We start from the raw sequence: 56,758 nt of genomic DNA, 5'->3' as shown, positions 1-56,758 counted from the left end.
GGTCATGAAGCCGGCGGGGAACTCGGCGGTGCGGGTGTAGAACTCGGCGACCTCGGCGGGGCTGGAGAACTCCTCCGGGTTCTTCGCCATGAGGCTCGACCACTCCCGGTCGAAGTCGATGAGGTCCTGCGCGACCACCTGGCGCTCGGCCGAGTACGTCGCCAGCAGGGATGCGGGGGCGCGGCCGGTGAGCACCGAGCCGAGCTTCCAGCCGAGGTTGAAGCCGTCCTGCATGGAGACGTTCATGCCCTGCCCGGCCTTCGCGGAGTGGGTGTGGCAGGCGTCGCCGCAGATGAACACGTGCGGGTCGCGGTCCTCGCCCGGGTCGACGTCGTCGAACTTGTCGGTCACCCGGTGGCCGACCTCGTAGACGCTCCACCACGCGACGTCCTTCACGTCGAGCGTGTACGGCGAGAGGATGTCGTTCGCCGTGGCGATGATGTCGGCGAGCGGGGTCTTGCGGACCGCCCCGTCGTCGCCGTCGGGCACCTCGCCGAGGTCGACGTAGAAGCGCACGAGGAACCCGCCCTCCCGCGGGATGAGCAGGATGCTGCCGGCGCTGGAGGAGATCGCGCTCTTGATCCGCACGTCGGGGAAGTCGGTCACCGCGAGCACGTCCATGACGCCCCAGGCGTGCTTGGCCTGCGCGCCGACGTGCTTGCGGCCGATTGCGCGGCGCACGCCACTGCGGGCGCCGTCGCAGCCGACGACGTACTTCGCGCGGATCGTCCGCTCCTGCCCGGCACGCGCGCCTGCCGTGTACCGGACCGTCGCCCGCACCGGGTACTCCCCGACCTCGTCGACCTCGAGCGTGACGAACTCGACGCCGTAGTCGGGGGCGATCCGCGCCGGGGAGGTCGCGGCGACCTCGGCGAAGTAGTCGAGCACGCGGGCCTGGTTCACGACGAGGTGCGGGAACTCGCTCACGCCGGCGGGGTCGTCGTCGGCGCGTGCGGCGCGGACGATGCGCTCGGGATGCTCGGGGTCGGGCGCCCAGAAGTTCATGTGGCTGATGCGGTAGGCCTCCGCGATGATCCGCTCCGCGAAGCCGAACGCCTGGAACGTCTCGACCGTGCGGCACTGGATGCCGTCGGCCTGGCCGATCTCGAGTCGGCCCTCGCGCTTCTCGATGAGCCGGGTGGTGATGCTCGGGTACTGCGACAGCTGGGCGGCCAGCAGCATGCCCGCGGGACCGGAGCCGACGATGAGCACGTCGAGCTCGTCCGGGAGGTCGGTGGGACGGGCGAGCCCGGTGCCCGCGGCGGGGCGGATGCGCGGGTCGGTGGAGACGTATCCGTGGTGGTGGAACTGCATCGGCGTCGATCCTTCCCCCGGCGGCGGCGCCGAGGTCTTGCGGCGGAACACAGCGTGTTCTATATTCGAACACGCTGTTCTACTATGGAACAGATCGTATACGACCGCCGCGCGGGCGGCAAGACCGTGCGCGCGCACGACGAGGAGTGCCGATGAGCGCTGGACCGACGGCGAAGGGCTCCGGATCGCAGACGCTGAGCCGTGGCATCCGAATCCTCGAGGTGCTCGCGGAGGCGCGCGAACCCCTGGCCATCGACGAGATCGCCCGCCGGCTCGACGTGCACCGGTCGATCGCCTATCGACTCCTGCGCACGCTCGAGGACCACGCGCTCGTCCTCCGTGATGCGACGGGACGCGTGGGCCTCGGCCCGCGGATGGCCGCGCTCGCCTCCGCCGTGGCCGCCGACCTGCAGTCCGCCGCGATGCCCGAGCTCGGCGCCGTCGCGGACGAGCTCGGGATGACGTGCTTCCTCGGCGTGCTCGACCGCGACGAGTGCATCACGCTGGCGAGCGTGGAGCCGCGGCACAACGTCGCGTCCGTCGCGCAGCGGGCGGGCGCGCGGCATCCGGTCACCGTGGGCGCGGCGGGCAAGGCCATCCTCGCGTGCACCCCGCCGGAGCAGTGGCCGGCGGAGGTGTCCGAGCGGCTCCGCGCCGAGCTCGCCGAGGTCGCCGTGCGCGGCTATGCGACGAGCCGCGACGAGGTGCTGCCCACCGTGCAGGCCGTCTCGGTGCCCCTCCCCCTCCGCGGGCGGCGGCCCGCATCGCTGACCGTCGTGCACCTCGCGAGCCCGGACGACCCGGCGACGATCGCCTCCCGGCTGCAGCGCGCCGTGGCGGCGGTCCGCGCGGCCGTCGAGGGCTGAGCGGGCGCCCCGGCGCCGGTACCCTGGACCGGCGGCGCACCCGGGCGCCCGATGACGAGAGGATGCGGATGAGCACGCTGGTGTGGGGGGTCAAGGCGTCGCTGCTCGCGTACGTGCGCGGCATGGGCGGCGGTGCGGTGGAGACCACGGGTGTCGTGAAGGAGCCCTCCGGGTTCGCGTTCCCTGGCACCGACGGGGACGGCCACACCTTCAGCGGCTCGGTGCGGCTCACCGCGCACGGCGGCATCATGGACGTCACCCTCGCCGACCCGGCGATCGTCCCCGACGGCGAGCACTGGCAGCTCACCGTCGCCCACGGCGACGGACGCCTCGCCGTGGCCGCGATCGACGCGCTCACCGACCGGGACGGGTTCCTCGTGGCATCCGGCACCGTCATGACCGCCGAGGGCGCGAACCTCTTCGCGGGCCCCTACGGACCGGGGACGCCGCTCGACGACCCCTTCATCCGCGACTGAATCCAGTTGCCTCAGATGTACGCGAAACCCCGGTTTCGGCGTACATCTGAGGCAACTCGACCGAGCGGACGACGAGGGCGCCGCATCCATGACGGATGCGGCGCCCTCTCGTGTGCGGCGGGTCAGGCCTTGGAGAGTCCGTAGATCGGGCTCTTCGCCTGCTCCTCCTCGTGGTCGGGGCCGAGCGGGATGCCGGGCCGGTCGCGCAGCAGCAGCGTCGCGACGAGGCCGATGGCGGTCATGCCGAGCAGGTACCAGGTGACCGAGGCGGTCGTGCCGGTGGCCTGGACGAGGCCCTGCGCGATCGTCGGCGCGAACGCACCACCGAGGATGGCGCCGATCGCGTACGAGATCGAGACGCCGGAGAACCGGATGGAGGCCGGGAACAGCTCGGTGTACAGCGCCGCCTGCGGACCGTAGGTGAAGCCGGTGCCGAGCGTCAGGAGCGCGAGGCCCAGGAAGAGCAGCCACACGTTGCCGGTGTTCACGAGCGGGAAGAGCGCGAGCACGCCGACGCCCTGGAGCACCCAACCGATGATGTAGGTGTTGCGGCGGCCGATCTTGTCGCTCGCGACGCCCGAGAGCCACGTGAAGACCAGCCAGGTGACGGCGGAACCGGTGACGGCCAGCAGGACGGGACCGCGCTCGAGGCCGACGGCACCGGCCGGGTCGGTCGCGTAGTTCTGGATATAGCCGCCCGTGGTCATGTAGCCCACGGCGTTGTTGCCGGCGAACACGAGCGCGGCGATGATCACGAGCAGCGCGTGCTTGCGGAAGACCCGGGCGAGCGGGGCCTTGGTCGTCTCCTTGCGCTCGGCGAGCTCGGCGAACACCGGGCTCTCCTCGACGTTCCGGCGGATGTAGTAGCCGATGATGATCAGCACGAACGAGAGCAGGAACGGGATGCGCCAGCCCCACTCGAGGAACGCGTCGCCGGGAGCGACGACCGACATGAGCGCCATCATGCCCGACGCGAGCAGCAGGCCGAGCGGCACGCCGATCTGCGGCGAGGCGCCGAACGCGCCGCGCTTGGTCTTGGGGGCGTGCTCGACGGCCATGAGGACCGCGCCGCCCCACTCGCCACCGGCCGAGATGCCCTGCAGCACGCGGAGGAAGATGAGCAGGATCGGCGCCGCGATGCCGATCGCCGCGTATGTCGGCAGCACGCCGACGAGCGTGGTCGCCGCGCCCATGAGGATGAGCGTGATCATGAGGACCAGGCGGCGGCCGTACTTGTCGCCGAGGTGGCCGGCGAGGAACGCGCCGAGCGGACGGAACAGGAAGCTGATGCCCACCGTGATGAACGACAGGATCTGCGCGAACTGCTCACCGGCGGGGGCGAAGAAGAGCGTGCCGAAGACGAGTCCGGCTGCGGAGGCGTAGACGAAGAAGTCGTACCACTCCACGGTGGTGCCGACCACCGTGGCGAAGACGACACGGCGCCGGTCGGCGGCGGACGAGATGGTTCCGGTCGGCGTGAAGCCGGACGGGGAGGATGCGCTCATGCGCGGGGACTCCTTTGTCGGGGTGTTCGATTTCGGGTCGGCGAGCCGCACCGGCCGCCTGGTGGGCGGGGGTCCTGAAGGCGGGTCCTGGGGGGAGGAACGGGCGCGCTGCCGCTGGATCCGACAGATCATATACGAATCCGCCAGGTGATCATATACGCCCGCGGCCCGGTTGCCCGACCGGCGGGGATCGTATACGATCGCCCCATCGACGTAAGAGCGAGGGAGCTCATGAGCACTGACACCACCACGACGGACCCCCGGTTCGCCGGACTCCCCCAGCGCCCCGGCAAGATCATCGCGGTCCACCTGAGCTACGCCTCACGTGCCGACCAGCGCGGTCGCCGTCCCGCGCACCCGTCCTACTTCTTCAAGCCGGCGAGCTCGGTCGCCGCCTCGGGCAGCACCATCGAGCGGCCGGCAGGCACCGAGCTGCTGGCCTACGAGGGCGAGATCGCGGTCGTCATCGGCGAGCCCGCCCGGAACGTCACGATCGAGGACGCCTGGTCGCACGTGGGCTGGGTCACGGCCTCCAACGACTTCGGCGTCTACGACCTGCGCGCCAACGACAAGGGCTCGAACGTGCGCTCGAAGGGCCGCGACGGCTTCACCCCGATCGGGCCCGCCCTCATCGACGCCCGCACCGTCGACCCCGCCGCCCTCCGGGTGCGAACCTGGGTGAACGGCGAGCTCAAGCAGGACGACTCCACCGCGGGGCTCATCTTCCCGATCGCGCAGATCGTCGCGGACCTCGCCCAGCACTTCACGCTCGAGACCGGCGACGTCATCCTCGCCGGCACCCCCGCCGGCTCCTCGGTCGCCGTCCCCGGCGACGTCGTCGAGGTCGAGGTGGACGTGCCGGGCGGCCCCTCCTCGGGCCGCCTCGTGACCACCGTCGTGCAGGGCGACGGCGCGTTCGACCCCGACCTCGGCTCCCTTCCCGCCGCCGACGACGCGCAGCGCGCCGACGCGTGGGGCTCCCGTGAGGCCGCGGGCCTCCCGCCGGTCGAGGCCGCCGCATCCGTCCTCACCCCGGAACTGCGCGCCAAGCTCGAGCGCGTCCCGGTCGCGGGGCTGTCCGGCCAGCTGCGCAAGCGCGGCCTGAACAACGTCACGATCGACGGCGTCTCCCCCATGCACCCCGAGGCCAAGCTCATCGGCACCGCGAAGACGCTGCGGTTCGTCCCCGGCCGCGAAGACCTCTTCAAGAGCCACGGCGGCGGCTACAACGCGCAGAAGCGCGCGTTCGACGCGGTCGGCGAGGGCGAGGTCATCGTCATCGAGGCCCGCGGGGAGGCAGGCTCCGGCACCCTCGGCGACATCCTCGCCATCCGCGCGCAGGCCCGTGGCGCCGCCGGCATCGTCACCGACGGCGGCGTGCGCGACTACGACGCGGTCGCCGCGGTGGGCCTCCCGATCTACACGAAGGGCGCGCATCCCGCCGTCCTCGGCCGCAAGCACGTCCCGTGGGACGTCGACGTCACCATCGGATGCGGCGGCACCACCGTCCAGCCCGGCGACATCATCGTCGGCGACCGCGACGGCGTCATCGTGCTCCCCCCGGCGATCGCCGAGGAGGTCGTCGACGCGGCGATCGCCCAGGAGGAGGAGGACGCCTGGGTCGCCGCCCGCGTCGCCGAGGGCCACCCGGTCGACGGGCTCTTCCCGATGAACGCGCAGTGGCGCGAGCGCTACGAGGCGGAGCGGGCGTGAACGCACCCTCCAAGTCGGAGCGGGCGTACAGCTGGCTGCACGCCCGCATCTCGCAGCGCGAGTACGCCGCCGGCCACCGGCTCGTGCTCGGTGCGATCGCGGACGAGCTCGACATGAGCGTCGTCCCGGTCCGCGAGGCGATCCGCCGGCTGGAGGCCGAGGGGCTCGTGAGCTTCGAGCGGAACGTCGGCGCCCGCGTCGCGTACCTCGACGAGACCGAGTACGTCTACTCGATGCAGACGCTCGGACTCGTGGAGGGCTCGGCCACCGCGCTGTCCGCGCCGCTGCTGAGCGCCGAGGACCTCGACCGGGCCGCGGCCGTGAACGACCGCATGACGGCCCTGCTCGACGACCTCGACCCGCACGAGTTCACCCGGTTGAACCAGGAGTTCCACTCCGTGCTGTTCGAGCCGTGCCCGAACCCGCACATCCTCGATCTCGTGCACCGCGGCTGGAACCGCATGGCGAACCTGCGCGACAGCTCGTTCGCGTTCGTACCCGGCCGCGCGCACCACTCGGTGGCCGAGCACGCCGAGATCGTCGACCTCATCCGCTCCGGCGCCGACCCGCTCGAGATCGAGCTCGCCGCCCGCAACCACCGCTGGCGCACGATGGACGCCTTCATCGCCGCCCGCCACCACGACACCGTGCCCACCGATCCGGAGGAATCATGACCGACACCATCACCGCGGCAGGCCGCCACGTGCCCGCCGACCTTCCCGACCGCATCCGTCACTACATCGACGGCGAGTTCGTCGACTCGATCGACGGTGACACGTTCGACGTGCTCGAGCCGGTCTCCAACGAGGTCTACGTCACCGCCGCCGCCGGCAAGAAGGCCGACATCGAGCGCGCCGTCGCCGCCGCCAAGCGCGCCTTCGACGAGGGCCCCTGGCCCCGGATGCTGCCGCGCGAGCGTTCGCGCGTGCTCCACCGCATCGCCGACATCGTCGAGTCGCGCGACGCCCGCCTCGCCGAGCTCGAGTCGTTCGACTCCGGCCTGCCGATCACCCAGGCGCTCGGTCAGGCGCGTCGCGCCGCGGAGAACTTCCGCTTCTTCGCCGACCTGATCGTCGCCCAGGCCGACGACACCTTCAAGGTGCCCGGCCGCCAGATCAACTACGTCAACCGCAAGCCCATCGGCGTCGCGGGGCTCATCACGCCGTGGAACACCCCGTTCATGCTCGAGTCGTGGAAGCTCGGTCCGGCGCTGGCCACCGGCAACACGGTCGTGCTGAAGCCGGCCGAGTTCACCCCGCTGTCCGCGTCGCTGTGGGCGGGCATCTTCGAGGAGGCGGGCCTGCCCAAGGGCGTGTTCAACCTCGTCAACGGCCTCGGTGAGGACGCCGGCGACGCGCTCGTGAAGCACCCCGACGTGCCGCTCATCTCGTTCACCGGCGAGAGCCGCACCGGCCAGATCATCTTCGGCAACGCGGCGCCCTTCCTGAAGGGCCTGTCGATGGAGCTCGGCGGCAAGAGCCCGGCGATCGTCTTCGCCGACGCCGACCTGGACACCGCGATCGACGCGACCATCTTCGGCGTCTTCTCGCTGAACGGCGAGCGCTGCACCGCGGGCTCCCGCATCCTCGTCGAGCGCTCGGTCTACGACGAGTTCGTCGAGCGCTACGCCGCGCAGGCGAAGCGCGTGAAGGTGGGCTACCCGCACGAGAAGGAGACCGAGGTGGGCGCGCTCGTGCACCCGGAGCACTTCGAGAAGGTCATGAGCTACGTCGAGATCGGCAAGTCCGAGGCGCGGCTCGTCGCCGGCGGCGGCCAGCCCGAGGGCTTCGAGTTCGGCAACTTCGTCGCGCCGACCGTGTTCGCCGACGTCTCCCCCGACGCCCGGATCTTCCAGGAGGAGATCTTCGGTCCGGTCGTGGCGATCACGCCCTTCGACACCGAGGAGGAGGCGCTCGCCCTCGCCAACAACACGAAGTACGGCCTGGCCGCCTACGTGTGGACCAACGACCTCAAGCGCGCGCACAACTTCGCGCAGAACATCGAGGCCGGCATGGTGTGGCTGAACTCCAACAACGTCCGGGACCTGCGCACCCCCTTCGGCGGTGTGAAGGCGTCGGGCCTCGGTCACGAGGGCGGCTACCGCTCGATCGACTTCTACACCGACCAGCAGGCCGTGCACATCACGCTCGGCGAGGTCCACAACCCCACCTTCGGCAAGCAGGGCGCCCACTGAGGCCCCGCCGCATCATCGCAAGGACGCTGACATGACCGACATGAAAGACCGCACCCTCACCTCCTCGGGCTTCTACGTCTCGCAGGAGGCCCCGATCGAGACGGACAACCCGTTCCCGACGCCCACCTCGCCCGCCCCCGACGTGCTGCGCTGCGCGTACATGGAGCTCGTGGTGACCGACCTGGCCGCATCCCGCCAGTTCTACGTCGACATCCTCGGGCTGTACGTGACCGAGGAGGACGACGAGGTCATCTACCTCCGCTCCACCGAGGAGTTCATCCACCACAACCTGGTGCTGCGCAAGGGCCCGGTCGCCGCGGTCGCCGCGTTCTCGTACCGCGTGCGCACCCCCGAGGACCTCGACCTCGCGGTCGCCTTCTACGAGGAGCTCGGCTGCCGCGTCGAGCGCCGCCCGGAGGGCTTCACGAAGGGCATCGGCGACTCGGTGCGCGTGGAGGACCCGCTCGGCTTCCCGTACGAGTTCTTCTACCAGACCGAGCACGTCGAGCGGATGTCGTGGCGCTACGACCTGCACATCCCCGGTGAGCTGGTGCGCCTGGACCACTTCAACCAGATCACCCCCGACGTGCCCCGCGCCGTGAAGTACATGCAGGACCTCGGGTTCCGGGTGACCGAGGACATCCAGGACGAGGAGGGCACGGTGTACGCCGCGTGGATGCGCCGCAAGCCCACCGTGCACGACACCGCCATGACCGGCGGCGACGGCCCCCGCATGCACCACGTGTGCTTCGCGACGCACGAGAAGCACAACATCCTCGCGATCTGCGACAAGCTCGGCGCCCTGCGCCGCTCGGACGCGATCGAGCGCGGCCCCGGCCGCCACGGCGTCTCGAACGCGTTCTACCTGTACCTGCGCGACCCCGACGGTCACCGTGTCGAGATCTACACGCAGGACTACTACACCGGCGACCCCGACAACCCGGTGGTCACCTGGGACGTGCACGACAACCAGCGCCGCGACTGGTGGGGCAACCCCGTGGTCCCGAGCTGGTACACCGACGGCAGCCTCGTGCTCGACCTCGACGGCAACCCGCAGCCGGTCGTCGCACGCACCGACTCGAGCGAGATGGCCGTGACCATCGGCGCCGACGGCTTCTCGTACACGCGCCCCGAGCAGGGCGAGGAGTCCATGCCGGAGTGGAAGCAGGGCGAGTACAAGCTCGGCCACCAGCTCTGACGCACCGCGGGTGCCGGGGTCCGCGCCCCGGCACCCGCGCGCGTTACGGCATGATCGAGGAAACGGCTTGAAGGAGAGACGGATGCTGGATGCTGCAACGATCGACGCGATCGCCGCAGAACTCGCCGAGGCGGACCGCGCGCACAGCGTGATCCCGCGGATCACGGCGCGATACCCGGAGGCGACGGTCGAGGACTCGTACGCCATCCAGGGCAAGTGGCGCGACACGCAGGTCGCCGCCGGGCGGCGCCTCGTCGGCCGCAAGATCGGCCTCACCTCGAAGGCGATGCAGCAGGCCACCGGCATCAGCGAGCCGGACTACGGCGTGATGTTCGACGACACCGTGTACGAGAACGGGTCCGTCATCCCGTTCGACGCGTTCTCGAACGTGCGCATCGAGGTGGAGCTCGCCTTCGTGCTGAAGGAGCCGCTCGAGGGTCCGAACTGCACGCTGTTCGACGTGCTGCGCGCGACCGAGTACGTCACCCCCGCGCTCGAGGTGCTGAACTCGCACATCGAGCTCGAGGGCCGCACGATCGTCGACACCATCAGCGACAACGCCGCCTACGGCGGCATGGTGCTCGGCGGCATCCCGATGCGGCCCGACCAGATCGACCTGCGCTGGGTCTCGGCGCTGCTGTACCGCAACGAGACGATCGAGGAGACCGGCGTCGCCGCCGGCGTCCTCAACCACCCGGCCACCGGCGTCGCGTGGCTCGCGAACAAGTTCCACCAGCACGGTGCACGGCTCGAGGCCGGCGAGATCATCCTGGCCGGGTCGTTCACCCGCCCGATGTGGGTCTCCCGCGGCGACAGCGTGCTCTGCGACTACGGACCGATGGGGACCATCTCATGCCGCTTCCTCTGACCCCCACCCTCCGCCACCGGATCGCCGAGTCCGACCGCGCCCTGTTCGGGGGCTGGGTCTGCTCCGGCTCCCCCGTCATGGCCGAGATCATGGCCGGCGCCGGCCTCGACTGGCTCATGATCGACATGGAGCACGGTGCGGTCTCGCTCGAGACCGTGCAGGTGCTGCTGCAGACCACGGCGGCCTACCCGGTGACCACGATCGTGCGGGTGCCGGTCAACGACGCGGTGTGGATCAAGCAGGTGCTCGACCTCGGCGCGCAGACGATCATGGTGCCGATGGTCTCGAACGCCGAGCAGGCGGCCGCGGCCGTCGCGCACGCGTCGTACCCGCCGAAGGGGCACCGCGGCGTGGGCAACGCGCTCGCCCGCTCCGGCCGCTGGAACCGCGTCGACGACTATCTGCGCAACGCCGCGGAGTACACGTCGGTGATCGTGCAGATCGAGACGATCGAGGGCGTCGAGAACGCCGAGGCGATCGCGTCGGTGCCCGGCGTCGACGGCGTGTTCGTCGGCCCGAGCGACCTCGCCGCATCCATGGGCCTCATCGGCCAGCAGACGCACCCCGACGTGGTCGCCGCAGTGGAGCGCGCCTTCGCCGGCGTGCGTGCCGCCGGCACCCCGGTGGGCGTGAACGCGTTCGTCGAGTCGACCGCGAAGGCGTACGCCGAGGCCGGCGCCGCGTTCCTGCTCGTCGGCGCCGACGTCGGCATCGCCGCCCGCGGCGCCGAGCGCCTCGCGCAGACGTTCATCCCCGCATCCGACGGCACCGCCCGCGCCTCCTACTGACGCCGCGCGCCGCTGCCCGGACCGCGAGACTGCATCCGACCGCCGAGACTGCGGGGTAACCCCGCTGTCTCGGCGACCCGGTGCAGTCTCGCGGTTCAGGCGGGTCGGGGCGGACGGGGTCAGCCCTCCAGGCCGTCGGCGCGGAAGCTCTGGCGGGCGACGTCGAGCCAGGCGCGGGTGCGGGCGTTCGGGCGCATGTCCCGGGCCCAGGCGAGCGCGACGTACGGGAGCGGGTCCACCCGCTGCGTGAGCGGCTTCGACACCACCCGCAGGCCCGCGTACGACAGGTCGAGCTCGGGCCGCTGGAACAGCACCGAGTACCCCATCCCCGCGCCCACGAGCGAGCGCACCGTCGCGTAGCTGCGGGAGCGGTGCCGCACCTCGGGGGTGAGCCCCGCGTCGCGGAACAGGTCGAGCACGCGCGTCGAGATCGGCGGCGCGCTGAAGAGGATGAACGGCTCGTCCGCGACGTCGGCGAGCGTGACGTCGTCGCGGTCGGCGAGCGGGTGGTCCTCGGCGAGCAGCAGGTGCGGCCGTACCGACAGCAGCGACAGGGTCCGGATGTCGGGATCCAGCCCCGCGTCGTAGAGGAAGGCCACGTCGATCGCCCCCGCGAGCAGCTGCTCCTGCACGTCGTCGTGGTACGCCTCGACGAAGCTCACCTCGACCTCCGGGCACTCCTCCGCGAACGCGCGGAGCATGTGCGGGATGACCGCCGGGGCCAGCGGCATGTAGCAGCCGACCGAGAGCGGGCCGCGCACGAGCGACCGGTCGTCGCCGGAGAGGTGCACGAGCTCCTCGGTGAGGTCGAGGATCTGCCGGGCCTGCTGGAACGCGGCCTGCCCGGCGGAGGTGAGCGTCAGCCCGTGCGCCTTCCGCTTCACGCACAGCTGCGTGCCGGTGAGCCGCTCCAGCTCCGACAGCGACATCGAGATCGCCGACGGCGCCATGTGCAGCCGCCGCGCGGCCTCGCTGATCGTGCCCGCCTCGGCGGCGGTCACGAAGTGCCACAGCTGCCGCAGCGTGATGCTGGGGTTCCCCCGGATGTCCACGGCGACTCCTTCCGTCCACGCGAGGCATGTTCAGCAGAATCGACGTTCATCGACTGAATTCGCCTATTTACGTGAGAATACCCCCGACGGACGATGGATGCATGTCCCACCATGCCGACGACACCGCACGCTCCACGTTCCTCTCCCGCGCCGCCGAGATCATCGGCGCGGAGCACGTGCTCCAGCCGGACGACGGGCATCCGTACCTCGAGCAGGGCTACGCCGACCCGTACGCCCTGCATCCGGACGCACCCGCCGCCGCCGGGGTCCGCCCCGGCTCCACCGAGGAGGTGCAGGCGCTCGTCCGGCTCGCGAACGAGACCGGCACGGCGCTGTGGACCGTCTCGCGCGGCAAGAACCTCGGCTACGGGGGCGCCGCGCCGCGGACCCCCGACCAGGTGGTGCTCGACCTCAGCCGCATGAACACGATCGAGAAGGTCGACGGCGAGCTCGGCTACGCCGTCATCCAACCGGGGGTGACGTTCTTCGACCTGTTCGACCACATCCAGGAGCGCAGGCTCCCGCTCTTCGTCTCGGTGCCCGCGCTCGGCTGGGGCTCCGTGCTCGGCAACGCCCTCGACCGCGGGTACGGCATGTCGCCCTACGGCGACCACGTGCAGCAGCTGTGCGGCCTCGAGGTCGTCCTCCCCGACGGCTCGCTCCTGCGCACCGGGATGTGGGGCCTCGAGGACAGCCCCCTCGCGAACATCTTCAAGGGCGGGTTCGGCCCGAACGTCGACCAGTTGTTCACGCAGTCGGGCCTGGGCATCGTCGTACGTGCCGGCATCTGGCTGATGCCCTGGCCGGAGGCGTTCGCCTCGGGCGACATCCGCGTGCAGGACGTCGACGACGTGACGATCCTCGTCGACAGGATCGCGGACCTCCGCCGCCGCGAGATCTTCCAGAACAACTGCCTCGTCGGCAACGTCGTGCGCGCCGGCACCTTCAACGGCCCGCGTTCGCGCTGGTACCAGGGCGAGGGTGCGATCCCCGACGACGTCGTCGAGGAGATGAAGGAGAAGATGGGCGTCGGCCATTGGAACGCCCGCTTCGCGCTCTACGGCGACCCCGGCATGATCCGTGAGCGGATCCGCATCATCCGGGAGGCGTTCGACCTGCCCGGCTTCTCCGTCGACGTCCGCGTGTACGAGGGCAAGGACGGCGCCCCCGTCACCTACGACGAGATCGACGTGAAGGACCAGACCACGATGGCCGGCGTCCCGACGCTCGCCGGGCTCAGCAGCGTCAGCTGGTACGCGGAGGACGGCGGGCACACCGACCTCGCGCCGCTCCTGCCCGCCCGCGGCGAGGAGGTGTACGACTTCTACCGCGAGGTGAAGGCGCTGTACGCCGAATACGGCTTCGACCTGTACATCGGCTACCACGTGTACGCGCGCCACCTCGTGCACGTCACGATGATCTTCTTCGAGAACGGCAACGCGGAGCAGCTCGAGCGCGCCCGCGCGCTGTACCGGGCGGTGTCGGATGCGGCGCTCGCCCGCGGCTACACGCCGTACCGCGGACACATCGACAACATGGACGACATCGCGGCCGGGTTCTCGTGGAACGACGGCGCCGCGATGCGCTTCCAGGAGCGGCTGAAGGACGCCCTCGACCCGAACGGCATCCTCTCCCCCGGCAAGCAGGGCGTCTGGCCCGCGAACCGCCGCGGCGCGGTGGAGGCGGCGCGTTGACCCGCCGCATCCGTCCGGTCCTCGTCACCGCCGCGGCGGCGGCGCTGGCGCTCACCGGCTGCACCGCCGCCGACACCGCGTCCGGCGAGGCCGACGCGCAGCTGGAGCCGATCACGGTGCTGTACGCCGCGATCGCCTACGAGCCGCTCGTCATCGCCGAGCAGAACGGCTACTTCGAGGAGGTCGGCCTCGACGTCACGGTCAAGCGCGGCGGCGCCCCGCAGGACAACATCGCGCAGGCCCTGGGCGGCTCGGCGGACATCATCGTCGCCGCCTGGGACACCGTGGTCACCTCCACCGCCGAGGGGATGCCGATCGAGGTCGTGGCCGGCAACTCCGTCGTCAGCGACACGATCGACACGTCGGGCGTGCTGGTCCGCGAGGGCAGCGGCCACGGTTCGCTCGCCGACCTGAAGGGCGGCACGGTCGCGTTCGACTCCCTCGGCGCCGGCGGCACGATCGAGTTCTACGGCGCCCTCGCCGAGGCGGGGCTCTCCCGTGACGACGTCACCGCCGTCGCCATCCCCTACGCAGGGATGGGCGCCTCCCTCGAACAGGGGCAGGTGGATGCGGTCTTCCCCTCCGAGCCGTTCTACTCGCAGTTGACGGCCGACCCGCAGAACGTCGTGATCGCGAACCCGGTGCGCGAGACGCGCGCAGACGTGCCCATCACGCTGTGGGCGGCGAGCAGCCCGTGGCTCGCCGAGCACGGGGAGGAGGCGGCCGCGTTCCTGGAGGCGCTGCAGCGCGGCATCGAGGTCTACGAGGACCCGGCGAACCTCGACACGGTCCTCGAGGTGCGCGCCGAGATCGCCGAGACCTCGGTCGACGAGGTGTCCACCTCGATCCCGCCGATGCGCCTCGCGATCGACGAGGACGCCGTGACGGTCGCGATCGATCAGGTCGTCGCGTACGGCACGGTCACCGAGCCGAAGCCGCTCGACGAGATCCTGTGGGCGGGCGCGCCGCGGCGCTGACCGCACGAACGGATGAAGGGGGCGGCCGTCCGGCCGCCCCCTTCATCCGTTCCCGCATCCGTTCATCTCACGGCGGTGAGCCACCGCTCGGTGGGGGCGACGTCGCGCACCTCTCCCCCGTCGAACTCGCGGCGCAGCGGCGCCTCGGGGTCGAACACGGCGTGCGGGTACCCGAACGCGAAGTCCGCGAACCAGCCGCCGAGGGCGTCCGAGACGGCGTCGAACACCGCGTCGTCGAGCCCGTCGAGCATGGGCGCGTCGTCCCAGGAGTCCCGGCTGCCGAAGAGGAACGGCAGCGGCATGCAGTGCGGGCTGTAGGCGCCGGGCAACGGGCTCTGCACGGCGAACCCGCCGAGGCTGACCCGGACGCCGGCGGCGGTCGCCGCGGCGGCGAGCTCGAGGTGCGCCAGCCGGAACTGGTGCAGCGTCATCGCCTCGATCATCCGCTCCTTCGGCGTCGCGGCCGCGCGCTTGGCCGCGATCCAGGCGGCGGCGGCGACCGGCTCGGCGAAGCGCGCCCCGAGGAAGCCCTCGACGGCGGCGTCCGTGAAGGCGGCGTCGGGGGCGGGGCCCAGGAACGCCGCGGCCTCCTCCGCGGTCGACAGGAGCAGCAGCGACTCGACGTGCAGCCGGCTCGCGCTCGCGGCGAAATCGTGGAGGTCGGCCCGCAGGTCGCCACCTGCCGCGGGGAGCAGCGGCATCCCCTTGCCGGCGAACGCGCGCGCCAGCTCGCCCTGCGCGTCGAGCGCGCGCTCGGCGGACACCGCCGCGAGCCCGCCGTCGGCCGCGACCGCGTCGTGCACGGATGCGGCGCGTGCGGCGTACACCTCGGGGGCGAGCGGCGGGTCCCAGGGCAGGCTGATGAGCGCCGCACGGCGGAACAGGCCGGCGGCCGCGGGCGTGGTCGCGAGGGCGTAGCCGATCCACGCGCCGGCGGAATCCCCGGCGAGCGTGACCTGCTCCGGGTCGCCGCCGAGGTCGCCGATGCGGTGACGCACCCAGCGAAGCGCCTGCAGCACGTCGCGGACGGGCCGCTGCGCGTCGGCCGGGTCGGGCGCGCCCGCACCCAGCATCCCGAGCACCCCGATCCGGTAGGTGACGGTGACGAGCACCACCCGGTGCCGGGCGACGAAGCCGGCGGCGTCGAACCACCTGGCGCACCCGGCGCCGGAGAGGAAGCCGCCGCCGGGCACGAAGACCACGACCGGCAGCCCGTCGGCGTCCTCGGGCGCCTGCACGCGCACCAGGAACGCGTCCTCGTGCTGCGGCAGCTCGCCGTTCGCGCCGCCGAGGAGCCGGTCGAGGCCGCCCGGTCGCTGCGGGAACGCCGCCGGCGCCGTCTCCTCGGACGGCGGCACCGTGGCCGAGAGCTCGGAGAAGCGGTCGGATGCGTCCTGCCTGACCCCGTAGCGGGCGACGACGTCGATCGCCGCCCGGGTCATCGCAGCAGCTCGTAGTCGTCCAGGTCGACCTGCTCGGTGATGAGCCAGTACTCGCTGGTGCGGAACGGCCAGACCTGCGACACCCGGCCGAACCGGTTCTGGTACCAGGTCTTCACGTACGACTGGCCCCAGGTCATGCGCCGGCTCTCCGCGTCGACCCAGGCGATGTGCCGGTCGAGGGCCTCCTGCGTGAGATCGAGCGCCTTCGCGTCCTGCTCCAGCAGGGTGCGGATGGACTTCACCGCGTACTCGGCCGCCCGCTCGATCATGAAGTGGAGCGCGCCGCCGACGACGCCGCCGGTGTTCGGGCCCATGAGCATGAACAGGTTCGGGAACCCCGGCACCGTGATGCCCGCGAACGCCTTCGCGTCGCCGCCCCAGTAGTCGTGGATCTCCCGACCGCCCCGGCCGACGATGCGGATGGGGTCGAGGTAGTCGGAGGGACGGAACCCGGTCGCGTAGATGACGACGTCGACGTCCAGCCGCTCGCCGTCACCGGTGACGATCCCGGTCTCGTCGAACGACGCGAGACCGCTGGTGATGACGCGCGTCTGCGGCGACTTCAGCGCCCGCGCCCACACGCCGTTGTCGCGAAGCATCCGCTTGGCGGACGGCGGGTAGCTCGGGATGGCGATCTTGAGCAGGTCGGGGCGGTCGGCGTACTGCTCGCGGTAGCGCTCGAGGATGGCCTGGCGGAACTCCTCGTTGGCGCGGGAGACGCTGTGGGGCACGCCCTCCCAGCCCTCCTCGGCGCGGGCGATGTGGAGGCGCCCGTCGATGCCCCCGGCGGTCACCCACAGCCGGAACCAGTGGCCGTAGTGCGGCACCTTCGCGTGCAGCCAACGGGCCGCGTCGCTCATGAGGTCGTGGTACGTCGGCGCGGGCAGCATCCAGGGGGCGCTCCGCTGGAACACGTACAGCTGCTCCACGTCGTCGACGATCGCGGGGACGATCTGGTAGGCGCTCGCGCCGGTGCCGACGACCGCCACGCGCTTGCCGGCGAGGTCGACGTCGTGGTCCCACTCCTGGGAGTGCATCTGCGCGCCGGTGAAGGACTCCTGGCCGGGCCACTCCGGGATGAACGGGTGGTCGAGCTGCCCCACCCCGGTCATGATCGCCTGGAACTCGCGCTCCTGCGTGCGTCCGTCCGAGGTGCGGGTCGTGGCGCGCCAGAGCCCGCGCTCCTCGTCGAAGACGGCGGACTCGAGCTTCGTGTCGAACTCGACCGTCTCGTCGTCCCAGCCGGCGCGGGTGAAGGTGTCCTTGAGGTACTCGAGCACCTCGTGGCCCTGCGCGAACTGGTGCGGCCAGTCGGTGCGCTGGGCGAACGAGAAGCTGTAGCCGTAGGTCGGGGTGTCCAGGCGCACCCCCGGGTAGTGGTTCTTCCACCACGTGCCGCCGAGGGTGTGCGAGCCCTCGATCCAGGTGAACGGGACCCCCGCCTCCTGCAGGCGCCAGGCCGCCGCGATGCCGGAGATGCCCGCACCGACGATGAGCACCTCGAACGGCCGCCCGGCGGCGAGGTCCTCGAAGCGCCAGCCGGGTGCGCCGTTGCGGTCGGGGGCGATGTCGAGCTCGTGCTTGATCTGGCCCTCGTAGCCGGGGTCGCGGGTGCGGCCGCCGGTGAACCAGTCGAGGATCTCGTCCGTGAGGCCGACGGGCAGCGTGTCGACGGATCGGATCGCCTGGTCGCGCAGCCGGCGCAGCGCCTCGAATCCGACCTCCCGCGCGCGCGCCTGCTGCTCGGCACTCATGCCGCCGTGCAGCTCCAGGTACGGGCCCATCGGCGGCAGCGGCGGCCGGATCGCGTCCTCGAGGATCGAGGTGTCGCGCAGGGCGGCGGCGAGCGAGGCGAGCAGCACCGGCAGCTCCGCCTTCGCGACGTACGCGCGCAGCTCCTCGTCGGACTCGGTGATCGCCGGGTACTCGTCGATCCAGTAGAGATCGCCGTGCGGGGCGCGCACGGGCGCCTCCGACACCTGCGTCGGGGTCGCGTTCATCATTCCTCCTGGTGGTGGGATCAGTCCGAAAGGACGAGCCGGGCGGCACGTGCCCGGTCGTCGAGGTAGCCGCGCAGCTCCGCCACGACCTGCGCCTCGTCGGGGGCGGTGAACAGCGCGGCGACGTAGCGGTCGGGACGGACGGCGACGAAGACGGCCTCGTCGCCCGCGCCGACGGTGAGCGCGGGTGCGGTCTCGGCGACCTCGCCGTCGGCGACGGCGCGGCCGGGGGCGAGGATGCGGAGCGTGGTCGCCCCGATGCCGTCCCAGTAGGCGTCGCGCTTGCACAGCCCGGGCACGCGGCCACCGATCTGCAGCAGCGCCCAGCCGGTGCCGAGGTGGTCGTCGAGCCGACGGAGGCCTCCGCCCGCGTCGACCACTTCGGGCGAGCTGAGGGCTCGGCCCGTGGCGACGCCGGGGAGGGTCGTCGGCGTCGTCACGGCGACCCCGGCCGTGTAATCGGCCGGGGTGATGAACCGCATGTTCGCGAGGAAGTCGCGCACCTTCGGCAGCAGGCTCAGCGCACGCACGCCGAGGTCGCGCGCCCGCGTGGCGACCGGGTTCGTCGCCATGACGACGGCACCGATCCGCCGGGAGACGGCGACCATGTTCGCGCCGTGCGTGCGCCGCTCGGTCTCGTAGCTGTCGAGCAGCCGTTCGGTCGCGCCGCCCCGGATCGCCTCGATGAGCTTCCAGCTGAGGTTCGTCGCGTCGCGGACGCCCGCGTTCAGGCCCTGCCCGGCGAACGGCGGCATGAGGTGGGCGGCGTCGCCGATGAGGAACGCGCGGCCCTGGCGGTAGGTGCGCGCGATGCGCTGGTGCGCGACGTACACGACCGCGCGGCGGACGTCGGCCGGATCCAGCGACGACCGGAACGCGGGGACCACCAGTTCCTCGATGCGTTCCGGACGCGTCATCTCGTCCGCATCCTCGTGGTCGAAGAGCATGAACTCGATCCGCAGCCGGCCCTTCACGCCGGGGACCAGCACGTACGGCCGACGGCCGTCGCAGTGGAACTCCGCGAACGGGTCGAGCGAACGGGTCTCGTTCAGCAGGTCGACGACGATCCACCGCTGCGGCTGGGTCGTGCCGACGAGGTCGATGCCGAGCGCGGAGCGCACGAAGCTCTTGCCGCCGTCGGCGCCGATGAGCCAGCCGGCGGTGAGGATGCGGCGGTCGTCACCGGTCTCGACCGTGACCGAGACCCCCTCAGTGTCGTTCGTGACGCCGGTGACCCGCGCGCCGCGGAAGAACTCCAGGCCCTCGTGCGCGACGGCGCGGTCCCAGAGCAGCTGCTCCAGGATCGGCTGGTCGAACTGCGTCTTGGCGGGGTGTCCGAGCCGCGACGGCACGGGCTTGGCCTCCAGCAGCAGCCGGTCGCCGAGGCCGTAGTAGCGGCTGCCGGTGTCGAGCAGCGACTCCGCCTTCAGCGCGTCGGCGACGCCGAGCTGCGCGAAGGTGCGGAACGACTCGTCCTGCAGGCTGATCGCGCGCGGCAGGTCGGTCGGACGCTCCACCTGGTCGATGAGCGTCGTGCGCACGCCGGCATCGGCCAGCAGCAGCGCGGCCACCAGCCCGATGGGGCCGGCACCGACGACGATGACCTCGCGCTCGCGGGGGCGGCTCGTGTGCTCCACTGTTCCTCCTGGTCGATTCCCGACCGCATCGGCGCTGCCGACCCGTGGGTCAGCGGCGCACCATGCGGTTGACGAGGGTGCCGAGTCCGGTGACCTCGACCTCGACGACGTCGCCGTCCTCGAGGAAGGTCGGCGGGTCCATGAACAGCCCCACGCCGCCGGGGGTGCCGGTGACGATCACGTCGCCCGGCTCGAGGCGGGTGAAGGTCGTGACGTACTCGATCTGCGCGGGGATGTCGAAGATGAGGTCGGCGAGCGCCGCGTGCTGGCGGACGTCGCCGTTCACCCTGGTGGTGATCTCGAGCGCCTCGATGTCGTCGATGTCGGCGGCGGGCACGTAGTAGGGGCCGAACGTGCCGGACTCGGGGAAGTTCTTGCCGGGGATCCACTGCCCGGTGTGGCGCTGCCAGTCGCGGGCGGAGAAGTCGTTGAAGACGGCGTAGCCGGCGACGTGGTCGAAGGCGTCCTCGCGCGAGACGCGGTACGCGGGCGTGCCGATGACGAGCGCGACCTCGCCCTCGTAGTCGTACTGGGTCGACTCCGCCGGGATGGTGACGTCGGCGCCGTGCGGCCACAGCGTGTCGGCGAAGCGCGTGAAGACCGTCGGATGCGGCACGTCGGCCCGTCCGGTCTCCTCCTTGTGGGTGCGGTAGTTCACCCCGATGCAGATGACCTTGTTCATGCCGCTCAGCACGGCGTCGAACGCGGTGCCCTCGACGGCCTGGGTGGGCGCGCCCTCGAGCGACGGCGGCGTCTCGAGCGCACCGGCGACGACGGCCTCGCGGAGGGTGGGCGCGACCCCGAGCCCGGAGGGGCCGAGGTCGTGGAGGACGCCGTCCTGCTCGAGGCCCCAGGTGGGCTGGCCGTTCGCGGCGCGGTAGCTGGCGTATCGCATGGTGTCCTCTCTGACAGGGCGGCGTCCGCGACGCCGGGTCGCGGATGCGGGCCGACGGTGCGCCCGCACCCGACAGCCTACGCGAACTTATGCATTCGTCAACCTGCAATGCATAATCTGACTATTCCATCTCACGGAGGAAACCGACATAAGTTGGCGAAATCGCCGTATATTGCACATATGGCGAAACGAGGCGATGCAGACACGCTCAGCACCGAGGTGCGCGAGCAGCTCCGGCGCGACATCCTCGCCGGACGGTGGGCACCGGGCGAGAAGCTGCAGCTCGTGGCCCTCTCGACGCTCTACGGCACGAGCAGCACGGTCGTGCGCGAGGCGCTCACCCGCCTCACCGGCGACCGGCTCGTCGAGCTGAAGCCGAACCGCGGGTTCTTCGTGCCGCGCCTCTCGCTCGGCGAGCTCCGCGACTTCAACGAGCTCCGCTGCATCTCGGAGGAGTTCGGCATCGCGCTCGCGATCGAGCGCGGCGACCTGCAGTGGGAGTCCGAGGTCTTCGCCGCGCACCACACGCTGGAACGCACCGAGCGGTACACCGAGGACGGCACCCTCAATCCGGACTGGATGGACGCACACAACGTGTTCCACGCGCGACTGCTCTCCGCGTGCGGGCTGCCGGTCCTGCTCGACCTGTGCACGAACCTCTCCGACACGAACGCGCTGTACCGGCGCTGGGCCGCCGAGGGCGCGCCGTTCATCGAGCGCGACATGGACGAGGAGCACCGCGAGATCCTGCAGGCCGTCCTCGACCGGAACGCGAAGCTCGCCGCCTCACTCCTGCGCGCCCACTACACCCGCACCATGGAGATGATCCTCGAGGTGGGCCTGCGCCCGGAGGCGCTGACGAGCTGACCCCACCCCTGGTCGCGATTATGCATTCCTGATAGAGTTGTGCACTATCAGGCGGGCATCGTCGTCCGCACCCGTCATCGACGACAGGAGCAGCCATGGGATTCGGCGTCATCAGCGAGATCGGTTACGTCTCGCTCCAATCCGCGGACATCGAGGGCGCCGTCGCCCACGCCCGCGACATCCTCGGGCTGGTCGAGACCGCCCGGAGCGGGAACGCCGTCTACCTCTCGAGCGCGGCCAAGCTCCACCACGAACTCGTCTACCTCGACGCGCCGGAGAACGGCGTCGGACACATCGGCCTCGTCGCCGCGGGCAAGGAGGGACTCGACACCGTCCGCCGCCGGGTGACGGATGCGGGCTACCCGATGCTCAGCGCCACGCCACTGCATCCGGGGGTGGAGGACGGCTTCGCGTTCCTCGGTCCGGAGGACTTCGTGTTCGAGATCTACATCGGCCCGCAGGCCGCCCAGGTCATCCCCTCGGGCCACGCCCCCGACCGGTTCGGCCACGTCAACCTGCATCCGCAGAACCTGCAGGCCATGCTCGCCTTCTTCACCGACGTCCTCGAGTTCCGGGTGTCCGACGTGATCGGCGACGACTTCGCGTACTTCCTCCGCTGCAACACCGAGCACCACGGGGTCGCCCTCATGAAGGGGAAGGGATGGATGCACCACCACGCGTGGCAGGTGCAGTCCATCGCCGACCTCGGCAAGCTCGGCGACCGGCTGCACGAGCACGGCGCACGCCTGCTCATGGGCCCGGTGCGTCACGGCGCCGGGCACAACATCGCCGCCTATTACGTCGAGCCCACCGGCGCCGTCGTGGAGCTCTACACCGACCTGGAGCACATCTACGACGACGAGCGGCCGCCGATCGTCTGGCCGGCCGACGATCGCGCCTGGGCGACGAAGTGGTCGATCTACGACTTCAGCGAGTTCCGCTCGCACGGGCTGTTCCCGGCGCGCGAGCACATCGCCGCGACCTGACGCAGCGCGCACGACGAGGGGCGCCCGCCGGCCACGGTGGGCGCCCCTCTCCATGTGACACGACTGCCGCATCCCGGATGCGGCCCGGGCACGCGGAACGGCCCCGCCCCTCGGGAGGGGGCGGGGCCGTCGATCCGGGGTGCTACTTGCGCAGGCGGGTGAGGATGCGGCCGCGGGCGTCCTGGAAGCGCGGGTCGGCCTTGGTCGCCACCTGGTCGCGGTGCGTGCCGAAGCCGGTCTCGATGACGTCGACGACCGTGGCGGGCTTGCCGGCGATCACGACGACCTTGTCGGCGAGGTAGATCGCCTCGTCGACGTCGTGGGTGACGAGGATGATGGTGACGCCGAGCTTCTCGCGCAGGTCGATGACGAGGTCCTCGAGGTCGAACCGGGTCTGGGCGTCGACCGACGCGAAGGGCTCGTCCATGAGGAGCACCTTGGCGTTGTAGGCGAGCGCACGGGCGATCGCCACGCGCTGCTGCATGCCGCCGGACATCTCCCACGGGTACTTGTCGCCCTGGCCGCCGAGCCCGACCGCCTCGAGGGCCTCATCGGCCTTCTTGTTGCGGATCGCCTTCGGCTCGCCCTTGCCCTGCAGCGGGAAGGCGATGTTCTCGCGCGTCGTCATCCACGGCATGAGGGAGCGCGAGTAGTCCTGGAACACGACCGCGATGTACGGGTGCGGGCCGTTGATCGTCTGCCCGTCGACGGCGACCGTGCCGAGCTTGGGCTTCAGCAGCCCCGACAGGCCCTTCAGCAGCGTCGTCTTGCCGACGCCGGAGGGGCCGACGATCGAGACGAACTCGCCCTGGCCGACCTCGAGGCTGAGGTTCTCGAGGATGCGCTTCTCGTTGGCGCCGTCGCCGTAGCCGACCGTGATGCCGTCGACCTTGAGCAGCACCTCGCCGGAGCTGGTCCGGAGCGTGCCGGTGTGGATGGTGTTGGCGGTGGGGGTGATCATGAGGTCTCCTTGCGAAGCGTGGGCGCTCACCGCGCGCCCGATCGGAAGTACCAGGACAGGAGGCGCTTCTCGGCCACCGCGAACAGCATGACCAGGATGTAGCCGATGACGCCGACGAGCAATGCCCCGCCCCAGGTCTCCGGGATCTTGAAGGTGCTGGACGAGTTGAGGATGTAGAAGCCGAGGCCGATGTTGGAGGCGAACAGTTCGCTCACCACCATGACGACGATGCCGATGGGCAGCGCGACGCGGATGCCGGCGACGATCTGGGGCATGGCGCCGGGGAGCACGACGCGGCGGTAGTACAGCATCCGCGGGATGCCGAACACCTTGGAGACGCGGCGGACGCCGACCTCGACACCGCGGGTGCCGTCGATCGTGTTCAGCAGGATGGGCCAGACGCAGGCGAAGGCGACCGCGTAGATCTTCGGGAGCGAGCCGATGCCGAGCGCACCGATGATGAGCGGCACGAGCGCGGACTGCGGCACGGAGCGGAAGAAGTGGATGTAGGGGTCGAGGATGAGCCGGAGGCGCTGGGTCTCACCCAGGATGAGCCCGACCGCCACGCCGACGACGATCGCGATGAGCAGACCGATCGCGAGGTTCAGCAGACTCGTCCCCGCGGCGACCACGAGGGTGCCGTTGGCGATGTCGCGCACCGTCACCTCGACGATGCGGGAGAGCGGCGGGATGAACAGGTTCGTCGAGCCGGCGGAGACGAACCACCACACGGCGATGAGGACGATGGGGAGCCAGAGGCCCCACACGAGGTTGGAGACGATCTTCACGAGTCGAAGCCCTTCTCAGTCGTCGCTCTGGCGGTTCCACGCCAGGAGCTTCTTCTCGCCGAGCGACAGCAGGGTCGCGATGCCCCAGCCGAACAGGCCCGCGAAGAACAGGTAGGCGAACGCGAGGTCCCATCGCTGGGCCTCCTGGGCCAGGGTGATGAGGCGGCCGATACCGGGCACCTGGGTCAGCACCTCGACGCCGACGGCCGCGAGGATCGCGATGGACGCCGAGATGCGCACGCCGGTGGCGATGAACGGCAGCGCCGCCGGCAGCAGCACCCGCCGGAACCAGAGGGTCTTCGGGATGCGGAAGATGCGGACCGTGTCGACGATCCCCGGGTCCAGTCGCCTGGACCCGAGGATCGACTGCACGAGCACGGGCCACACCGCGGCGAGCACGACGAGCGTGATCTCCATCTGGGTGGTGGCGCCCAGCAGCAGCATCATGACCGGCATGAGCGCGATCGTGGGGAACGCCCGCCCGAACTCCACCACGAGGGAGGTCGAGCGGTCGACGGGGCGGATGCTGCCGATGAGCAGGCCCAGCACGACGCCGATGACGCAGGAGATCACCCAGCCGGCGGTGGCCGACATGAGGGTCTGCCCCAGGGCTCCCCAGAAGGCGGGCGAGACCACGGTCGTGAAGACGGCGGCGATGACCGCCGGCACGTCCGGCGTGAACGAGGGCACCACGCGGGCCACGACCGCCAGTTGCCAGAGCACGAGGATGACGGCCAGGGCGATGAGCCGCTGGAGCAGCAGCATCCAGTCGTAGCGGCGCTGCACCGTGATCACCACCCCGGTGTCGGTCGTCGGGGACATCGTCTTCGTCGTCATTTGTCCGTCTTCACAATCGTGGGTCGGTCGGGCGCGCCGCGTCAGCTGCGGGGCGCGCCCTCCCAGAGGATCTCGTCGACGGGCTTGGGGTTCTGCACGAAGCCGAACTCCTCCAGCGCGTCGGTGGTGGCCTGGGAGACCTCGGGGTCGGTGACCAGTGAGGCCTCGACGAGGTTGAACTTCTGCGTGTCCACCGGCTGACCGGTGACGTCGGCGCGCACCTGGTAGACCGCTTCGACGTTGGCCGGGTCCATGTAGAACTCGACGGCCTTGCCCATCGCCTCGTTGAACTTCTCGGCGGTGCCGGCGTTCGCGGCGAGCCACTGGTCCGTGGCGCTCCACAGCGTGATGCCGAGGCCGCCGCGGTACTCGCGCGAGGGGTTGGAGATGACGGTGAAGTCGTCGACCTCGAGCGCCTGGGCGTAGAAGCTGTCGGAGGGGAAGATCGCGTCGACCTGGCTCTGCTCCAGCGCGCTCTGCATGCTGGCGAAGGGCAGCGCGACCTGGGTCACGTCGTCGGGGTCGACGCCGGCGTCCTTCAGCGCCTGCAGCACCGGGACGTTGCCGCCGGAGCCGATGGAGTTGAAGGCGATGGTCTTGCCCTCGAGGTCGGCCATCGAGGTGATGCCGCTGTCCTCGCGGACGACGACGCCGGAGGTGTCGAACTCGGTGCTGATGATGCCGTTGTTCGAGATGACCTTGATGGGCAGGCCCTCGGCGGTCGCGGTCACCGCGGTGTCCCACGAGATGATGCTGATGTCGGCGGAGCCGCCCGCGAGCTGGCCGAGGTTGTCCTGGGCGGTGCCGCCGGGGACGATCTTCACGTCCAGGCCGACCTCGTCGAAGAAGCCCTCCTGCTCGGCGAGGTAGAGCGGCTCGTAGTTGATCGCCGCGTGGACGACCGTGATCTCGGTCTTCCCGCCGTCGGATGCGGGGGCGGTCTCGCCACCGGCGCAGCCGGTGGCGATCAGTGCGGTGGCGGTGGTCACGGCGGCGATGGCGCCCCAGCGGACGGTGCGTCGGGGGAAGTGTGTCATGCCTGCTCTCCTCGTCGAGATCGGTGCTCCGGCCCTTCGGTGGGCCTGTCTGCATCCCCGTCACGAGAATGCATTAAATGGACCATAACGCATTCCTCTTGGATTGTGGAGCTTTTTTTCCGGCCTCCCTCCGATCGGAGGGGGGCGCGGCTGCAGTAACGCGAAGGACCGCCTCCCGGCAGCCGGGCGGCGGTCCTTCCGTGCGGTCCTGCGTGCGACAAACCTACGCCGCGCAGCCCGGTTCCATCAGGCGGTCGGACGCGGGAGTCCGAAGTGCTCGCGCAGGGTGGTGCCCTCGTACTCGGTGCGCGCGTAGCCACGGTCCTGCAGCTCGGGGACGAGCAGCTCGCACATCTGCTTCATCCCGCCCGGGTTGTACGGCGAGTTGAGGTTGAAGCCGTCGCACGCACCCGACTCGAACCAGTCGACCATGGTGTCGGCGATGGTCTGGGGCGTGCCGATGATCCACTGATGGCCGGCGGAGCGCGCCATGTCGATGATGAGGTCGCGCAGGGTCATCCCCTGGTCGACGACCTTCCGCCGGAACACGTGGTACCGGCTGCCGAGGGACGGATCCTCGCTCAGCCATTCCACCGGGATGCGCTCGTCGTAGTCGAGGCTCGACAGGTCGACGCCGGCCAGGCCCGCCTCGACCTGCTTCCGCCCGAACTCGAGGTTCACGTACGAGCCGAGCTCGGCCGCGAGCTCCTCGGCCTCGCGCTGCGTCTCGCCGATGATGGGCAGGATGCCGGGGAGCACCTTCGTGTGCTCGGGCACGCGACCCTTGTCGGCGAGCATCCGCTTGAACTGGGCGTAGAACTCGACCGCACGCTCCTTCACCGGTTGCGCGGTGTAGATCGCATCGGCCACGGAGCTGCCGAGGTCGAGGCCGGGGCCGGACGAGCCGGCCTGCACGATGACCGGGTGCCCCTGCGGCGAGCGCGGGCCGGGCATGGGGCCCTCGACCTGGAAGTAGTCCCCCTGGTGCGAGATGCGCCGGACCTTGGATCGGTCGATGTATTCGCCGCTCGCACGGTCGGCGATCACCGCGTCGTCGCCCCAGGAGTCCCAGAGCGCCTTCACGACGGCGGCGAACTCGGTGGCCCGTCGGTACCGCTCCTCGGGGGCGGGCACCTCGTCGAAGCCGTAGTTGCGGAAGCCGTCGAACGAGGTGACGAGGTTCCATCCCGCCCGACCGCCCGACATGTGGTCGAGTCCCGCGATCTGGCGCGCGACCGTGTAAGGGCTCTCGAAGGTGGTGGACACCGTGCCGATGAGGCCGATGCGGGTGGTGCGTGCCGCGAGCGCCGACAGCGTGGTGATCGGCTCGTAGTAGCCGTTCGTCTTGATGTCACCGCGCAGCGTGGGCTCGGCGTGCGCGACGTCGCCGAAGAAGACGGCGTCGATCTTCGCGGCCTCGGCCATGAGCGTCAGCTCCGTGACGTAGTCGAGGCCCGGGACCTCCTCGATGCGGCTCCCCTCCCTGCGCCACGCGTCCTTGTGGTGGCCGGCGGGGATGACGAAGGTGGTCAGCGCCATGCGTCGACGGGATTCGGCTGCCATGATGTGTGCCTTTCTTGTCGGCGGTCGTGCGCGACCGGAGCCACTCCGCTCGCGATGCCATTGTCATCCGGCACAACACCTCATGCCAGACGAAACAATCGCGCACAACCTTCAGAGTTTTTGAGGTTTGAAATCTCCGGCACAAGAATATATTCTGCATCGACAAGTGCAAAGTTCGAAGACGTCGGACACCGCACGCGGCGACGAGGCCGCAGATCCCCAGGAGGAACGATGAGCACGAGCAGCTCGACCGCACCGGCCGTCGACCCGCAGCGCGCATTCCGCGACGTGATGGGCCACTACCCGACGGGGGTGGTCGTCGTGACCGCCGTCGTCGACGACGCCCCCATCGGCATGGTGGTGGGCACCTTCAACTCGGTGTCGCTCGACCCGCCGCTCGTCTCGTTCATGCCCATGCGCACGTCCGAGTCGTACGCGAAGCTGCGTCGCGCGGAGTCCGTCTGCATCAACGTGTTCGCCCACGACCAGATGCAGGTCTGCCGCACCCTCGCCTCGAAGGACCCCGCCAAGTTCGACCGCGTCGACTGGTCCCCCTCCCCCGCAGGCGTTCCGCAGATCGACGGCGCCGTCGCCCACATCCACGGCCGCATCTCGCAGGAGATCGAGGCGGGCGACCACCTCATCACGCTCGTCGCGGTCGACGACCTCGGCATCGCCCGGCCGGTCACCCCGCTGCTGTTCTTCCAGGGCGGCTACGGCGGGTTCTCGACCACCGGCCTCACCGCCCACGTGGACGAGTCGCTCATCTCCGCCGTGCGCCTCGCCGAGGCCGCCCGCCCGCAGCTCGACCGGCTCGCCAAGCGCTTCGGCTGCACCGCGGCCGCCCTCGTGCAGGTGAGCGCCCTCGACCAGACGATCGGCGCGACCTCGTACGGGTCGGACACCGACGTGGACGAGCGCATCGGTGTGCGACTCCCCCTCATCCCGCCGCTCGGCGAGGCCGCCGTCGCGTGGACCCCGGAGCAGGTCGAGACCTGGGTCGGCCGCATCCACCCGAAGGACGAGGACCGCATCGCGCGGCACCGCGCCGCCGCCGAGACGGTCCGCGCGCAGGGCTACGCCGTCTCGCGCAGCGCCGCCGCCCCCGAGGCGTACGCCGCGCTCGGCGAGGCGCTCGCGGAGTACGGCCTGAGCGAGCTCACCCCGGCCCGCGACCGGGAGGTGCGCGCCGCGATCGCCGGCGCCGACGCCTGCTTCGGCGGGTCGATCGACGAGACCGAGACCGCCGCCGACATCACGAGCATCGTCGTGCCGGTCTTCGACCCGGCGACCGACGAGCCGCGCAACTCCGGCCTCGTACTTCGCCTGGGGACCCTGCCGCAGGGCGTCGACGGCGCCACCGCCCTCGGGTGGGTGCGGGCGATGCAGGAGGCCGCCGACGAGGTGCGCGCCACCCTCGCGGGCGCGGCGGCCCGCGACTACGCCCGGTACACCCAGTCCGACCTCCGCCGGAGCTGACCCGCACGCCGGAGGGGCCGCATCCATACGGATGCGGCCCCTCCCCCCGTTCCCGCCGGCCTGGTCACCGTCGATGGTTCCCGAATGCGCATCCGTTTCGCGAGTGCGCACCCGATCGGATACGTCTTCACGAAACGCATGCGCGCTCGCGGGTACTGTCGGGTCGAGCCAGCGGGATGCGGGGGGTCAGCCGGCGAGGAGGGCGGGGAGCTCGGCGAGGTCGGGGAGGGTGTCGATCGCGTCGACGAGTGCCAGCATCCGCTCGCCCGCGGCGGGCTCGAGGCCCGCCCACGCGACATTGCCGTGGAACTTCTCGCGCACGCGGTCGTCCGGCAGCGGCGCGAAGTGGATGTCGCCGAGCACCTGCTCGACCCGCACCCGGTGCGACCCGCCCGATCGCAGGAACACCTCGACCTCGGCCGTCCGCACCGCCGAGCGGGGCAGCGTGTCCTGGATCTCGACGCGCTCGAGCATCGCCTGCAGCCGCGGCGAGGTCATGTGCGCCTCGTTCATGTGGCGCAGCGCCACCGTGCCGTCGAGCAGCGCCGTCGCGACCGCGAACAGGATGCTGAAGGCCCCCGACACCTCGGGCGAGGCGCCGACCGTGAAGGGCTGCCCGACGAACCCGGACTTCGTCTGCGGGTTCACGTGCACGACGGCGCGTTCGACGTCGTCCGCCGTGACGCCGTGGTCTCGGACGAGCCGCACCGTCGCGTCGAGCGACGCCTGCGACGCCCGGCAGGTCGGCCACGGCTTGATCACTGCGTCGGCGAAGAACGCCTCGCCGAGGCCGTCGAGGATGCGGTCGATCTCTGGTTCGCCCGTCCCGTACCGGTTCAGGTAGCCGAACCGGCCGCCGATCGGATCCTCGGGGCCGGCGAAGCCGGTGGCGGCGAGCTCGGCCGAGAACACGGCGTTGCGGGCCGACAGCGCGATCGGCAGCTTGAACGCGACGGTCTTGTCGTTGATGTTGTCGATCGTGCCGCCGAGCTGGTTCACGGCGAGGCCCAGCGCACGCCGGATCCCCTCCGCATCCAGCCCCATGAGGATGCCCGCCGTGGCGGCGCCGCCGAGGGCGTTGATCGTGCCGGTGTTGTCGCCGCCGCCGTACACGTCGAAGCCGGTCGCGTGCCCGAGCCTTGCGGCGAGGTCGTCGCCGTAGACCATCGCGGTCAGCACGTCTCGGCCGCTCGCGCCGGTCGCCTCGCCGACGGCGAGCGCGACGGATGCGGTGGTGCCGGTGATGTGCGACGGGATCTGCACCCCGTCCGCCCGGTCCGCACCCACCGGCTCGAAGTCGTACGAGCGCATGAGCACCGCGTTGGCGAGGGCGGCGTGCATCGCGGGGACCCGGGTGCGCGTGCCGAGCACGGTCGCCTCGGGGCGGCCGGCCCAGCCCTCGACGAGCCGGACGACGTCCGCGCTCCCCTCGGCCCGGCGGCCGGCGGCGATGAGCCCGACCGCATCCGCCAGCCGGGTCTTCGCCCGGGCGACGGCATCCGCCGGCAGCGCGTCGTACGACGCGGCCGCGAGGTGCTCGGAGAGGGTGCGCGAGAGGTTCCCGGGCACGCCGGTCACACCTCGGCCGGCACTGCCGTCGACCGCGCGGTCTGCTCGAGGAACGCCTTCAGCGCGCCGGTGTCGCCCGAGCGCTGCGCCTTCATGTGCTCCAGCATCCGGGCACGGCCGATGCTGCCGAGGTAGAAGCGCTCGTACAGCTCGATGCGCGAGCCGAGGGCGGAGCCGGCGAAGTCCCACGCGGTGCGCATGATCTTCGCGCGGTCGCGGGCCGAGACGTCCTTCGCGCCGGGGAGGTACCGCTCCAGGAGCGGGCCGAGGCGCGGGTCGTCGAACGCGGCCTGCGTGGGCGTCGCCAGCAGGTTGTGGGAGCCGATGGTCTTGATGATGTCGTTCACCCGGATCATCCACTCCGACATGATGTTGCGGAGCAGGCCGATGTCGTCGTGGACGAAGTAGGCCCCGCCGCCCCAGTCGCTCGCGCGGGACTCGGCCGAGTGGATGAGCGCACGGGTGATGCCCAGGTAGGCGTGCACCTCGCCGAGGAGCTGGATGACGTCCGGGCGGGTGTCCTGGCCGGTGGTCTTGGCGACCTCGACGAGCAGGTCGTACGCGAACTCGAGCTTCACGGCGGAGCGGATGGCGGTCTGCTGCTGCGTGCAGCCGGTCGCGGTGCCCTGGTTGACCGAGTTGTAGAGGTCGAGCTCGCCGTCGATGAAGACGCGGTCGTGCGGGATGAGGACGTCGTCGAAGATGACGACGCCGTCCTGCTCGTCGAAGCGCGCCGAGAACGGACGGTCCTCGACGGACTGGTCGACGCCGTAGTGGTCGCGGCACACGACGACCACGCCGGGCGCGTTCATCGGGATCGCGAACGAGATGGCGTACTTCTCGTAGCCGGGCTTGATCGGCGTCGCCGGGTATACGTAGCACTCGTCGGCGATCGGGCCGAGGGTGGCGAGCAGCTTCGCGCCGCGCACGATGATGCCCTCCTCGGTGCGGTCGACGACCTGCAGCGTGAGGTCGGCGTTCGCGCCGTCGAGCTCGCCGATCGACTTGTCGATGTTGGCGTGGACGATCGTGTGGGTCAGGGCGAGATCGTTCTCGGCGACGTACTTCTGGTACGCCGAGATGCGCTCGTAGTACACCGGGCTCGACGCCTTCTGCCACAGGTCGGTGCGCGAGACGTGGCCCGCCAGCACGACGTTGACGTAGTCGGGGGTGCGGCCCAGCATCCCGACGGAGTACTTGGCGAACCGCTCGAAGGCGACGTGGCGGCGGGCGATGTCCTCGGCGGACCGCGGTCGCAGGTGGGCGACGCTGATGAGGTCGCCGGTGTCGGGGCTGGGGAACAGGCAGTCGTCCTGGTGCTCCCACTGGTAGTCGAAGTAGGCGGCCATCCCGGCGATCGAGCCCGCGAACACCGGGTGCTCGGTGACATCGATCCGTTCGGCGCCGTACCAGACCTCGCGTCCGTCGGCGAGGCCTGCCAGGTACTCGTGTCCGCGTCGTGCGCCCACTGGACTCTCCTTTGTTCTCACTTCGGCGTGAGTGCCCGCAGGCACCCCCTCATATTACATTCCCTCCCACATAATGCAATCTTTCCCGAGAACTCTCTCCCCGCTTACACACGACAGAACCGCGAGACTGCATCTGGCCGCCGAGACTGCGGGGTTACCCCGCAGTCTCGTCACGCAGATGCAGTCTCGCGGTTCAGGTGGTGTCAGAGCGTGGTGCCGCAGTTGCCGCAGACGCCGGTCGGCGGCACCTCCATGAAGCACTCGGGGCAGACCGGACGGATGCGGTCGGCCGAGGGGGTGGGCCTGGGCGTGCGGGCGGGCGCCTGGCGCGCGGGCGAACCGGCGACGCGGGCCTTGCGGGCGGGCTTGCCGGCGACGACGGGCGCGGGGACGACGGGCGCCACGGTGGCGGGCACGTGCTCGGCGCAGTAGAAGCGGACGAAGCCGTCGTGGTTGCCCGGGTGGCGGTGCTTGTACGCGAACAGCCCGGTGCGCTCGACCGCCTCGGATGCGGGGCCGCACACGAAGCAGCGGGTGGGCTCGCCCGGCGCGACCTCCGCCAGACTCGTCGGCTTCTCGAACGGGATCCCATCCCGCCAGTCCGACCCAGATCTCACCCGCACGTCTCGTCCCTTCTCGGGCACGATCGTTCGTCGCGCCCCACCGATCCTACGCTCGTGCGCTGGGACGCATCTGGGCGCGTCGGTCGCTCAGCCCGGCAGCCGGCGCAGCGTCCACCCGCCGCCGTCGCGCACGTATTCGACGCGTCGGCTGGCGCTCCCGCCCTCCGGATGCGCCGCCCAGAACAGCAGCCGGTGCGGCAGCACGCCGTACCCGACCCATCCCTCCGGCTGCGCGGGTTCGGGCGTCTCGTCACGGAACCGCGCCCACGCCGCCTCCCGCTCGGCGAGCGGCAGTTCGGCGTACGCCTGCGTGTTCTGCCACGCGAGCTGCTTGAGGTAGGGCGACCGGCGGCGGTAGGCGTCGGCCAGCTCCTCGGCGGATGCGGGCGCGGCGGTGCCCTGCACCACGAGCTGCCGCGATCCGTCGGGCCAGAGCACCGTCAGCGCGACCCGAGGGTTCGCGGCGAGGTCGGCGACCTTGCGGCTCGCGGCGTCGGTGTGGAAGTAGACGCGTTCGCCGTCGAACTCGCTGAGGAGCACGGTCCTCGCGCGCGGGAAGCCGTCCTCGTCGATCGTGGACAGCGTCATCCGCAGGGGTTCGGCGCCGAGCGGCGGCAGCCAGGATGCGGCGAGCGCCGCGGGGTCGGCGACGGTCTCGTCGCCGAGCACCGGGACCGCCTCGGGCGGCAGGTTCGTGGTCATGGTGTCCTTCCCGTCCGCGCTCACGCGAACTCGAATCCGTCGATCTCGGCGAGCGCCTCGGTCACGAAGGCGACGGCCCGCTCGAACAGCACGGCGCCCGCCTCGGCGCTCGCGCCGGTGGGGTCGCCGATGACACCGGTCGGGCCGAAGTCGTCGCTCGTCCAGCCGAACATCACCGGTTTGGCGTTGAAGCCGATGTGCCGCATGCCCGCGATCCTCTCCGGGACGTTCCGCGGCGGCAAGTCCGGCGACACGAGGTGCGGGGCGAGGTGCATGACCACGGAGGTCTCGGCGTACCCGGCGTGGATGCCCTGGCCGAGCTCGTCCGGGCGACCGTCGAGCCCGTCGCCGGCGCCGCCGACGCTCGCGGGCATCGAGAACGACCGCAGCCCGAAGCGGCGCCGGAGCTCGCGGTTCACCCAGCCGAGCAGCATGACGTTGCCGCCGTGCCCGTTGACGAACACGACGGTCCGGGCGGGGGTCATCGAGATCGAGCGACCGATCTCGACGAGCTGCTCGAGCAGGGTCGTGCCCTCCAGCCAAACGGTGCCAGGCGCCCAGTGGTGCTCGTCGGACTTCGTGTAGACCACGGTCGGCAGCACCCACGCGTCGATCCCGGATGCGGCGGCGCGGTCGACCGCCGCGGTCGCGACCGCTTCGGCCACGAGCGCGTCGGTGCGCAGCGGCAGGTGCGGCCCGTGGTGTTCGAGCGCGCCGATCGGGATCACCGCGAGCGAGCGTTCGGTGAGGGCCTCGGTGAGCGCCGTGCCGGACAGGTCGGCCCACTGCCGGGTCGCGGGCGCGGTCATCGGATCGCCCCCTTCGTCGGGCCGGCGTAGTCGGGGTTGAGCTTGCCGGGGTTGAGGAGTCCGTGCGGATCGGTCCGCCGGGCGAGCTCGACGGTCTCGCCGAGCCGGAAGTCGACGTTCCACTGGTGCGGGTTGTGCACGCCGACGCCGAGCTCGCCCAGCTTCTCGATGCCCGCGTACACGGCTTCGGGGCTCTCGTAGATCCCCGCCAGCATCCCGATCGGCACGGTGTTCCCCGCCTCGATGTGCAGGAGGCCGCCCGGGTAGACGGCGTGGACCTCGTCGATACGCTCGATGAGGGCGTCGCCGGCGACCTCGACGTGGAAGTACACGCCGGGTTCGGACTTCTGCAGCCACTCGATCGGATGGTTGTAGCTGAGCACGGAGATGTTCGCCGAGACCTGCGGTCCCTCGCGGACGTCCTCGATACGGCCGCCGGCGCCCTCGATGATCGCGGTGGCGGCCGCGACGGTCGCGGCGTCGGCGATCATCCGCAGCGAGCTGCGCCCCTCGGGGAAGGCCGGGTCGGGCGGCAGCTGCGCGGTGATGTGCGGGGTGTCGGCCGAGACGAGCCGGGGCGCGGGCTGCAGGCGGCCGAGCTCGCGCAGCACCGACAGGGAGCCGGCGAAGTCCGGGAAGGAGGCGTAGAGTCCGCGCCAGTCCTGGAGCGGCTCGAGCCGGACGGTGGCGCGGGCGATGATCCCGGCGGTGCCGTAGTTGTGGATGAAGCCGAGCGCCTCCTCCCCCTCGACGTGCAGGAGGCCGTCGGAGGTGGGGGTCGCCACGTCGAGCGCGACGACGAACCCCATGTGGTTCGCACCGTGTTTGATCGTGCCGGTGCCGCCGGATCCGCCGGCGAGGAACCCGCCGACGCTCGAGTGCACGGTGGAGGGGTACATCCACAGCTGCTGCCCGGTCGCCCGTGCGGCCTGCTCGAGCGCGGCGAGCGGGGCGCCCGCATCCGCCGTGATGAACCCGTCGCCGACCTCGATGATCGTGCGGGCACGCGAGGTGTCGAGCACGAGGCCGCCGGGCATCGGGATCGCCTGGCCGTAGTTGCCGGTGCCCTTGCCGCGCGGGGTGATCGTGACGCCGTGACGGGATGCGGCCGCGACGACCGCGGCGATCTCCTCCGCCGTGGTCGGGAACGCGACGATGTCGGCGACGCCGAGCGGCAGCAGCTCGGCGATGATGGGCGACATGCGCGCGCCGTCGACGGATGCCTTCTCGCGCTGGCGCATGTCGCGTGAGACGCCGCGCGGGCCGAGCAGGTCGGCGAGCTCCGCCTCGAGGGCGTCGTAATCGGGATCGGTCATCGGTCTCCTCCTCGGACCCATCTCCCGGGTGTGGCATTCGACGAGCCGGGTGATGAGTCACTCGTCGACGCGGGTCGGGCTTGCGCCCGCCCGAAGATCACGGAGGCCGCGGGGACCACGCGGCCCCCGACGGGGTGAACCGGTACGCTGCAGCGGTGAGCGAACCCACGCCCGCCCCGCCGCATCCGGATCGCGGCCCGTCCACCGTCGACGACGCCGCCCGCGCGCTCGGCGCGCGCATCAGGGCGCTCCGGCAGGAGCGGGGCCTGACCCTCGCGAAGGCGGCCGCCGAGGCGGAGCTCTCGCACTCGTTCCTCAGCCAGGTCGAGCGCGGCCTGGAGCGGTTGAGCATGGCGTCGCTGTTCCGCATCGCCCGGGCGCTGGGCACGACGCAGCAGGACCTCCTCACCGGCGCGGACGAGACCCCGGCCGGGCAGGGCGCGTACCACGTGTTCCGGCAGAGCGACGGCTCCCCCCTGGATGCGGGGACGGGCCCGGTGACGGTGCTCGCGCAGCACGGGTCGCCGCCGTTCGTGCCGATGGTGTTCAGCGGCGCGTTCGGCGACGACATCTGGTGGGAGCATGCGGAGGACGAGTTCGTCTACGTGCTCGATGGCGTGCTGACGGTGATCCTCGGCGACGAGGAGTTCCGGCTGGAGCGGGGCGATGCCACCTACTACGAGGGCGGCGTGCGGCACCGCTGGCGCACCGACCCCGGACTCGAGTGCCGCGCGCTCGTGGTCAAGGAGTACCGCCACCGCGACTGACACGGCGGTCACGACCCGCCTCCGAGCGCCGCGCAGACGGCGGCGAGCGCGTGCGCCTGGTCGAGCTCGCGCCCGGGACGTGCCCCGCCCGCGACGACGACCCCCGCGACGCCGGCCACCGCGAGCAGCGACCTGCCGTAGGCGATCGCGAGTCCGATCCCGGTCGCGGTGACGTCGTCCGCGGCCAGCAGGGTCTCGACATAGCCGGTGGGCAGGCGTGCGGCGTGGAATCCCGCGAGCTGCTCCGCGCCGTGCCGGTCGATGACCAGAGGCACCCCCGGGAGCACCGGCACGTCGGCCCCCGCGTCGCGGCAGCTGCCGATGAAGTCGGCGACGTCCGCCGCATCCCCGCAGTACTGCAGCATGCACATCTCGCCGCCGGCCAGCTGCTTCTGGCGTACGCGCGCGCCCCGGTGGTGCTGCGGCGGCGCGGCCGGGGACTCGGCGAAGGAGGTGAACAGCCCCTGGCGGCGTGCCCGCGGGAGCATGGTGGTCGATTCCAGGTCGAAGACGGGCCGGGCGTCGGGCCGGTCGCCGGTTCGCGTGTGGTCACCGGTCACGAGGTGCACGCCCGCGACCCCCTGGGCCGCGAGGGATGCCAGCTCGGTGTCGATCGCGGCCCGGTTGCGGTCGCGGGCGTTGACCCCCATCCACACGCGGAGCCCCGCGGCGGCGATGAGGTGTGCGCGGTATGCGGGCGGGAACTGGGTGCGGGACCAGCCCGCGTCGCCGGAGAGGACGGCGTCGACGCTGCCGCGGAGGATGTCCGCCGCCGCCGCGACGTCGGCGGCGACGCGTTCGCGCACGGGCAGCCCGGAGAGCACGACCGGCCGCCGCGCCATGATGTCGCGCACCTCCTTCGCGGCCGGGGCGTCGGAGGCGGCGGCGTCACCGGTCGCTTCGCGCCACCGGACCGGGAGGGTGCGACCGAGGAACGCGCACGGCGCGTCGTCGATCTCGCAGCTGCCGTCGGGGTCGACGCCGCCGCAGGGGCCGTACGTCATGTGCTTCGGGCACCGGCCGGACGGCCGGTCGGGCAGCGGTGGCGCGGCGGGTGCGGGATCGGCGTCCGTGACGAGCACCGCCAGTCCCGCACGGGCGACCAGGTCGATGAGCCCGGCGCGGTCGAGGTCGTGCACCGGCGTCGCCGGGGTGTCCGCGGCGTCCTCGCTGCCGTCGACGAGCACACCGGCGGCCCCGGCGTCGGCGAGCGCCGCGACCTCCCCTTCCAGTGCGACCCGGTTCCGGTGCCGGCAGCTGAGTTCGGCGACGACGGGCACGCCGCTTCGCGCCAGCACCGTGGCCCGGTAGGCCGGCGAGAGGGCGCGTGGGCCCGGGCGGTCGCGGACGAGCACCGGGCCGGTCCCCGCCGTCGCGGCCCGGCGCAGGAGCTCGGGATCGGTGCCGTCGAGGTCGAGTTCGCGCAGCGGCGCGGGCGCGCGCAGGAGCGCGGCCGCGGCGGGCGTCGGCGAGGCCGGCTGACGTGTGGCGAACCGCATCCTGCTCCCTCCTGCCCGTGTTGGCGTGACCAACACGGGCGACACTAGGGGGCCGCGGTTTCGGCGGTGTAACGGCGAGGTCACCCGTAGACTCGCCGCCATGCCGACCCCCGACGCCGCCGCGCCCGCCGCACTCGACGCGTGGCTCGCCGCCGTCGCGCGCCCCGTTCCCGCACCCGGCGGCGGTGCCGTCGCGGCCGTCGTGACCGGGCACGCGGCGGCGCTCACCGAGATGGTCCTCGGGTACAGCGCGGCCTCGCCGGCACGCGACCGCGCGCTCGAGGCGGCGGGCGGCGTCCGCGTGGATGCGCTCGCCGACGCGGCCCGCGACGCGGCGGCATCCGAGTCCCTCGTCGCCGCGTTCCGCGCACCGGAGGGCGCACCCGGGAGGGCGGATGCGGTGGCCCACGCGCTGCGCGCCGCCACCGCGTGCAGCGTCGCGATCGTCGACACCGCGGCGCGGCTGCGGCCGCCCCTCGAATGGGCCGCCGAGCACGGCGATCGGCGACTGCGTCCCGACGTCGCGGTCGCGGCGCGGCTCCTCGCCGCCGCCGTCCGCTCCGCCGCGGTGAACATCCGCTGCAACGCGGCACCGGGCGACGACGGTCATGACGCCGAGGAGGCCGAGGCCGACGCGACCCGCCTCGCCGATGCGCTCGACGCCCTCGCGGCGTCCGTCACCGCCGCGCTCTGAGACGCCGACCGCCGGGCGCAGCGACGCCGACGGGCCCGGCCGGGAGGTGCCGGCCGGGCCCGTCGCCGGTTCAGCCGATCGAGATCGACGGGTCGATGAACTCGTTCGTGTAGAGCGCGTCGACGTCGACGTCCGCCGCGTCGGACTCGCTGAGGCTGCCCGATTCGACGAGGAAGGGCACGAAGTCGTCCACGATCGACTGCATCCGCGCAGGGTCGAACTGCCCGAAGACGCCGGAGGCCGGGTCGTCGACCACGATGCCGAGGTCGACCTGCGAGGCCACGGAGTACTCCGCCACGCCACGGGAGTACGTCCAGCCGGTCTGGTAGGCGTCGACGAGTTCGAGGATGAGGTCGATCGTCGTGTCGGGCTCGGCCAGGAAGTCGATCTGGGCCTGCTGCATGATCGGGACGAGCTTGGCGAGGCAGTCGCCGTACTCGTCGATCGTCTCCGGCCGCACCGCGAGCGGCTCGGGGTAGATCGAGTACCCGATCTCGGACAGGAGCTGGAACCCGACCGGCTCACCCCACTCCTCGATCTCCTCCTCGTACACGTACGGTTCGGCGGTCGCGAAGCCCTGCTGCAGGATGGACGGGTCGGCCACGAACCGCTGCGGCGTCCCCTCATAGCTGGTGTCGACCTGCGACGGGTCGATGAGCCCCTGCGCGAGCAGCATGCTCGGGATGATGTCGCCCGAGGTGACGACCGGGGCGCCGTCCGCCGTTGCCTCCGCGATGGTGGTGGCGCCATCGTGGCTGGCGGGATCCCACATGAGGATCTGCGGGCTCCAGGTGAGCTGCGAGGTGACCGCGACCGTGGGCTGGTCGGCGGCGGCGACGATGGCCGCATCCGTGTTCACCGCGCCGATGAAGATGTCCGGATCGAGGTACATCAGCGCCGGGACCGGTTGGAAGTTCACGTTCGGTCCGCCCGGACGCACCTCGATGTCGACGCCGGTGTACTCGCCCTGCGCGACGAGGGGGCCGGTGACGCTCTTCGCGTCGGCGTCGATGCGGTAGCCCTCGCCGACGAGCGCGTACATCGCACCGTGCTCGGCCTCCGGCTGCCAGTCCTGCTGCATGACGATGGTGTCGGGGCACACGCCGGACAGGTCGAGCGCGCCGCCGGCCTCGGCCGCCGGGGCGTTCACGGTCGTGGCGGCACCGTCGTCACCGCCGGCGCAGGAGACGAGGGCGACGGCGAGGGCGACGACGGCACCGGCGGCCGGCAGGCGACGGGTGGCGAGTGCACGGGTGCGGTGGGACACGGGTTCCTCCAGGGAATGGGTGGGCTGGGAAGGTGGAGCCGGTGGAACGTGTGGAGCCGGTGGTGCGGGTGCCGGGGGAAGCGTGGGGTCAGCGCGCCCGGGCGCCGAAGAGGCGCCCGACGACGATGCGGTCGAGCGCCGCGAAGACCGAGAAGACGGCCACGCCGAACAACGCGGTGAAGATGATGGCGAGGAAGAGCGGCTCCATGTTGAGCCGCAGGGTGTAGGTGCGCAGCAGCCCGCCGATGCCCTGGCTGCCCTGCTGGAAGAAGAAGTCGCCGACGATCGCGCCGATGACCGACAGCCCGGCGGCGTTGCGCAGCCCGGTGAAGATCGACGGGATCGCCGCCGGGAGCTGCAGCTTCCACAGCCGCTGCAGCCGGTTCGCCCTGCTCAGCGTGAACAGGTCGTGCGCGGACGCCTCCGCGGACTGGAGGCCGAAGAGGGTGTTGGAGATGAGCGGGAACACCGCGACGATGACGCACACCACGATGCGGGCGGGGATCCCGTACCCCATCCAGATGCCGATGAGCGGGGTGAGCGCGAGGATCGGGATCGTCTGCAGGATGACCGCGTACGGGTAGAGCACGCGCTCGGCCAGGCGCGACTGCGACATGAGGATCGCCCAGCCCATGCCGATCACGACCGCCAGCGCGAGGCCGATGAGCGCCACCGTCGTGGTCTGCCCCAGCGCCGCCAGCATGGGCGCGATGACCTGCGGGTTGCCGAACGTCTCGGCGAGCACCTCGTGCGGGGGCGGCAGCAGGAAGCGGCGTTTGGGGTCGAGCAGCAGGTAGGAGACGGCGTACCAGATCACCAGGATGCCGACGATCGCGGCGACGACCGGGAACACGCGGGCACCGGCGCGCCCTGCCGCCGCCCGGGCAGAGCCCCGCGCGACGGGCGGCGGTGCCGGTGACGCGGCGGCGAGGGGTCGGGGTGCGGTCAGGACGTCGTCGGTCATGAGTGCTCCAGTTCCAGCGTCTTCGACAGGTGCCCGGCGATCCGGCCGAACTCGGGTTCGTACCGCAGCTCCGGCGACCGCGGGTACGCCCACGGGAGCTCGATGTCCTCGACGATCCGCCCCGGGCGTCCACTCATCACCACGACGCGGCTGGAGAGGTAGACCGCCTCCGAGATGGAGTGGGTGATGAACATGGCGGCGAACCCGGAGAGGCGGAACAGCCGCTGCAGCTCGGTCTGCATCTTCAGCCGGGTGATCTCGTCGAGCGCGCCGAACGGCTCGTCGAAGAGCGCGAGCTGCGGCTCGGCGACGAGCGCGCGGGCGATGGAGACCCGCATCCGCATGCCGCCGGACAGCTCGCGCGGATGCTGCCGCTCGAAGCCTGCGAGGCCGACGAGTTCGAGGGCGGCCGTGGCGCGGGCGCGACGCTCGGCGGCGGGGACGTGCGCCAGTTCGCCGATGAGTTCGACGTTCTTCTGCGCCGTCCGCCACTCCAGCAGCGTCGGGTCCTGGAAGACGAAGCTCGTGACGTCGGCCGCGTTCGCGACGGTGCCCGACGTGGCGTCCTCCAGCCCCGCGGCCAGGCGGAGGAGGGTCGACTTGCCGCATCCCGACGGTCCGACGACGGAGACGAACTCCCCCGCCGAGACCGAGAGCGACACCTCGCTGAGCGCGCGGGTGCCGGTGGCGAAATCCTTCGTGACGTCGTCGAACCGAAGGGTCGCGGTCATGCCGGCACCTCCGCCCGGTCGGCCACGTCGACCGTGAGGGTCTGGCTGCGGCGCACCGCGACGACCCGTCCGGCGCGGATCACGACCCGGTCCGGTGCGCGCTCGGCGACCGCCTCGGCGACGGTGCGGGCACGCACCAGCAGGAGGTCCGCCGGGTCGCCGGGTCGCCCGTCGGCGCGCGGCAGCCCGAAGACGTCGCGGCCGCCGGCGGCCGTCACCCGCCACGCCTCGGCGGGCGCCAGGTGCCCGGCGAGCACGAGCGCCGCGACGACGTCGACCATGTCGCCGTTGCCGAGCGGGTTGAAGGGGTCCTGCACGTTGTCGCCGCCGGCGGCCAGCGTCACCCCGGCGTCGATGACGGTGCGCAGGGGCGGGATGCCGCGCGGGGTCGCCACCGGATGCCGCCAGCCCTGCAGGTACAGGTTCGTGAGCGGGTTCGTGATGATCGAGACGCTGGCCTCGGCGCTCGCGCGGAGCACATGGTCGAGCCGGTCCGGCTCGACCATGGCCAGGCTCACGCAGTGCCCCGCCGCGCGGGTGCGCGCGGCCGGCCAGTCGCGGGTGCGTTCGGCGAGCCGCAGCAGGTCGCCCGCCTCGGGGGCGAGCGTCTCGTCGGCGTGCAGGTCGACGCCGAGGCCCGCCTCCTCCGCGAGCCGCAGCGTCCGATCCAGCTCGGCGGCGGGGTCGGCGGCGAGGTGCGGGACCCCGCCGATGAGGTCGATGCCGAGCGCGACGGCCTCGCGGACCACGTCGTCGCCGCGGTCGCTGCCGTGCAGCGCGACGACCTGGATGTCGACGAGCCCGCGGAACTCCTCGCGCAGGGCGATGAGGGCACGGATCCCCCGCAGCGGGTCGGGGCCCTCGTGGTAGTTCGCGTGGGTGCGGATCGCGGTGACGCCGGCGCCGAGCGCGGCGAGCACCTGCCGCCGCGCGTTCGCGGCGATCTCCTCCTCGGTCAGGAGTGCGCCGAACCGCTGCCAGCAGGCGACGGCATCCTCGAGGGACCCCTCCGGCCGCCCGGCCGCATCCCAGGTGTACGCCTTGTCGAGGTGCGCGTGCAGATCGGCGAGCGGGGTGAGCGCGAGCCATCCGCTCGCGTCGACGTCGGTGCCGGTGCCGGCGTCGGTCACCACCTGCCCGCCCGCGATCGCGATGTCGCCGTCGCTGCCGTCGGCGTGCACCACGCCCCTCAGGCGTGCCACCTCCTGGCCGGGGAGGAGTCGACTCGCCTCGATCGGATTCATCCGGTTCCCTTCGCCGCCGGGTTGTTGGCGTGGCCAACAAGCTTGCGGCCATTGCACACCCGCGCTGTTTCGATGGACCGCGTCGCCTGTTGCGGGGTCGTAAACAGCGCGCGCCCGGTCGCCGCGTCACCTCCCCGACACATGGCGTGGCTACGGTGGGCGGCTGTGAGCTACTTCAGTGACGTCGAACGTGACCTCGTCGTGGCGGGTCGGACGGTCCTCGCCGACGGCGTCGTCGCCGTCGACCTCGTCGCGCACAACGGTCGCGACCTCCCCGCCTGGACCCCGGGCGCGCACATCGACCTGGTCCTCGAGCCGGGGCTCGAGCGCCAGTACTCGCTCTGCTCCGACCCGGGCGACCGGTCGCGCTGGCGGGTGGCGGTGCTCCGAGAGGACGCCGGCCGCGGCGGGTCCGTCCGCGTGCACGAGCAGATCGCGGTCGACGGCCGCATCCGGGTGCGGGGTCCTCGCAACCATTTCGCGTTCGCCGCCGACCCGGGGACGACGTACCGGTTCGTCGCCGGCGGCATCGGCATCACGCCGCTGCGGGCGATGGTGCTGGCGGCGGATGCGGCGGGCGCCGACTGGACGCTCGACTACGCCGGCCGCTCCCGGCGCACGATGGCGTTCGCGAGCGAGCTCGAGGCGGCCTATCCGGGTCGGGTGCGCCTGCACGCCGCGGACGAGGGCGAGCGGCTGGACGTCGCCGCGCTGGCCGCCGGGGTCGATGACGCCACCGCCGTGTACGCGTGCGGCCCGGCGCGGCTCATCGCGGCGCTCGAGGCGGCGGTGCCCGCCGAGCGGCTGCACGTCGAGCGGTTCGAGGCGAAGGAGTTCGGCGAACCGGTGTGGACCGATCCGTTCGAGGTCGAGCTCGCGATGAGCGGCGAGGTCGTCACGGTCGAGCCCGGGCAGTCGGTGCTGGAGGCGATCGAGCAGCAGGCGCCGGACGCGATGGTGCTCTCCTCCTGCCGCCGCGGCACCTGCGGCACGTGCGAGGTTGGGGTGCTCGAGGGCGAGGTCGAGCACCGCGACTCCGTGCTCACCCCGCTCGAGCAGGAGGGCGACACCGTCATGATGGTGTGCGTCTCGCGGGCGAGGTGCCCGCGGCTCGTCCTCGACCTCTGACCCCCGCTGCCCGAACTCCTCGGATTCGGGGTGCTCGACCGCATCCGCCGGTCGGATCCGCTGTTTCTGAGGAGTTCGGGACGCGGTCAGCGACGGATGCGGTCGCGCAGCGCCGCGACGAGCGCGCCCTCGTCGGCGGTGACCAACCGGTGGTCGCGCACGACGACCCGGCCGCCGACGACGACGTGCCGCGGCCGGCGGCCCGGCGAGGCCCAGAGAAGGCCCGCGACCAGGTCGTCGACGCCCGCATCCGCGACGCCGGAGACGTCCCAGACGCAGAGGTCGCCCCGGGCGCCGGGGCGGAGGTGCCCGAGGTCGGTGCGGCCGAGGCCTGCGGCGCCGCCCGCGGTGGCCATGCCGAGGACGGTGCGGGCGGGCAGCTGCGGGCCGACGAGGCCGGAGACCTGCAGGGCGAGCCGGGCGTCGGCGAGCAGGTGCCCCGCGTCGTTGGATCCGCCGCCGGAGGTGCCGAGGCCGGTGCGGACGCCGGCGTCGAGCAGCGCCGCCACCGGCGCGATCCCCCAGCCCATCGGCACGTCGCAGCCGGGCGCGTGGGTCGCGGTGACGCCCGCGGTCGCGAGCCGGTCGATCTCGTCCGGGGTGACGTCGCACAGGTGCGCGATCGTGACGTCGGGTGCGAGCCAGCCCCAGTCCTCGAGCAGGTCGAGGGGCCGTCGCCCGTACCGCTCGAGGGCGATCTCGGTGTCCACCTGCTCGTTCGCCTGCGTGCGACGACGCAGGCCATGCCGCGCGGCGACCTCGCCGAGCAGGCGGAACGTCGCCTCGGTGTCGGAGTGGACGCCCGCCGGCCCGACCGCGAGTTGCAGCATCCCGTCGCCGGTGACGCCGCCGTCGTGTCCGCCCGCGAGCAGCTCGTGCGCGATCGCGTCGGCGCTCGCGGCCGCCTCCTCGGGGTCGTCGCGGGCGGTGCCGCGCACGAACACGAGCCGCGCCCCCAGGCTCGCGGCGGCGTCGGCGACCGAGCGCGCGATCGCGACGGTGTCGTCGACGCCCGCGTCTGCGGGCCAGTTCAGCTGGTGGTCGGCCACCGTGGTCACCCCGCACAGCAGCGACTCGGCGAGGCCGACCGCGGCGGTCGCGCCGGTGAGCGACGCGTCGATCCCGGCGGCCGCGTAGGCCGAGGCCATGGCGGGGAGCCAGTCGCGCATCGGCACGCCGCGGGTGCCGGGCAGCGTCCGGAACCCGGACTGCAGCAGGTGGTGGTGGGCGTTCACGAGCCCGGGGGTGACGACGCAGCCGGTGACGTCGAGCACCTCCCCGTCCACCGCGGCGGTGGTGACGCGGCCGTCGGCGTCGACCGCGAGGTCGCCGTCCCGCTCGGTGGCGTCGTCGACGAGGATGCGGGTGGCACCGTGAAGCGTCAGCATCCCCCGATGCTCGCAGCGTCGCGTGACGGCGATGTTTCGCGGGCGCGGACGCCGCCCCCGTGCACAGAACTCAGGACGGATGCGGTGCACGCCCGGGAAACCGCGGTGCCCGTCGATCCGTCCTGAGTTCTGAACGTCAGACGGGACGCGTCAGGCGGATGCGGCGCGTTCGGCGGCCTCGACGACGTTCGTCATGAGCAGGGCCACCGTCATGGGACCCACACCACCCGGGTTCGGCGACAGCCAGCCGGCGACCTCCGCGACATCGGGTGCGACGTCGCCGTAGACCTTGGACTTGCCGGTCTCCGGGTCGTCCTCACGGGTCACGCCCACATCCAGCACGGCGGCGCCGGGCTTCACATCGGCCGCGGTCACCAGGTGCTTCACCCCGGCGGCGGCGACGATCACGTCGGCCTCCTTGAGGTAGCGCGGCAGATCCACCGTGCCGGTGTGCGTGAGGGTCACCGTCGCGTTGATGTCACGACGCGTCAGCAGCAGGCCGATCGAACGGCCGATCGTCACCCCCCGACCCACCACGACGACATGCTTGCCGTTCAGGTCGTACCCGTTCCGGGTGAGCAGTTCGATCACCCCGCGCGGCGTGCACGGCAGCGGCGACGTGATCGGCGTGTTCACGTTCAGCACGAGCCGGCCCAGGTTCGTCGGGTGCAACCCGTCCGCATCCTTCGCCGGATCGATCCGCTCCAGCACCCGATCGGTGTCGATGTGCTTCGGCAGCGGCAGCTGCACGATGTACCCGTGGCACGCCGGGTCGGCGTTCAGCTCGTCGATCAACGCCTCGACCTGCTCCTGCGTCGCCTCGGCCGGCAGCTCACGCTGGATCGAGTTCATCCCGATCGCCTGCGACCGCTTGTGCTTCATCCCCACGTACAGCTGCGACGCCGGGTCGGCGCCCACCAGCACCGTCGCGATGCCCGGGGTGATCCCCCGCTCCTTCAGCGCGGCGACCCGCTCGGTCAACTCCTGCGTGATCGCCGCCGCGGTCGCGACGCCGTCCAGCTTCTGCGCGGTCATAGGTCCTCCTCATTGATGCCCAATATCACTATGTACGTAGTGATACGGACTGGCAAGTGGATGCGGGCGATCCGCCCGGACCGCTTACTGCTGCAGGTCGGGGTACAGCGGGAACGCCGCGGTGAGCACGGCGACCCGGGCACGCAGCGCCTCGACGTCGGCGTTCGGCAGCAGCGCGTTCGCGATGATGTCGGCGACCTCGGTGAACTCGGCGTCGCCGAACCCGCGGGTGGCGAGCGCGGGGGTGCCGATGCGCAGGCCGGAGGTGATCATCGGCGGGCGCGGGTCGTTCGGCACGGAGTTGCGGTTCACCGTGATGTGGATCTCGTGGAGGAGGTCCTCGGCCTGCTTGCCGTCGATCTCGGCGTCACGCAGGTCGACGAGCACGAGGTGCACGTCGGTGCCGCCGGAGCGCAGCGCGATGCCGGCATCCTTCACGTCCTGCTGCGAGAGCCGGTCGGCGAGGATCGCGGCGCCGCGGAGGGTGCGGGCCTGGCGATCCTTGAACGCGTCGGTCGCGGCGAGCTTGAACGCGGTCGCCTTCGCGGCGATGACGTGCATCAGGGGGCCGCCCTGCTGACCCGGGAAGACGGCGGAGTTGATCTTCTTCGCGATCTCGGGGTCGTTGCTGAGGATGAAGCCCGAGCGCGGGCCGCCGATGGTCTTGTGCACGGTCGAGGAGACGACGTGGGCGTGCGGCACCGGGTTCGGGTGCAGCCCCGCGGCGACGAGGCCCGCGAAGTGTGCCATGTCGACCCACAGGTACGCGCCCACCTCGTCGGCGATGGCGCGGAACGCGGCGAAGTCGAGGTGACGCGGGTACGCCGACCAGCCGGCGACGATGACCTTCGGCTTGTGCTCGAGCGCGAGGCGGCGCACCTCGTCCATGTCGACGAGGCTCGTCTCGGGGTCGACGCCGTAGGCGACGATGTCGTACAGCCGGCCGGAGAAGTTGATCTTCATGCCGTGCGTCAGGTGACCGCCGTGGTCGAGCGACAGCCCGAGCAGGGTGTCGCCGGGACGGGCGAGCGCATGCAGCACGGCGGCGTTCGCGCTGGCACCGGAGTGCGGCTGCACGTTGGCGAACTCGGAGCCGAACAGCGCCTTCGCGCGGGCGATGGCGAGCTCCTCGGCGACGTCGACCTCCTCGCAGCCGCCGTAGTAGCGGCGGCCCGGGTACCCCTCGGCGTACTTGTTCGTCAGGACGGAGCCCTGCGACTGCAGCACCGAGACGGGCACGAAGTTCTCGGACGCGATCATCTCGAGGTAGCCGCGCTGGCGGTCGAGCTCCCGCTGCAGCACCTCGGCGATCTCGGGGTCAACCTCGGCGAGCGGAGCGTTGAAGAAGTTGTCGGTCATTGCGCCTCCAGGACGACGGCTTGCAGGAAAGTTCCACATCGGCCCAGGCGTGCGGTCGAATGCCGTAGTCGGTCGCTCCCCGGTGGGTGCCCACCTCAACGCCAGTCGCGACCCGTCGAGCATACCCGATGCGGCCCCGCGCCCGACGGGCGGCCGGAGGGGCGCCGGTAACTCTTGATACGGGAGAGCGAGACCGCTCGACGCGGCTCACGACCTACTCCTTGGAGCCCACCCACACCCGTCGCAGCTGCCGAAAAGGGGACCACGCCGCCGTGACGCTGATCACCTGGGAGCATCGCCACGTCGAGAACGTCCGATAGGGCGTCTAGGCTCAGCACAGGCATATGGCTAACGGCTAACCGATGTGAACCGATAGCTGGCCACTGGGGGATGTAGTGCTGACCGGGCGCGAATATGTCGACGGCGACAGGTGTCCGACTCACGGGACGGCGAGGGATGACGCCAATCCTGTAGAGCTCGCCACTGAGCCGATCTGCGAAGCGTAGGTGAATCAGCCGTATGCGCACGCCTACTCACCTCGTCCGCTCAGTCCATCCAAGAATCCACAAGTCCAAGAAGAGGGCACCCCAATGACCGACAACATCACCGCTCCGCTCCCTCCTACACCTGAGTCCACCCCGGGCACCGAGAAGAAGCCGTGGTACAAGCGGAAGCCGATCATCATCCCCGTTGCTGTCGTCGGCGGCATCATCGTCCTGGCTGCCATCGGCAGCGCCATGGGCGGTGGCGACAACAGCTCCGAGGCTGACACCAAGCCCGCCGCCGTGGCGGAGGCCGCTGAAACGACCGTGCCGGACACGGTGGGCAAGACCGCCAAGGAGGCTGCCGCGCTCATTGAGAACGCCGGCCTGAAGGTCGATTTCTCAGCATCCGAAGGCGTGGTCATCGACCGGGACAACTGGGTGGTGCTTTCCACCACGCCCGCCGCGGGCGAGACGCTCGCAGCGGGCGCCAAGGTCGTCGTGAACGTGGAGAAGATCGCCAAGGAGGTCGCTGAGAACTCCGCTGCCGAGCCCGCCGCCCCGCAAGCGCCCGCGGCCCCGTCGATGACCCTAGGTCAGTCCAACGCAGTGCGCTCTGCGGAAAGCTACCTTCGGATGACCGGTTTCAGTCGCACCGGACTGTACGAGCAGCTCACCAGCCCCTACGGTGAGGGTTACGACGGCGCCGACGCTGAATTCGCACTCTCCTACCTGGAACAGAACGGCAAGGTCGACTGGAACCAGGAAGCTGTGGAGTCGGCGCAGAGTTACCTGAACATGACGTCGTTCAGCCGTCAGGGCCTGTACGAGCAGCTCACGAGCGAGTACGGCGAGGCGTTCACTCCGGAGCAGGCGGAGTACGCCCTGAGCCAGGTCGGCTACTGATCCCGCAGCCCACCTGCCACCTTCGGGTGGTAGGTGGGCCCGGCCATCTGTCCCCGGTTGATCACCGTCGCATGTGACACCAGCCACCTCGTGGTCGTTACGCGAGTACTTCGATCGGCGGCGACAACTTGGGTTGCCTGTCCGTTGCGAGCATGATCGCAACGCCTGCCCCGCTTCGAGTCGCGCACCCCGCGCCCGACGGGCGCACGGAGGGGCGCCGGTAGACTGGGCCGGTGAGTTCCCCGACCCCCGAACAGCCCGCCGGCACGCGTCCCCCGCTGCACGCGATCGACGTCATCGCGTTCCTCTGCGAGATCATCGCGTTCATCGCCCTGGCGGTCTGGGGCTTCGCGCTCTGGCCGTTCCCGTGGAACATCCTGGTCGGCATCGGCACCCCCGTCGTCGCGATCCTGCTCTGGGCGCTGTTCGTGTCGCCGCGGGCCGTGTTCGCGGTGCACCCGTTCGTGCGTGCGGTCGTGGAACTCCTCGTCTACGCCGGCGCCACCGCCGCGCTGTGGGCGATGCAGCTGACGTGGGTGGGCCTGGCCTACGCCGTCGTCGCGGTCACCGTGGGCGTGATCGCCGGCCGTCGCCGCTTCGCATGAGCGACGTCGTCGACCGCCTGCGCGCGGCGCTCGGCGACCGGGTCGACACCTCGGATGCGGCCCTGGCCGCCGTCCGCGCGGACAAGTCGGGGCACGCCGCCCCCGGCGCCCCGCTCGCCGTGGTGCACGCGGCCTCGGTCGCGGACGTGCAGGAGACGCTCCGGATCGCGTCGGCCACCGGCACCCCGGTGGTCCCCCGCGGCGCGGGCACCGGCCTCGCCGGCGCGGCGAACACGGGAGCGGGCGAGATCGCACTCTCGCTACGCGGGATGGACCGCATCCTGGAGGTGCGCCCCGACGACCTGCTCGCGGTCGTCGAGCCCGGCATCCTGAACGCCGACCTCAACCGCGCGCTCGCCCCGCACGGGGTGTGGTGGGCGCCCGATCCCGCGAGCCGGGAGATCTCCACGGTCGGCGGCAACATCGCCACCGGCGCGGGCGGGCTCCTGTGCGCGAAGTACGGGGTCGTCCGCGACGCGGTGCTCGGCCTCGACGTGGTGCTCGCCGACGGGCGGCTCCTCCACCTCGGCCACCGGAGCGTCAAGGGCGTGACCGGCTACGACCTCACCTCGCTCATGATCGGCTCCGAGGGCACGCTCGGCGTCGTCGTGGGCGCGACCCTGAAGCTCCGCCGCGCGGTCGCGGGCGAGCAGTGCTCGATCGTCGCGGTCTTCCCCGACGTCCGTGCGGCGGCGGCGGGGAGCGCCGCCGTGACGGCCGCCGGCCTCCAGCCGGCGATCATGGAGCTGATGGATGCGGCGAGCCTCGCCGCGGTCCACGACCTGCTCGGGATGACGCCGCCGGTCCCCGGCGCCGCCCAGCTCACGATCCAGACCGACGGCGTCGCCGCACGCTCGGAGGCCGCGGCGATCGCCGGCGTCATGGAGTCGTGCGGCGGCACGGTCACCGTCTCCGACGACCCGGTCGAGGGCGAGCGACTGCTCACCGTCCGGCGGTCGATGCACCCCGCGATGGAGCGGCTCGGCACCACCCTCATCGAGGACGTCTCGGTGCCACGCTCGGCACTGCCCGACATGTTCGACGAGATCGCCCGCATCGAGCGCGAGTACGGCCTCGTGATCCCGGCGGTGGCGCACGCCGGCGACGGCAACCTGCATCCGAACTTCGTGTTCGCCGGCTCCGAGGTGCCCGACGTGGTGTGGAAGGCGGCGGGCGACCTGTTCCGCTCCGCGCTGCGGCTCGGCGGCACGCTCACGGGCGAGCACGGCATCGGCGTGCTCAAGCGACGGTGGCTGGCCGACGAGCTCGGCGAGGACCAGTGGGACCTGCAGCGACGCATCAAGGCGGTCTTCGACCCCACCGGCATCCTCAATCCGGGGAAGGTGTTCGCATGAGCGACGCGGCCCCCGTGATCCATGTGAGCGCGGCCGTCGTCACCGACGAGCACGGGCTCGCCCTCGTCGTCCGCAAGCGCGGCGCGAGCGTGTTCCAGCAGCCCGGGGGCAAGCCCGACCCGGGCGAGGACGCCGCCGACGCGGTGCTGCGCGAGATGGCCGAGGAGATCGGCGTCCGCGCACGGCGGGAGGACCTCGAACCCCTGGGACGGTTCACGGCCGTCGCCGCGAACGAACCGGGGCACATGGTCGTCGCGGACGCGTTCGCCGTCCGCATCCGACACGACGACGCCGTCGCCGCGGCCGAGATCGCGGAGCTGCGCTGGATCGCCGAGCACGAGGTCGACGAGGTGCCGCTGGCGATGCTGAGCCGCACCCACCTCATCGGGTTCGCCTGGCGCTGACCTCCAGCCGATCTCCGGGAGAGCGTGATCGGAACGTTGCGACCGGGCCGGGTGGAGCCATTTACCATGGGAACGGACGGGTCGAGCATGCGACCCGCTGCTGAAGGGGGTATCGGCGTGGCGGATCTCGGGACCGGCTCGACTGCGACGGGCGACGGCTCCGACGACGAGGCGACCACGGCTGCGGCCGGGTCGGCGTCGACGACGGATGCCGGAGACACCGGCGCGCCCGCCGCGGCCGCGGAGCCCGCGGAACCCGCGGCGACGACCGTGCTCGACGCGCCCCCTGAGACCGACGCAGAGGGCACCACGCCGGTCTACGCGTGGGCGCCCGAGGAGCCGAAGAAGAAGAAGCGGCACCTCGGCCTCCTCCTCGGCATCCCGGGCGGCGTCCTCGCGGTCGCCGCGATCGCCGCATCCCTCGTCCTCATCGCCCCCGGCACCGCGGTCGCCGGCGTGCACGTCGGCGGGCTCACCGCCGGCGCCGCCGCCGACGTGCTCACCGCCCGACTCGCCTCGACGGCCGTCGAGGTCTCCACCCCCGCGGGCGACGCGACCCTCACCGGGGCCGAACTCGGCGCGTCCATCGACGCCGAGACCCTGGCCGAGGAGGCCTTCGCCGAGCATCCGCTCTGGAACGTGACCCAGTGGAACGCCGAGCCCATCTCGGCCGACGTCACGATCGACCCAGAGGTCGCGGAGCAGGCGCTGCGCGCCGAACTCGGCGACCTCTACGTCGATCCGACCGACGCGCAGGTGGTCTTCGACGCCGAGACCGCCTCGTACACGTCCGTACCCGCCGTGACCGGCGAGGGCATCGACCTCGAGGTGATCCGCGACGCCGTCGAGCAGGCCTTCAACGACGGATCCGGACGCGCCGCGATCTCGGTCGAGGCCGTGCCGGTCGAGGCGCCGGTCACCACCGAGGAGGCCGACCAGACCGTCGCGACCCTGAACGCCATGCTCGACGTCGCCGGCTTCTACGTGGGCGAGGAACGCACCGTGCCCCTCGACCGGGCCCAGGTCGCCTCCTGGCTCACCGTCGCCGACGTGGACGGCGCGCTCGAGGTGAGCGCCGACGCCGGGGCGATCCAGGCGGTCGTCGATCTCCTGCCCGGGTACGTGGACCGCGCGCCCGTCGACGCACGCGTCGTGGTCAACTCGGCCGGCGAGCCGATCAGCGACATCACCCCGGGCGTCACCGGCCGCACGCTCGGCGACACGAACGGCGTCGCCGCGGCGTTCGCCGAGCAGCTCGCGACCGGCAACGGCCAGTACGTGCTCCCGGTCACCGAGACCGCGTTCGCCACCACGTCGGTCACCCGCAGCATCGAGGTGAACCTCTCGACGCAGCGCACCTACCTGCTCGAGAACGGCGAGGTCGTCGGCAGCTACACGATCTCCTCCGGTCTCGCCGGCACCCCGACCCCCACCGGCCGGTTCAAGGTCTTCGCCCACGTGCGGATGCAGGACATGGGCGCCCTCTGCTACAACCCGAACGCGGTGAACAGCTACTGCACGAAGAACGTGCCGTGGGTGACCTATTTCGCCCCGGACATCGCGTTCCACGGCGCCTCGAACTTCCGCAGCAGCCTCGGCTACCCGCAGAGCCACGGGTGCGTGAACATGTGGAACGACGACGCGCGCTTCGTCTACGAATGGGCGGCCAACGGCACCGAGGTGTGGGTCCACTACTGACCCCCTCCCCCGAGCCGGGGACGACGAAGGGGGCGGATGCCGCAGCATCCGCCCCCTTCGTCGTTCAGCGTGTCAGGACAGCTCGTCGATGATCGCGTTCAGCGTCGCGGACGGGCGCATCACCTCGGCCACCTTCGCGGCGTCCGGGTGGTAGTAGCCGCCGACCTCGACCGGCTTGCCCTGCACCGCGATGAGCTCGGCGACGATCTGCTCCTCGTTCGCGGCGAGCTTCTCGGCCACCGGCGCGAAGGCGGCGGCGAGCTCGGCGTCCTCGGTCTGCGCGGCCAGCTCCTGCACCCAGTAGAGGGCCAGGTAGAAGTGGCTGCCGCGGTTGTCGATCGTGCCCAGCGCGCGGCCCGGCGACTTGTCGTTCTCGAGGAACGTGCCCGTCGCGCGGTCGAGCGTGTCGGCGAGCACCTTCGCCTTGGCGTTGCCGGTGAAGCCGGCGTAGTGCTCGAAGGACGCGGCCAGCGCGAAGAACTCGCCCAGCGAGTCCCAGCGCAGGTAGTCCTCGGCCAGCAGCTGCTGCACGTGCTTCGGGGCGGACCCGCCCGCGCCGGTCTCGAACAGGCCGCCGCCGGCGAGCAGCGGCACGATCGAGAGCATCTTGGCGGACGTGCCGACCTCGAGGATCGGGAACAGGTCGGTGAGGTAGTCGCGCAGCACGTTGCCGGTCACCGAGATGGTGTCCAGGCCCTGCCGCATGCGCGCCAGCGAGTAGCGGGTCGCCTCGGCCGGGGGCAGGATCGTGGTCGTGATGCCCTTGGTGTCGAGCTTGCCGAGGTAGGTGGCGACCTTGGCGATCAGCTGCGCGTCGTGCGCGCGGTTCGCGTCGAGCCAGAACACGGCGGGGGCACCGGTGGCGCGGGCGCGGTTCACCGCGAGCTTGACCCAGTCGCGGACGGGGATGTCCTTGGTCTGGGTGGCGCGCCAGATGTCACCGGTCTCGACGTCGTGCTCGATGAGCACCTCGCCCTCGGAGTCGACGATCTGCACCTTGCCGGGCGCCGCGATCTCGAAGGTCTTGTCGTGGCTGCCGTACTCCTCGGCGGCCTGCGCCATGAGGCCCACGTTCGGGACGGTGCCGATCGTGGTGGGGTCGAGCGGGCCGTTTGCGATGACGTCGTCGATCGTGGCCTGGTAGACGCCGGCGTAGGAGGAGTCCGGGATGACCGCGAGGGTCTCGTCCTCGCCGCCGTCGACGCCCCACAGCTTGCCGCCGTTGCGGATGAGTGCCGGCATCGACGCGTCGACGATGACGTCGGAGGGCACGTGCAGGTTCGTGATGCCCTTGTCGGAGTTCACGTACGACAGGCGGGCGCCCCGCTCGAGGTCGGCCGAGATCGCCTCGGCGATCGCGCCACCGTCCGCGGCCTTGTCCAGGCCCGACAGGATGCTGCCGAGACCGTTGTTCGGCGACAGACCCGCTGCGGCGAGCTGCTCGCCGTAGGTGTCGAAGACGTCCTTGAAGTACGCCTTCACGACGTGGCCGAAGATGATCGGGTCGCTGACCTTCATCATCGTCGCCTTGAGGTGCACCGAGTAGAGCAGGTCGTCGGCCTTGGCGGTCTCGAGCGTCTCGGCGAGGAAGGCGTCGAGCGCCTTCGCGGAGAGGAAGGTCGCGTCGACGATCTCGCCCGGCAGCACCTTGAGGTCGCTCTTGAGCACGGTGACGGTGCCGTCCTCGGCGACGTGCCGGATGGTGAGCACGTCGTCGTCGGGGATGACCACCGACTTCTCGTTGGAACGGAAGTCGTCGTGTCCCATGGTGGCGACGCGGGTCTTGGAGCCCTCGGCGAACGCCTTGTTGCGGTGCGGGTGCTTGCGGGCGTAGTTCTTCACCGACAGCGGCGCGCGGCGGTCGCTGTTGCCCTCGCGCAGCACCGGGTTCACGGCGGAGCCCTTGATGCGGTCGTAGCGGGCCTTGATCGACTCCTCCTCGTGCGAGGAGGGCTCGTCCGGGTAGTCCGGCACGTCGAAGCCCTGCGACTGCAGCTCCGCGATGGCGGCCTTCAGCTGCGGGATGGATGCCGAGATGTTCGGCAGTTTGATGATGTTCGCCTCGGGGAGCGTCGCGAGGCCGCCGAGCTCGGCGAGCGCGTCGCCGACGAGCTGCTCCGGGGTCAGGTGCTGCGGGAAGTTCGCGAGGATGCGGCCCGCGAGCGAGATGTCGCGCGTCTCGAGCTCCACCCCCGCCTGCCCGGCGATCGCCTGGACCATGGGGAGGAAGGATGCGGTCGCGAGCGCCGGAGCCTCGTCGGTGTGCGTGTAGATGATCGTGGAATCGGGCACGTGTGGTCTCTCCGTACGAGCGTCGTGGGGGTCCGGGCCAGCCTATCGCACCCCGGAAACTATCTCGACATCAAGATAATTTTCCGTGTTCCAGCAGGCCTTCGACGAACCGTGCCTGCCGCTGCCAGTGGACGCCCTGGCCGCCCTCGTGCTGGTTGTGGCCGTACACCTCGATGCGGGCGTCCCCGCCGTAGTGGTTCAGCGCGGCGAAGACGGTCGAGGGCGGGCAGACCATGTCGTGCAGCGCCGTGCTGAACAGCGCCGGCGCGCTCGCCCGGCGGGCGAGGTTGACCCCGTCGAAGTAGGACAGCGTGCGGAACACCGGCTCCTCCGCATCCCGGTGCACCGAGAGGTACTGCACGATCTCCTGGTACGGATACGCGTCGGTGAGGCCGACGGCGCGTTCGAAGTGGCAGAGGAACGGCACGTCGGGCATGACCGCGGCGAGGTCGCCGCCGAGGGCCGCCGCGGCGAGCGTGATCCCACCGCCCTGGCTGCCACCGGTCACCACGAGGCGCGCGGGGTCGACCTGCGGGAGCGTTCGGACCGCGTCGAGGAGCAGCACCGCATCCGTGAACACGCGCCGGTAGTAGTACTCGTCGGGGTCGAGCACGCCCCGGGTCATGAACCCCGGCGCGGCCGGCCCGCTGCCGTGCGGGTCGGGGGTGTCACCGCCGGTCCCCCACACGCTCCCCTGCCCGCGGGTGTCCATGAACACCCAGGTGTAGCCGGCCGCGACCCACTGCAGCCGCTCGTGCGGGAGGCCCCGGCCACCGCCGTAGCCGTTGTACTCGACGACCGTGGGACGCGGCGAGCGGTGGCCGGCGGGGGTCAGGACCCACGCCTTCACCGGGTCGCCGCCGAAGCCGGAGAACGTGAGGTCGTGCACGTCGACGAGTCGGAGCGGCGAGTCGACGGCCTCGAGCACCGGCGGCTCGGCCACGGCACGGGATGCGGCGAGGGTGCGCGCCCAGAAGTCGTCGAAGTCCGCGGGCTCGGCCACCTCCGGTCGGTACTCGCGCAGCGCGTCCAGGGGCAGGTCGAAACGGGGCACGGCACTCCTTCGTCCGGTGGGCGGTCGATCGATTGAACCGCATCCGGAGCCTCCGTGACCACCTGTGAACTGCACCTGCGCCGCCCGTGGCGGCACGTTAGCCTGTGACCATGACCGAGCTGCGTCTTGAGGAACTGTCCGCTGCGACCATCGTCGCTGTGAACTCCATGTCGCTGAAGCCCGGGCAGGAGCAGTTCCTCGCCCCGGTCAGCTACGGGACGGCCGCCACGGTCGTGAACCCGCGGACCACCTGGCAGCGCG

Annotated in this window: 50 protein-coding genes and 1 riboswitch (2 of these 51 only partly in view); of the genes, 22 read left to right on the top strand and 28 right to left on the bottom strand. The window is 71.5% G+C overall.

The window, feature by feature from the left end; all coding sequences use genetic code 11:
• Positions 1–1,314: the 5' portion of an FAD-binding monooxygenase gene (locus ACWAUO_RS08570; protein ID WP_460774686.1), read on the bottom strand. It extends 555 nt beyond the left edge of the window; only the first 1,314 of its 1,869 coding nucleotides appear in the window; the start codon lies at positions 1,312–1,314; the stop codon falls past the left edge of the window.
• Between the two features lie 152 nt (positions 1,315–1,466).
• Here ACWAUO_RS08570 and ACWAUO_RS08565 point away from each other — a divergent pair, with 152 nt between their 5' ends.
• Together ACWAUO_RS08565 and ACWAUO_RS08560 are read left to right on the top strand one after the other, a co-directional pair.
• The gene (locus ACWAUO_RS08565) at positions 1,467–2,180 is read left to right on the top strand and encodes an IclR family transcriptional regulator (RefSeq protein WP_460774684.1); all 714 of its coding nucleotides are present in this window, start codon (positions 1,467–1,469) and stop codon (positions 2,178–2,180) included.
• A 68-nt stretch (positions 2,181–2,248) separates the two neighbouring features.
• Positions 2,249–2,656 carry an HtaA domain-containing protein gene (locus ACWAUO_RS08560; RefSeq protein ID WP_460774683.1) on the top strand — a complete coding sequence of 136 codons (408 nt, stop codon included), beginning with the start codon at positions 2,249–2,251 and terminating at the stop codon, positions 2,654–2,656.
• Positions 2,657–2,778: 122 nt separating this feature from the next.
• On the opposite strand, the gene ACWAUO_RS08555 is transcribed toward ACWAUO_RS08560, so the two are convergent.
• Entirely contained in the window at positions 2,779–4,161 is a 1,383-nt protein-coding gene (locus tag ACWAUO_RS08555; RefSeq protein ID WP_460774681.1) for an MFS transporter, read from the bottom strand.
• Positions 4,162–4,392: 231 nt separating this feature from the next.
• Between ACWAUO_RS08555 and ACWAUO_RS08550 the strand changes: the two genes are divergently transcribed.
• From ACWAUO_RS08550 to ACWAUO_RS08525, 6 genes are all read left to right on the top strand, one after another.
• Complete coding sequence (locus tag ACWAUO_RS08550) at positions 4,393–5,874, top strand: fumarylacetoacetate hydrolase family protein (protein WP_460774679.1); 1,482 nt, start codon at positions 4,393–4,395, stop codon at positions 5,872–5,874.
• The gene (locus ACWAUO_RS08545) at positions 5,871–6,548 is read left to right on the top strand and encodes a GntR family transcriptional regulator (protein ID WP_460774678.1); all 678 of its coding nucleotides are present in this window, start codon (positions 5,871–5,873) and stop codon (positions 6,546–6,548) included. The genes ACWAUO_RS08550 and ACWAUO_RS08545 overlap by 4 nt, the downstream gene beginning before the upstream one ends.
• A complete protein-coding gene (gene hpaE / locus ACWAUO_RS08540) occupies positions 6,545–8,068 on the top strand; it encodes a 5-carboxymethyl-2-hydroxymuconate semialdehyde dehydrogenase (protein ID WP_460774676.1) in 1,524 nt (507 codons plus the stop codon). The genes ACWAUO_RS08545 and hpaE overlap by 4 nt, the downstream gene beginning before the upstream one ends.
• A gap of 31 nt (positions 8,069–8,099) precedes the next feature.
• Positions 8,100–9,266, top strand: a complete 1,167-nt coding sequence (gene hpaD, locus ACWAUO_RS08535) for a 3,4-dihydroxyphenylacetate 2,3-dioxygenase (RefSeq protein ID WP_460774675.1) — start codon at positions 8,100–8,102, stop codon at positions 9,264–9,266.
• 82 nt (positions 9,267–9,348) lie between these two features.
• A complete protein-coding gene (gene hpaH, locus ACWAUO_RS08530; RefSeq protein ID WP_460774674.1) occupies positions 9,349–10,134 on the top strand; it encodes a 2-oxo-hept-4-ene-1,7-dioate hydratase in 786 nt (261 codons plus the stop codon).
• The gene (locus ACWAUO_RS08525; protein ID WP_460774672.1) at positions 10,119–10,922 is read left to right on the top strand and encodes an HpcH/HpaI aldolase family protein; all 804 of its coding nucleotides are present in this window, start codon (positions 10,119–10,121) and stop codon (positions 10,920–10,922) included. The genes hpaH and ACWAUO_RS08525 overlap by 16 nt, the downstream gene beginning before the upstream one ends.
• 119 nt (positions 10,923–11,041) lie before the next feature.
• Here ACWAUO_RS08525 and ACWAUO_RS08520 read toward each other — a convergent pair whose 3' ends face one another.
• Positions 11,042–11,974, bottom strand: coding sequence for a LysR family transcriptional regulator (locus ACWAUO_RS08520; protein ID WP_460774671.1), 933 nt, complete (start codon positions 11,972–11,974; stop codon positions 11,042–11,044).
• A gap of 101 nt (positions 11,975–12,075) precedes the next feature.
• Between ACWAUO_RS08520 and ACWAUO_RS08515 the strand changes: the two genes are divergently transcribed.
• Positions 12,076–13,668: an FAD-binding oxidoreductase gene (locus ACWAUO_RS08515; RefSeq protein ID WP_460774670.1), complete on the top strand. Its 1,593-nt coding sequence runs from the start codon at positions 12,076–12,078 to the stop codon at positions 13,666–13,668.
• Positions 13,665–14,645, top strand: coding sequence for an ABC transporter substrate-binding protein (locus ACWAUO_RS08510; protein ID WP_460774668.1), 981 nt, complete (start codon positions 13,665–13,667; stop codon positions 14,643–14,645). Before ACWAUO_RS08515 ends, ACWAUO_RS08510 begins: the two co-directional genes overlap by 4 nt.
• A 62-nt stretch (positions 14,646–14,707) precedes the next feature.
• Here the strand turns inward: ACWAUO_RS08510 and ACWAUO_RS08505 are convergent, their stop codons facing one another.
• The 4 genes from ACWAUO_RS08505 to ACWAUO_RS08490 are packed head-to-tail and all read right to left on the bottom strand — an operon-like array spanning position 14,708 to position 20,619.
• A complete protein-coding gene (locus ACWAUO_RS08505; protein ID WP_460774667.1) occupies positions 14,708–16,087 on the bottom strand; it encodes a carboxylesterase family protein in 1,380 nt (459 codons plus the stop codon).
• Positions 16,084–18,087, bottom strand: a complete 2,004-nt coding sequence (locus tag ACWAUO_RS08500; RefSeq protein ID WP_460774665.1) for a flavin-containing monooxygenase — start codon at positions 18,085–18,087, stop codon at positions 16,084–16,086. Before ACWAUO_RS08500 ends, ACWAUO_RS08505 begins: the two co-directional genes overlap by 4 nt.
• 20 nt (positions 18,088–18,107) lie before the next feature.
• Complete coding sequence (locus ACWAUO_RS08495) at positions 18,108–19,724, bottom strand: FAD-dependent monooxygenase (RefSeq protein ID WP_460774664.1); 1,617 nt, start codon at positions 19,722–19,724, stop codon at positions 18,108–18,110.
• Between the two features lie 49 nt (positions 19,725–19,773).
• Complete coding sequence (locus ACWAUO_RS08490) at positions 19,774–20,619, bottom strand: fumarylacetoacetate hydrolase family protein (RefSeq protein ID WP_460774663.1); 846 nt, start codon at positions 20,617–20,619, stop codon at positions 19,774–19,776.
• A 180-nt stretch (positions 20,620–20,799) separates the two neighbouring features.
• Here ACWAUO_RS08490 and ACWAUO_RS08485 point away from each other — a divergent pair, with 180 nt between their 5' ends.
• Entirely contained in the window at positions 20,800–21,486 is a 687-nt protein-coding gene (locus ACWAUO_RS08485) for a GntR family transcriptional regulator (RefSeq protein WP_460774661.1), read from the top strand.
• Between the two features lie 95 nt (positions 21,487–21,581).
• Positions 21,582–22,472, top strand: a complete 891-nt coding sequence (locus ACWAUO_RS08480; RefSeq protein WP_460774660.1) for a VOC family protein — start codon at positions 21,582–21,584, stop codon at positions 22,470–22,472.
• A gap of 142 nt (positions 22,473–22,614) precedes the next feature.
• On the opposite strand, the gene ACWAUO_RS08475 is transcribed toward ACWAUO_RS08480, so the two are convergent.
• The 5 genes from ACWAUO_RS08475 to ACWAUO_RS08455 form a co-directional block, all read right to left on the bottom strand.
• A complete protein-coding gene (locus ACWAUO_RS08475; RefSeq protein WP_460774658.1) occupies positions 22,615–23,433 on the bottom strand; it encodes an ABC transporter ATP-binding protein in 819 nt (272 codons plus the stop codon).
• A 26-nt stretch (positions 23,434–23,459) separates the two neighbouring features.
• A complete protein-coding gene (locus tag ACWAUO_RS08470; protein ID WP_460774657.1) occupies positions 23,460–24,221 on the bottom strand; it encodes an ABC transporter permease in 762 nt (253 codons plus the stop codon).
• Positions 24,222–24,236: 15 nt separating this feature from the next.
• On the bottom strand, positions 24,237–25,058 hold the full coding sequence (locus tag ACWAUO_RS08465) for an ABC transporter permease (protein WP_460774656.1): 822 nt from the start codon (positions 25,056–25,058) through the stop codon (positions 24,237–24,239).
• A 41-nt stretch (positions 25,059–25,099) separates the two neighbouring features.
• Entirely contained in the window at positions 25,100–26,095 is a 996-nt protein-coding gene (locus ACWAUO_RS08460; RefSeq protein ID WP_460774654.1) for an ABC transporter substrate-binding protein, read from the bottom strand.
• Between the two features lie 246 nt (positions 26,096–26,341).
• Positions 26,342–27,658, bottom strand: a complete 1,317-nt coding sequence (locus tag ACWAUO_RS08455; RefSeq protein ID WP_460774653.1) for an NtaA/DmoA family FMN-dependent monooxygenase — start codon at positions 27,656–27,658, stop codon at positions 26,342–26,344.
• 231 nt (positions 27,659–27,889) lie between these two features.
• Between ACWAUO_RS08455 and ACWAUO_RS08450 the strand changes: the two genes are divergently transcribed.
• Complete coding sequence (locus ACWAUO_RS08450) at positions 27,890–29,137, top strand: flavin reductase (RefSeq protein WP_460774651.1); 1,248 nt, start codon at positions 27,890–27,892, stop codon at positions 29,135–29,137.
• Between the two features lie 186 nt (positions 29,138–29,323).
• On the opposite strand, the gene ACWAUO_RS08445 is transcribed toward ACWAUO_RS08450, so the two are convergent.
• From ACWAUO_RS08445 to ACWAUO_RS08420, 6 genes are all read right to left on the bottom strand, one after another.
• Positions 29,324–30,706, bottom strand: coding sequence for an MmgE/PrpD family protein (locus ACWAUO_RS08445; protein ID WP_460774649.1), 1,383 nt, complete (start codon positions 30,704–30,706; stop codon positions 29,324–29,326).
• Between the two features lie 5 nt (positions 30,707–30,711).
• Positions 30,712–32,175, bottom strand: a complete 1,464-nt coding sequence (locus ACWAUO_RS08440) for a 4-hydroxyphenylacetate 3-hydroxylase N-terminal domain-containing protein (RefSeq protein ID WP_460774648.1) — start codon at positions 32,173–32,175, stop codon at positions 30,712–30,714.
• A gap of 203 nt (positions 32,176–32,378) precedes the next feature.
• On the bottom strand, positions 32,379–32,792 hold the full coding sequence (locus ACWAUO_RS08435; RefSeq protein ID WP_460774647.1) for a glucose-6-phosphate dehydrogenase: 414 nt from the start codon (positions 32,790–32,792) through the stop codon (positions 32,379–32,381).
• Between the two features lie 93 nt (positions 32,793–32,885).
• Positions 32,886–33,500, bottom strand: coding sequence for a pyridoxine/pyridoxamine 5'-phosphate oxidase (locus tag ACWAUO_RS08430; protein ID WP_460774645.1), 615 nt, complete (start codon positions 33,498–33,500; stop codon positions 32,886–32,888).
• Positions 33,501–33,520: 20 nt separating this feature from the next.
• Positions 33,521–34,309, bottom strand: coding sequence for a creatininase family protein (locus ACWAUO_RS08425; protein WP_460774643.1), 789 nt, complete (start codon positions 34,307–34,309; stop codon positions 33,521–33,523).
• The gene (locus ACWAUO_RS08420) at positions 34,306–35,625 is read right to left on the bottom strand and encodes an FAD-binding oxidoreductase (protein ID WP_460774642.1); all 1,320 of its coding nucleotides are present in this window, start codon (positions 35,623–35,625) and stop codon (positions 34,306–34,308) included. The genes ACWAUO_RS08425 and ACWAUO_RS08420 overlap by 4 nt, the downstream gene beginning before the upstream one ends.
• Positions 35,626–35,780: 155 nt before the next feature.
• Here ACWAUO_RS08420 and ACWAUO_RS08415 point away from each other — a divergent pair, with 155 nt between their 5' ends.
• A complete protein-coding gene (locus ACWAUO_RS08415) occupies positions 35,781–36,392 on the top strand; it encodes a helix-turn-helix domain-containing protein (RefSeq protein WP_460774640.1) in 612 nt (203 codons plus the stop codon).
• 8 nt (positions 36,393–36,400) lie between these two features.
• Here the strand turns inward: ACWAUO_RS08415 and ACWAUO_RS08410 are convergent, their stop codons facing one another.
• A complete protein-coding gene (locus tag ACWAUO_RS08410) occupies positions 36,401–37,891 on the bottom strand; it encodes a methylenetetrahydrofolate reductase C-terminal domain-containing protein (RefSeq protein WP_460774639.1) in 1,491 nt (496 codons plus the stop codon).
• Between the two features lie 100 nt (positions 37,892–37,991).
• Here ACWAUO_RS08410 and ACWAUO_RS08405 point away from each other — a divergent pair, with 100 nt between their 5' ends.
• Positions 37,992–38,585: a cyclodeaminase/cyclohydrolase family protein gene (locus tag ACWAUO_RS08405; RefSeq protein WP_460774637.1), complete on the top strand. Its 594-nt coding sequence runs from the start codon at positions 37,992–37,994 to the stop codon at positions 38,583–38,585.
• A gap of 70 nt (positions 38,586–38,655) precedes the next feature.
• Here the strand turns inward: ACWAUO_RS08405 and ACWAUO_RS08400 are convergent, their stop codons facing one another.
• From ACWAUO_RS08400 to ACWAUO_RS08385, 4 genes are all read right to left on the bottom strand, one after another.
• Positions 38,656–39,852, bottom strand: a complete 1,197-nt coding sequence (locus ACWAUO_RS08400) for a substrate-binding domain-containing protein (protein WP_460774636.1) — start codon at positions 39,850–39,852, stop codon at positions 38,656–38,658.
• An 88-nt stretch (positions 39,853–39,940) separates the two neighbouring features.
• A complete protein-coding gene (locus ACWAUO_RS08395; RefSeq protein WP_460774634.1) occupies positions 39,941–40,816 on the bottom strand; it encodes an ABC transporter permease in 876 nt (291 codons plus the stop codon).
• Positions 40,813–41,547 (bottom strand): ABC transporter ATP-binding protein, encoded by a 735-nt coding sequence (locus ACWAUO_RS08390; protein ID WP_460774633.1) that lies wholly within the window; start codon positions 41,545–41,547, stop codon positions 40,813–40,815. Before ACWAUO_RS08390 ends, ACWAUO_RS08395 begins: the two co-directional genes overlap by 4 nt.
• The gene (locus tag ACWAUO_RS08385) at positions 41,544–42,791 is read right to left on the bottom strand and encodes an amidohydrolase family protein (protein ID WP_460774631.1); all 1,248 of its coding nucleotides are present in this window, start codon (positions 42,789–42,791) and stop codon (positions 41,544–41,546) included. The genes ACWAUO_RS08390 and ACWAUO_RS08385 overlap by 4 nt, the downstream gene beginning before the upstream one ends.
• Positions 42,792–42,956: 165 nt before the next feature.
• Between ACWAUO_RS08385 and ACWAUO_RS08380 the strand changes: the two genes are divergently transcribed.
• The gene (locus ACWAUO_RS08380) at positions 42,957–43,919 is read left to right on the top strand and encodes a PDR/VanB family oxidoreductase (protein WP_460774630.1); all 963 of its coding nucleotides are present in this window, start codon (positions 42,957–42,959) and stop codon (positions 43,917–43,919) included.
• An 86-nt stretch (positions 43,920–44,005) separates the two neighbouring features.
• Here ACWAUO_RS08380 and ACWAUO_RS08375 read toward each other — a convergent pair whose 3' ends face one another.
• From ACWAUO_RS08375 to glyA, 3 genes are all read right to left on the bottom strand, one after another.
• A complete protein-coding gene (locus ACWAUO_RS08375; protein WP_460774628.1) occupies positions 44,006–45,307 on the bottom strand; it encodes an amidohydrolase family protein in 1,302 nt (433 codons plus the stop codon).
• A gap of 150 nt (positions 45,308–45,457) precedes the next feature.
• Positions 45,458–46,342: a bifunctional methylenetetrahydrofolate dehydrogenase/methenyltetrahydrofolate cyclohydrolase gene (locus ACWAUO_RS08370; RefSeq protein WP_460774626.1), complete on the bottom strand. Its 885-nt coding sequence runs from the start codon at positions 46,340–46,342 to the stop codon at positions 45,458–45,460.
• An 84-nt stretch (positions 46,343–46,426) separates the two neighbouring features.
• Entirely contained in the window at positions 46,427–47,701 is a 1,275-nt protein-coding gene (glyA, locus tag ACWAUO_RS08365) for a serine hydroxymethyltransferase (RefSeq protein WP_460774625.1), read from the bottom strand.
• Between the two features lie 34 nt (positions 47,702–47,735).
• Positions 47,736–47,820: riboswitch (ZMP/ZTP riboswitch) on the bottom strand.
• A 471-nt stretch (positions 47,821–48,291) separates the two neighbouring features.
• Here glyA and ACWAUO_RS08360 point away from each other — a divergent pair.
• The 5 genes from ACWAUO_RS08360 (at position 48,292) to ACWAUO_RS08340 (ending at position 53,151) form a co-directional block, all read left to right on the top strand.
• Positions 48,292–49,089 carry an Ltp family lipoprotein gene (locus tag ACWAUO_RS08360; protein WP_460774623.1) on the top strand — a complete coding sequence of 266 codons (798 nt, stop codon included), beginning with the start codon at positions 48,292–48,294 and terminating at the stop codon, positions 49,087–49,089.
• Between the two features lie 233 nt (positions 49,090–49,322).
• Positions 49,323–49,694, top strand: coding sequence for a YrdB family protein (locus ACWAUO_RS08355; protein ID WP_460774622.1), 372 nt, complete (start codon positions 49,323–49,325; stop codon positions 49,692–49,694).
• A complete protein-coding gene (locus tag ACWAUO_RS08350) occupies positions 49,691–51,049 on the top strand; it encodes an FAD-binding oxidoreductase (protein ID WP_460774620.1) in 1,359 nt (452 codons plus the stop codon). Before ACWAUO_RS08355 ends, ACWAUO_RS08350 begins: the two co-directional genes overlap by 4 nt.
• Positions 51,046–51,453: an NUDIX hydrolase gene (locus tag ACWAUO_RS08345; RefSeq protein WP_460774619.1), complete on the top strand. Its 408-nt coding sequence runs from the start codon at positions 51,046–51,048 to the stop codon at positions 51,451–51,453. The genes ACWAUO_RS08350 and ACWAUO_RS08345 overlap by 4 nt, the downstream gene beginning before the upstream one ends.
• Before the next feature lie 117 nt (positions 51,454–51,570).
• Positions 51,571–53,151, top strand: a complete 1,581-nt coding sequence (locus ACWAUO_RS08340; protein WP_460774617.1) for a L,D-transpeptidase family protein — start codon at positions 51,571–51,573, stop codon at positions 53,149–53,151.
• 72 nt (positions 53,152–53,223) lie between these two features.
• Here ACWAUO_RS08340 and ACWAUO_RS08335 read toward each other — a convergent pair whose 3' ends face one another.
• Both ACWAUO_RS08335 and ACWAUO_RS08330 read right to left on the bottom strand, forming a co-directional pair.
• Positions 53,224–55,443: an NADP-dependent isocitrate dehydrogenase gene (locus tag ACWAUO_RS08335; protein ID WP_460774616.1), complete on the bottom strand. Its 2,220-nt coding sequence runs from the start codon at positions 55,441–55,443 to the stop codon at positions 53,224–53,226.
• A gap of 70 nt (positions 55,444–55,513) precedes the next feature.
• Positions 55,514–56,497, bottom strand: coding sequence for an acetylxylan esterase (locus tag ACWAUO_RS08330; RefSeq protein ID WP_460774614.1), 984 nt, complete (start codon positions 56,495–56,497; stop codon positions 55,514–55,516).
• A 110-nt stretch (positions 56,498–56,607) separates the two neighbouring features.
• Between ACWAUO_RS08330 and ACWAUO_RS08325 the strand changes: the two genes are divergently transcribed.
• Positions 56,608–56,758: the 5' end (the start) of a GNAT family N-acetyltransferase gene (locus tag ACWAUO_RS08325; protein ID WP_460774613.1), read on the top strand. The gene runs 302 nt beyond the window's last position; 151 of the gene's 453 nt are visible here — the first part of the coding sequence; the start codon lies at positions 56,608–56,610; the stop codon falls past the right edge of the window.

The sequence above is a fragment of the Microbacterium sp. GXF7504 genome, assembly GCF_054798235.1.
The sequence above is the reverse complement of the archived record's forward strand: the minus strand, read 5'-3'. Positions and strand labels throughout refer to the sequence as shown.

What these genes read in the sequence shown, in the direction of transcription:
- ACWAUO_RS08350 (WP_460774620.1), top strand. Translation starts at nt 49,691, where the DNA reads ATGAGCGACGTCGTCGACCGCCTGCGCGCGGCGCTCGGCGACCGGGTC.
- ACWAUO_RS08455 (WP_460774653.1), bottom strand. Translation starts at nt 27,658, where the DNA reads ATGGCAGCCGAATCCCGTCGACGCATGGCGCTGACCACCTTCGTCATC.
- ACWAUO_RS08550 (WP_460774679.1), top strand. Translation starts at nt 4,393, where the DNA reads ATGAGCACTGACACCACCACGACGGACCCCCGGTTCGCCGGACTCCCC.
- ACWAUO_RS08370 (WP_460774626.1), bottom strand. Translation starts at nt 46,342, where the DNA reads ATGACCGCGCAGAAGCTGGACGGCGTCGCGACCGCGGCGGCGATCACG.
- glyA (WP_460774625.1), bottom strand. Translation starts at nt 47,701, where the DNA reads ATGACCGACAACTTCTTCAACGCTCCGCTCGCCGAGGTTGACCCCGAG.
- hpaH (WP_460774674.1), top strand. Translation starts at nt 9,349, where the DNA reads ATGCTGGATGCTGCAACGATCGACGCGATCGCCGCAGAACTCGCCGAG.
- ACWAUO_RS08390 (WP_460774633.1), bottom strand. Translation starts at nt 41,547, where the DNA reads ATGACCGCGACCCTTCGGTTCGACGACGTCACGAAGGATTTCGCCACC.
- ACWAUO_RS08425 (WP_460774643.1), bottom strand. Translation starts at nt 34,309, where the DNA reads ATGACCGCGCCCGCGACCCGGCAGTGGGCCGACCTGTCCGGCACGGCG.
- ACWAUO_RS08515 (WP_460774670.1), top strand. Translation starts at nt 12,076, where the DNA reads ATGTCCCACCATGCCGACGACACCGCACGCTCCACGTTCCTCTCCCGC.
- ACWAUO_RS08500 (WP_460774665.1), bottom strand. Translation starts at nt 18,087, where the DNA reads ATGAACGCGACCCCGACGCAGGTGTCGGAGGCGCCCGTGCGCGCCCCG.
- ACWAUO_RS08430 (WP_460774645.1), bottom strand. Translation starts at nt 33,500, where the DNA reads ATGACCACGAACCTGCCGCCCGAGGCGGTCCCGGTGCTCGGCGACGAG.
- ACWAUO_RS08565 (WP_460774684.1), top strand. Translation starts at nt 1,467, where the DNA reads ATGAGCGCTGGACCGACGGCGAAGGGCTCCGGATCGCAGACGCTGAGC.
- ACWAUO_RS08395 (WP_460774634.1), bottom strand. Translation starts at nt 40,816, where the DNA reads ATGACCGACGACGTCCTGACCGCACCCCGACCCCTCGCCGCCGCGTCA.
- ACWAUO_RS08420 (WP_460774642.1), bottom strand. Translation starts at nt 35,625, where the DNA reads ATGACCGATCCCGATTACGACGCCCTCGAGGCGGAGCTCGCCGACCTG.
- ACWAUO_RS08480 (WP_460774660.1), top strand. Translation starts at nt 21,582, where the DNA reads ATGGGATTCGGCGTCATCAGCGAGATCGGTTACGTCTCGCTCCAATCC.
- ACWAUO_RS08460 (WP_460774654.1), bottom strand. Translation starts at nt 26,095, where the DNA reads ATGACACACTTCCCCCGACGCACCGTCCGCTGGGGCGCCATCGCCGCC.
- ACWAUO_RS08450 (WP_460774651.1), top strand. Translation starts at nt 27,890, where the DNA reads ATGAGCACGAGCAGCTCGACCGCACCGGCCGTCGACCCGCAGCGCGCA.
- ACWAUO_RS08555 (WP_460774681.1), bottom strand. Translation starts at nt 4,161, where the DNA reads ATGAGCGCATCCTCCCCGTCCGGCTTCACGCCGACCGGAACCATCTCG.
- ACWAUO_RS08485 (WP_460774661.1), top strand. Translation starts at nt 20,800, where the DNA reads ATGGCGAAACGAGGCGATGCAGACACGCTCAGCACCGAGGTGCGCGAG.
- hpaD (WP_460774675.1), top strand. Translation starts at nt 8,100, where the DNA reads ATGACCGACATGAAAGACCGCACCCTCACCTCCTCGGGCTTCTACGTC.
- ACWAUO_RS08405 (WP_460774637.1), top strand. Translation starts at nt 37,992, where the DNA reads ATGCCGACCCCCGACGCCGCCGCGCCCGCCGCACTCGACGCGTGGCTC.
- ACWAUO_RS08505 (WP_460774667.1), bottom strand. Translation starts at nt 16,087, where the DNA reads ATGACCCGGGCGGCGATCGACGTCGTCGCCCGCTACGGGGTCAGGCAG.
- ACWAUO_RS08475 (WP_460774658.1), bottom strand. Translation starts at nt 23,433, where the DNA reads ATGATCACCCCCACCGCCAACACCATCCACACCGGCACGCTCCGGACC.
- ACWAUO_RS08375 (WP_460774628.1), bottom strand. Translation starts at nt 45,307, where the DNA reads ATGCTGACGCTTCACGGTGCCACCCGCATCCTCGTCGACGACGCCACC.
- hpaE (WP_460774676.1), top strand. Translation starts at nt 6,545, where the DNA reads ATGACCGACACCATCACCGCGGCAGGCCGCCACGTGCCCGCCGACCTT.
- ACWAUO_RS08465 (WP_460774656.1), bottom strand. Translation starts at nt 25,058, where the DNA reads ATGACGACGAAGACGATGTCCCCGACGACCGACACCGGGGTGGTGATC.
- ACWAUO_RS08560 (WP_460774683.1), top strand. Translation starts at nt 2,249, where the DNA reads ATGAGCACGCTGGTGTGGGGGGTCAAGGCGTCGCTGCTCGCGTACGTG.
- ACWAUO_RS08345 (WP_460774619.1), top strand. Translation starts at nt 51,046, where the DNA reads ATGAGCGACGCGGCCCCCGTGATCCATGTGAGCGCGGCCGTCGTCACC.
- ACWAUO_RS08385 (WP_460774631.1), bottom strand. Translation starts at nt 42,791, where the DNA reads ATGAATCCGATCGAGGCGAGTCGACTCCTCCCCGGCCAGGAGGTGGCA.
- ACWAUO_RS08410 (WP_460774639.1), bottom strand. Translation starts at nt 37,891, where the DNA reads ATGCGGTTCGCCACACGTCAGCCGGCCTCGCCGACGCCCGCCGCGGCC.
- ACWAUO_RS08490 (WP_460774663.1), bottom strand. Translation starts at nt 20,619, where the DNA reads ATGCGATACGCCAGCTACCGCGCCGCGAACGGCCAGCCCACCTGGGGC.
- ACWAUO_RS08360 (WP_460774623.1), top strand. Translation starts at nt 48,292, where the DNA reads ATGACCGACAACATCACCGCTCCGCTCCCTCCTACACCTGAGTCCACC.
- ACWAUO_RS08525 (WP_460774672.1), top strand. Translation starts at nt 10,119, where the DNA reads ATGCCGCTTCCTCTGACCCCCACCCTCCGCCACCGGATCGCCGAGTCC.